At 45.5% G+C, this 57671-nt stretch carries 60 protein-coding genes and 1 tRNA gene (2 of these 61 cut by a window edge); 15 read left to right on the forward strand and 46 right to left on the reverse strand.

Features of this window, described 5'->3' with window-relative positions; translation table 11 throughout:
• Window positions 1–347, forward strand: the 3' end of a protein-coding gene (cax, locus tag V6669_RS20590; protein ID WP_074095776.1) for a calcium/proton exchanger. It extends 724 nt beyond the left edge of the window; the window shows 347 of its 1071 coding nt (coding positions 725–1071); its start codon lies off the left edge, out of view; it ends in the stop codon at window positions 345–347.
• A gap of 186 nt (window positions 348–533) precedes the next feature.
• Here the strand turns inward: cax and V6669_RS20595 are convergent, their stop codons facing one another.
• From V6669_RS20595 to V6669_RS20615, 5 genes are all read right to left on the reverse strand, one after another.
• Window positions 534–827 carry a YlaN family protein gene (locus V6669_RS20595; RefSeq protein WP_017687426.1) on the reverse strand — a complete coding sequence of 98 codons (294 nt, stop codon included), beginning with the start codon at window positions 825–827 and terminating at the stop codon, window positions 534–536.
• A 225-nt stretch (window positions 828–1052) separates the two neighbouring features.
• Window positions 1053–1298, reverse strand: coding sequence for an HPr family phosphocarrier protein (locus tag V6669_RS20600; protein ID WP_036614658.1), 246 nt, complete (start codon window positions 1296–1298; stop codon window positions 1053–1055).
• A 96-nt stretch (window positions 1299–1394) separates the two neighbouring features.
• Entirely contained in the window at window positions 1395–2510 is a 1116-nt protein-coding gene (locus V6669_RS20605; RefSeq protein ID WP_076211404.1) for an aminopeptidase, read from the reverse strand.
• Window positions 2511–2621: 111 nt separating this feature from the next.
• Complete coding sequence (locus V6669_RS20610) at window positions 2622–3479, reverse strand: hypothetical protein (RefSeq protein WP_338587876.1); 858 nt, start codon at window positions 3477–3479, stop codon at window positions 2622–2624.
• Between the two features lie 133 nt (window positions 3480–3612).
• Window positions 3613–5604, reverse strand: coding sequence for a sensor domain-containing diguanylate cyclase (locus V6669_RS20615; RefSeq protein ID WP_338587877.1), 1992 nt, complete (start codon window positions 5602–5604; stop codon window positions 3613–3615).
• 465 nt (window positions 5605–6069) lie between these two features.
• On the opposite strand from V6669_RS20615, the gene rpsD reads away from it, so the two are divergent.
• The 3 genes from rpsD to V6669_RS20630 all read left to right on the forward strand — a co-directional run bounded on the left by rpsD (window position 6070) and on the right by V6669_RS20630 (window position 12288).
• The gene (gene rpsD, locus V6669_RS20620; RefSeq protein ID WP_062835377.1) at window positions 6070–6669 is read left to right on the forward strand and encodes a 30S ribosomal protein S4; all 600 of its coding nucleotides are present in this window, start codon (window positions 6070–6072) and stop codon (window positions 6667–6669) included.
• A gap of 188 nt (window positions 6670–6857) precedes the next feature.
• Window positions 6858–8963, forward strand: a complete 2106-nt coding sequence (locus V6669_RS20625) for a methyl-accepting chemotaxis protein (protein WP_338587878.1) — start codon at window positions 6858–6860, stop codon at window positions 8961–8963.
• A gap of 229 nt (window positions 8964–9192) precedes the next feature.
• Entirely contained in the window at window positions 9193–12288 is a 3096-nt protein-coding gene (locus tag V6669_RS20630; RefSeq protein WP_338587879.1) for a transglycosylase domain-containing protein, read from the forward strand.
• A 239-nt stretch (window positions 12289–12527) separates the two neighbouring features.
• Here V6669_RS20630 and acsA read toward each other — a convergent pair whose 3' ends face one another.
• Window positions 12528–14252 carry an acetate--CoA ligase gene (gene acsA, locus V6669_RS20635; RefSeq protein WP_338587880.1) on the reverse strand — a complete coding sequence of 575 codons (1725 nt, stop codon included), beginning with the start codon at window positions 14250–14252 and terminating at the stop codon, window positions 12528–12530.
• Window positions 14253–14707: 455 nt separating this feature from the next.
• Between acsA and V6669_RS20640 the strand changes: the two genes are divergently transcribed.
• Window positions 14708–15340 (forward strand): GNAT family N-acetyltransferase, encoded by a 633-nt coding sequence (locus tag V6669_RS20640; RefSeq protein WP_101313583.1) that lies wholly within the window; start codon window positions 14708–14710, stop codon window positions 15338–15340.
• Window positions 15341–15478: 138 nt separating this feature from the next.
• Here V6669_RS20640 and V6669_RS20645 read toward each other — a convergent pair whose 3' ends face one another.
• The 4 genes from V6669_RS20645 to V6669_RS20660 form a co-directional block, all read right to left on the reverse strand.
• Window positions 15479–16174 carry a 5'-methylthioadenosine/adenosylhomocysteine nucleosidase gene (locus V6669_RS20645; RefSeq protein WP_338587881.1) on the reverse strand — a complete coding sequence of 232 codons (696 nt, stop codon included), beginning with the start codon at window positions 16172–16174 and terminating at the stop codon, window positions 15479–15481.
• Between the two features lie 120 nt (window positions 16175–16294).
• Complete coding sequence (ccpA, locus tag V6669_RS20650) at window positions 16295–17308, reverse strand: catabolite control protein A (RefSeq protein WP_062835383.1); 1014 nt, start codon at window positions 17306–17308, stop codon at window positions 16295–16297.
• 92 nt (window positions 17309–17400) lie between these two features.
• Window positions 17401–17748 carry a bacillithiol system redox-active protein YtxJ gene (gene ytxJ, locus V6669_RS20655; RefSeq protein WP_338587882.1) on the reverse strand — a complete coding sequence of 116 codons (348 nt, stop codon included), beginning with the start codon at window positions 17746–17748 and terminating at the stop codon, window positions 17401–17403.
• Between the two features lie 122 nt (window positions 17749–17870).
• Window positions 17871–18284 carry a hypothetical protein gene (locus V6669_RS20660; protein WP_338587884.1) on the reverse strand — a complete coding sequence of 138 codons (414 nt, stop codon included), beginning with the start codon at window positions 18282–18284 and terminating at the stop codon, window positions 17871–17873.
• Between the two features lie 276 nt (window positions 18285–18560).
• Here V6669_RS20660 and V6669_RS20665 point away from each other — a divergent pair, with 276 nt between their 5' ends.
• Entirely contained in the window at window positions 18561–19085 is a 525-nt protein-coding gene (locus tag V6669_RS20665) for a type 1 glutamine amidotransferase domain-containing protein (RefSeq protein ID WP_036674874.1), read from the forward strand.
• Between the two features lie 120 nt (window positions 19086–19205).
• Here V6669_RS20665 and ptsP read toward each other — a convergent pair whose 3' ends face one another.
• The 4 genes from ptsP to aroA all read right to left on the reverse strand — a co-directional run bounded on the left by ptsP (window position 19206) and on the right by aroA (window position 24830).
• On the reverse strand, window positions 19206–20966 hold the full coding sequence (ptsP, locus tag V6669_RS20670; RefSeq protein ID WP_036674873.1) for a phosphoenolpyruvate--protein phosphotransferase: 1761 nt from the start codon (window positions 20964–20966) through the stop codon (window positions 19206–19208).
• Complete coding sequence (locus tag V6669_RS20675; RefSeq protein ID WP_036674872.1) at window positions 20963–22843, reverse strand: glucose PTS transporter subunit IIA; 1881 nt, start codon at window positions 22841–22843, stop codon at window positions 20963–20965. The genes ptsP and V6669_RS20675 overlap by 4 nt, the downstream gene beginning before the upstream one ends.
• 197 nt (window positions 22844–23040) lie before the next feature.
• Window positions 23041–23475: a CoA-binding protein gene (locus tag V6669_RS20680; RefSeq protein ID WP_017687409.1), complete on the reverse strand. Its 435-nt coding sequence runs from the start codon at window positions 23473–23475 to the stop codon at window positions 23041–23043.
• A 59-nt stretch (window positions 23476–23534) separates the two neighbouring features.
• Entirely contained in the window at window positions 23535–24830 is a 1296-nt protein-coding gene (aroA, locus tag V6669_RS20685; RefSeq protein WP_047843705.1) for a 3-phosphoshikimate 1-carboxyvinyltransferase, read from the reverse strand.
• Window positions 24831–24935: 105 nt separating this feature from the next.
• Here aroA and V6669_RS20690 point away from each other — a divergent pair, with 105 nt between their 5' ends.
• Entirely contained in the window at window positions 24936–25241 is a 306-nt protein-coding gene (locus V6669_RS20690) for a rhodanese-like domain-containing protein (RefSeq protein WP_017687407.1), read from the forward strand.
• A gap of 136 nt (window positions 25242–25377) precedes the next feature.
• Here V6669_RS20690 and V6669_RS20695 read toward each other — a convergent pair whose 3' ends face one another.
• Together V6669_RS20695 and gndA are read right to left on the reverse strand one after the other, a co-directional pair.
• On the reverse strand, window positions 25378–25887 hold the full coding sequence (locus V6669_RS20695) for a shikimate kinase (RefSeq protein ID WP_338587888.1): 510 nt from the start codon (window positions 25885–25887) through the stop codon (window positions 25378–25380).
• Between the two features lie 592 nt (window positions 25888–26479).
• Window positions 26480–27889 (reverse strand): NADP-dependent phosphogluconate dehydrogenase, encoded by a 1410-nt coding sequence (gndA, locus tag V6669_RS20700; RefSeq protein WP_338587890.1) that lies wholly within the window; start codon window positions 27887–27889, stop codon window positions 26480–26482.
• 271 nt (window positions 27890–28160) lie between these two features.
• Here gndA and V6669_RS20705 point away from each other — a divergent pair, with 271 nt between their 5' ends.
• On the forward strand, window positions 28161–28766 hold the full coding sequence (locus tag V6669_RS20705) for a suppressor of fused domain protein (protein ID WP_338587891.1): 606 nt from the start codon (window positions 28161–28163) through the stop codon (window positions 28764–28766).
• A gap of 76 nt (window positions 28767–28842) precedes the next feature.
• Here the strand turns inward: V6669_RS20705 and V6669_RS20710 are convergent, their stop codons facing one another.
• Together V6669_RS20710 and V6669_RS20715 are read right to left on the reverse strand one after the other, a co-directional pair.
• Window positions 28843–29442 carry a hypothetical protein gene (locus V6669_RS20710; RefSeq protein WP_091028595.1) on the reverse strand — a complete coding sequence of 200 codons (600 nt, stop codon included), beginning with the start codon at window positions 29440–29442 and terminating at the stop codon, window positions 28843–28845.
• Between the two features lie 253 nt (window positions 29443–29695).
• Entirely contained in the window at window positions 29696–30988 is a 1293-nt protein-coding gene (locus V6669_RS20715) for an MFS transporter (RefSeq protein WP_133385500.1), read from the reverse strand.
• 176 nt (window positions 30989–31164) lie between these two features.
• Between V6669_RS20715 and V6669_RS20720 the strand changes: the two genes are divergently transcribed.
• Window positions 31165–32640: an aminotransferase class I/II-fold pyridoxal phosphate-dependent enzyme gene (locus tag V6669_RS20720; RefSeq protein ID WP_047844430.1), complete on the forward strand. Its 1476-nt coding sequence runs from the start codon at window positions 31165–31167 to the stop codon at window positions 32638–32640.
• Window positions 32641–32848: 208 nt separating this feature from the next.
• Here the strand turns inward: V6669_RS20720 and V6669_RS20725 are convergent, their stop codons facing one another.
• The 6 genes from V6669_RS20725 to V6669_RS20750 all read right to left on the reverse strand — a co-directional run bounded on the left by V6669_RS20725 (window position 32849) and on the right by V6669_RS20750 (window position 35739).
• The gene (locus tag V6669_RS20725) at window positions 32849–33166 is read right to left on the reverse strand and encodes a DUF1292 domain-containing protein (protein ID WP_036614722.1); all 318 of its coding nucleotides are present in this window, start codon (window positions 33164–33166) and stop codon (window positions 32849–32851) included.
• Window positions 33167–33263: 97 nt separating this feature from the next.
• The gene (locus V6669_RS20730) at window positions 33264–33818 is read right to left on the reverse strand and encodes a copper amine oxidase (protein ID WP_036614723.1); all 555 of its coding nucleotides are present in this window, start codon (window positions 33816–33818) and stop codon (window positions 33264–33266) included.
• A gap of 199 nt (window positions 33819–34017) precedes the next feature.
• Complete coding sequence (locus V6669_RS20735; RefSeq protein ID WP_338587893.1) at window positions 34018–34218, reverse strand: hypothetical protein; 201 nt, start codon at window positions 34216–34218, stop codon at window positions 34018–34020.
• A 74-nt stretch (window positions 34219–34292) separates the two neighbouring features.
• The gene (locus V6669_RS20740; RefSeq protein WP_017687398.1) at window positions 34293–34472 is read right to left on the reverse strand and encodes a hypothetical protein; all 180 of its coding nucleotides are present in this window, start codon (window positions 34470–34472) and stop codon (window positions 34293–34295) included.
• A gap of 110 nt (window positions 34473–34582) precedes the next feature.
• Window positions 34583–35149 (reverse strand): YdhK family protein, encoded by a 567-nt coding sequence (locus V6669_RS20745; protein WP_338587894.1) that lies wholly within the window; start codon window positions 35147–35149, stop codon window positions 34583–34585.
• 170 nt (window positions 35150–35319) lie between these two features.
• Entirely contained in the window at window positions 35320–35739 is a 420-nt protein-coding gene (locus V6669_RS20750) for an organic hydroperoxide resistance protein (protein WP_017687397.1), read from the reverse strand.
• A gap of 257 nt (window positions 35740–35996) precedes the next feature.
• Between V6669_RS20750 and V6669_RS20755 the strand changes: the two genes are divergently transcribed.
• Window positions 35997–37208 (forward strand): chromate transporter, encoded by a 1212-nt coding sequence (locus V6669_RS20755; protein WP_338587896.1) that lies wholly within the window; start codon window positions 35997–35999, stop codon window positions 37206–37208.
• A 170-nt stretch (window positions 37209–37378) separates the two neighbouring features.
• On the opposite strand, the gene V6669_RS20760 is transcribed toward V6669_RS20755, so the two are convergent.
• The 6 genes from V6669_RS20760 to V6669_RS20785 form a co-directional block, all read right to left on the reverse strand.
• Window positions 37379–38065, reverse strand: coding sequence for a hypothetical protein (locus V6669_RS20760; protein WP_338587899.1), 687 nt, complete (start codon window positions 38063–38065; stop codon window positions 37379–37381).
• A 2-nt stretch (window positions 38066–38067) separates the two neighbouring features.
• Window positions 38068–39066 (reverse strand): hypothetical protein, encoded by a 999-nt coding sequence (locus V6669_RS20765; protein ID WP_338587900.1) that lies wholly within the window; start codon window positions 39064–39066, stop codon window positions 38068–38070.
• Window positions 39053–39325, reverse strand: coding sequence for a hypothetical protein (locus V6669_RS20770; protein ID WP_338587901.1), 273 nt, complete (start codon window positions 39323–39325; stop codon window positions 39053–39055). The genes V6669_RS20765 and V6669_RS20770 overlap by 14 nt, the downstream gene beginning before the upstream one ends.
• Before the next feature lie 182 nt (window positions 39326–39507).
• Complete coding sequence (locus V6669_RS20775) at window positions 39508–41718, reverse strand: M1 family metallopeptidase (protein WP_338587902.1); 2211 nt, start codon at window positions 41716–41718, stop codon at window positions 39508–39510.
• A gap of 225 nt (window positions 41719–41943) precedes the next feature.
• Window positions 41944–43578 carry a recombinase family protein gene (locus V6669_RS20780; RefSeq protein ID WP_338587904.1) on the reverse strand — a complete coding sequence of 545 codons (1635 nt, stop codon included), beginning with the start codon at window positions 43576–43578 and terminating at the stop codon, window positions 41944–41946.
• A 213-nt stretch (window positions 43579–43791) separates the two neighbouring features.
• A tRNA-Val gene (locus V6669_RS20785) sits at window positions 43792–43863 on the reverse strand.
• Window positions 43864–44067: 204 nt separating this feature from the next.
• On the opposite strand from V6669_RS20785, the gene V6669_RS20790 reads away from it, so the two are divergent.
• Window positions 44068–44325: a hypothetical protein gene (locus V6669_RS20790; protein ID WP_338587906.1), complete on the forward strand. Its 258-nt coding sequence runs from the start codon at window positions 44068–44070 to the stop codon at window positions 44323–44325.
• A 15-nt stretch (window positions 44326–44340) separates the two neighbouring features.
• Here V6669_RS20790 and V6669_RS20795 read toward each other — a convergent pair whose 3' ends face one another.
• Window positions 44341–44463, reverse strand: a complete 123-nt coding sequence (locus V6669_RS20795) for a hypothetical protein (protein ID WP_338587907.1) — start codon at window positions 44461–44463, stop codon at window positions 44341–44343.
• 109 nt (window positions 44464–44572) lie between these two features.
• On the opposite strand from V6669_RS20795, the gene V6669_RS20800 reads away from it, so the two are divergent.
• Both V6669_RS20800 and V6669_RS20805 read left to right on the forward strand, forming a co-directional pair.
• Complete coding sequence (locus V6669_RS20800; RefSeq protein WP_338595004.1) at window positions 44573–45016, forward strand: GNAT family N-acetyltransferase; 444 nt, start codon at window positions 44573–44575, stop codon at window positions 45014–45016.
• A 113-nt stretch (window positions 45017–45129) separates the two neighbouring features.
• Window positions 45130–45366 (forward strand): DUF3892 domain-containing protein, encoded by a 237-nt coding sequence (locus tag V6669_RS20805; RefSeq protein ID WP_017687389.1) that lies wholly within the window; start codon window positions 45130–45132, stop codon window positions 45364–45366.
• Window positions 45367–45440: 74 nt separating this feature from the next.
• Here the strand turns inward: V6669_RS20805 and V6669_RS20810 are convergent, their stop codons facing one another.
• The 4 genes from V6669_RS20810 to V6669_RS20825 all read right to left on the reverse strand — a co-directional run bounded on the left by V6669_RS20810 (window position 45441) and on the right by V6669_RS20825 (window position 46803).
• Window positions 45441–45722 (reverse strand): hypothetical protein, encoded by a 282-nt coding sequence (locus V6669_RS20810; RefSeq protein WP_338587908.1) that lies wholly within the window; start codon window positions 45720–45722, stop codon window positions 45441–45443.
• Complete coding sequence (locus V6669_RS20815) at window positions 45706–45927, reverse strand: hypothetical protein (RefSeq protein WP_076328059.1); 222 nt, start codon at window positions 45925–45927, stop codon at window positions 45706–45708. Before V6669_RS20815 ends, V6669_RS20810 begins: the two co-directional genes overlap by 17 nt.
• Before the next feature lie 190 nt (window positions 45928–46117).
• Window positions 46118–46438, reverse strand: coding sequence for a DUF3889 domain-containing protein (locus tag V6669_RS20820; protein WP_036614744.1), 321 nt, complete (start codon window positions 46436–46438; stop codon window positions 46118–46120).
• 56 nt (window positions 46439–46494) lie between these two features.
• Window positions 46495–46803 (reverse strand): hypothetical protein, encoded by a 309-nt coding sequence (locus tag V6669_RS20825; protein WP_338587910.1) that lies wholly within the window; start codon window positions 46801–46803, stop codon window positions 46495–46497.
• Between the two features lie 260 nt (window positions 46804–47063).
• Between V6669_RS20825 and V6669_RS20830 the strand changes: the two genes are divergently transcribed.
• Window positions 47064–47966 carry a manganese catalase family protein gene (locus V6669_RS20830; protein WP_338587911.1) on the forward strand — a complete coding sequence of 301 codons (903 nt, stop codon included), beginning with the start codon at window positions 47064–47066 and terminating at the stop codon, window positions 47964–47966.
• Window positions 47967–48186: 220 nt separating this feature from the next.
• Here V6669_RS20830 and V6669_RS20835 read toward each other — a convergent pair whose 3' ends face one another.
• The 9 genes from V6669_RS20835 to V6669_RS20875 form a co-directional block, all read right to left on the reverse strand.
• Window positions 48187–48480, reverse strand: coding sequence for a DUF6809 family protein (locus tag V6669_RS20835; protein ID WP_338587912.1), 294 nt, complete (start codon window positions 48478–48480; stop codon window positions 48187–48189).
• Window positions 48481–48624: 144 nt separating this feature from the next.
• Window positions 48625–48804 carry a ribbon-helix-helix protein, CopG family gene (locus V6669_RS20840; protein ID WP_338587913.1) on the reverse strand — a complete coding sequence of 60 codons (180 nt, stop codon included), beginning with the start codon at window positions 48802–48804 and terminating at the stop codon, window positions 48625–48627.
• A 301-nt stretch (window positions 48805–49105) separates the two neighbouring features.
• A complete protein-coding gene (locus V6669_RS20845) occupies window positions 49106–50191 on the reverse strand; it encodes a DUF3626 domain-containing protein (protein WP_338587914.1) in 1086 nt (361 codons plus the stop codon).
• Between the two features lie 180 nt (window positions 50192–50371).
• Entirely contained in the window at window positions 50372–50953 is a 582-nt protein-coding gene (locus tag V6669_RS20850) for a DUF3221 domain-containing protein (RefSeq protein WP_338587915.1), read from the reverse strand.
• Window positions 50954–51079: 126 nt separating this feature from the next.
• Window positions 51080–51409 (reverse strand): hypothetical protein, encoded by a 330-nt coding sequence (locus tag V6669_RS20855; protein ID WP_338587916.1) that lies wholly within the window; start codon window positions 51407–51409, stop codon window positions 51080–51082.
• A 237-nt stretch (window positions 51410–51646) separates the two neighbouring features.
• Window positions 51647–53362: an ABC transporter ATP-binding protein gene (locus V6669_RS20860; protein ID WP_338587917.1), complete on the reverse strand. Its 1716-nt coding sequence runs from the start codon at window positions 53360–53362 to the stop codon at window positions 51647–51649.
• A gap of 44 nt (window positions 53363–53406) precedes the next feature.
• Window positions 53407–54438, reverse strand: a complete 1032-nt coding sequence (locus V6669_RS20865; RefSeq protein WP_091028555.1) for an iron ABC transporter permease — start codon at window positions 54436–54438, stop codon at window positions 53407–53409.
• 2 nt (window positions 54439–54440) lie between these two features.
• Complete coding sequence (locus tag V6669_RS20870; protein ID WP_338587918.1) at window positions 54441–55496, reverse strand: iron ABC transporter permease; 1056 nt, start codon at window positions 55494–55496, stop codon at window positions 54441–54443.
• Window positions 55497–55768: 272 nt separating this feature from the next.
• The gene (locus V6669_RS20875; protein WP_338587919.1) at window positions 55769–56506 is read right to left on the reverse strand and encodes a glycerophosphodiester phosphodiesterase; all 738 of its coding nucleotides are present in this window, start codon (window positions 56504–56506) and stop codon (window positions 55769–55771) included.
• Window positions 56507–56737: 231 nt separating this feature from the next.
• Between V6669_RS20875 and V6669_RS20880 the strand changes: the two genes are divergently transcribed.
• Window positions 56738–57004, forward strand: coding sequence for a hypothetical protein (locus V6669_RS20880; RefSeq protein WP_036614763.1), 267 nt, complete (start codon window positions 56738–56740; stop codon window positions 57002–57004).
• Window positions 57005–57221: 217 nt separating this feature from the next.
• Here V6669_RS20880 and V6669_RS20885 read toward each other — a convergent pair whose 3' ends face one another.
• Both V6669_RS20885 and V6669_RS20890 read right to left on the reverse strand, forming a co-directional pair.
• Window positions 57222–57350, reverse strand: coding sequence for a hypothetical protein (locus V6669_RS20885; RefSeq protein ID WP_255319930.1), 129 nt, complete (start codon window positions 57348–57350; stop codon window positions 57222–57224).
• Between the two features lie 120 nt (window positions 57351–57470).
• On the reverse strand, window positions 57471–57671 hold the end of the coding sequence (locus tag V6669_RS20890; protein WP_017687370.1) for a TIGR00730 family Rossman fold protein. The gene runs 384 nt beyond the window's last position; only the last 201 of its 585 coding nucleotides appear in the window; its start codon lies beyond the right edge, outside the window; it ends in the stop codon at window positions 57471–57473.

A 57671-nucleotide genomic window follows, 5' to 3' on the forward strand; every position in this document is an offset into this window, starting at 1 on the left:
TTAGCGAACTGTTTGTCGGTGCATTCCTTGTCGCCATCATCGGTAACGCGGCCGAACATAGTGCAGCCATCATGCTTGCCATGAAAAATAAAATCGGAGCAGCCGTCGAGATTGCGGTTGGCAGCAGCTTGCAGATCGCGCTCTTCGTCGCTCCTGTTCTGATTTTTGTCAGCTACTTCACAGGCAGAACCATGGATATCGTATTTACAACGATTGAACTGGTCGCCATCGGCGTATCCGTATTTATTGCAAAGTCCATTACCCAAGATGGTTCAACGAATTGGTACGAAGGTCTACTCCTGCTCGTGGTATATATCATACTCGGTGTATCCTTCTTCCTGGTGTAACCAGGTCCTCACGTAGCCATCGTTAAAAATAAACAAGCCACAGAGGCAGCCCGAATTTACCTTCGGTGCTGTCTCTTTGCTTGTATACGCCTTCCGGCTGGCTTGCATCCCCATCCCGTTCAGACGCACAAAAAAAGCATGCATAGACGCCTGCATGCCTTCTATTCTGACCCGCGCATTTGCAGGCTATTGCTCATTCTTCTTGTTCAAGGCTTCATATAGAATTGCCAAATTCCGCTCAAGCGCGCTAACCAGCTGCTTACCTGCACCTTCTGGAAGGAGCCCTGCACGAACAGCAAAATCAACTTCCTTGGAGAACCCATACATCTGTGTATCCAATACTTCCTCATAGAGAGGGCAGTAGCGGGTAGCCAGATTCTCCATCTGTACTTCAATAAGCTTCTGTATTTTATCTGCATCTTCTTGAAGAAGACTGATCGCTTTCAAATTCAGCTGGTCCTGCAGATCAGATGAAGTCATGCATTTTTCCCCCCTATGTCCCAAAAATCGCGTAAAGACGTTCTACCTCTAATATTAGACGAAATGAAGAGCTAATACAAGAACCTGACCAAAATAAGCCCGCAAAGTTAAGCCTTCTGTTGAAGCATAATCCACCTGTTCCAGTCCCGTCCAGACGAGTATTCAGATCATTCCATGCCAAAAAACACCCCTGCCTAAAAAGGCAAAGGTGCTTCTTGATAGCTATTACTCAGATGCGATGCTTACATTCAGTCCATGCTTGGCAAATACTTCTGACATGGCTGCTTTTGCTTCAACTGCATCTGGACCATGAACATGCAGTTCATAGCTGTGCGTGCTGATCAGCGTTGTAAACAATCCGAGAATACTTTTCACATCGATATACTTGTTCTCCGAATGAAGCACGATTGAAGAAGTAAACTTGCCTGCTGTTTGAGCAATTTCCACTACAGCCGCGTTATTACTCGACATAGGAATCCCTCCGTCTTTTTACTATTGGTATCATCTATTAATTACCACTACATGATACCTTGAATCCGCTTTCCTAGCAACAGCAAAATCCTGTTCCTATTTCAAACGGTCCGGGTTCAGGCATTCCAGCTCAGGAATAACAAAGATACCGTCTTTACGAATCAGCACGTCGTCAAAATAAATCTCTCCGCCGCCATAATCTGGACGCTGGATCAACACCAGATCCCAGTGGATGGATGAGCGGTTGCCATTGTCTGTTTCTTCGTAAGCCTGACCTGGTGTAAAGTGCAAGCTGCCTGCGATTTTTTCATCGAACAGGATATCTTTCATCGGATGCAGAATATGCGGGTTGAATCCGATCGCGAATTCACCGATATGACGAGCACCCTCATCCGAATTCAGGATTTCATTCAAACGCTCTGTATCGTTGCTTGTCGCTTCAATGATTTTTCCATTCTCGAACGTGAACTTGATATTTTCAAATGTCACTCCGTTATACAACGTTGGCGTGTTATAACTAATCGTTCCGTTCACGGAATTGCGCACAGGCGCACTGTACACTTCGCCATCCGGAATATTTTTTTGGCCAGAACATTTCTCTGCACCGATATCTTTAATGGAGAAGCTCAGTTCTGTTCCTGGTCCGGTTATACGAACTTTGTCCGTCCGCTTCATCAGATTAGCGAGCGAGTCCTGCGCTTTGTCCATTTTGGCGTAATCCAGGTTACATACGTCGAAGTAGAAATCTTCGAACGCTTCTGTACTTGTGTTGGCGAGTTGCGCCATACTTGCGTTAGGGTAACGAAGCACAACCCATTTCGTATGTTTGACACGTTGTTCACTATGTACCGGGTGGGAGTACAACGAATTGTACATTTTCATTTTTTCTTCCGGCACATCGGACAGATCATTCACATTTTCTCCCGCACGAATACCGATATAACAATCCATCTGTTTCATCCGGTTCAGATCAATCTCTGCCCATGTTTTCATCATTTCTTCTGTGGCATTTTTCAGCATCGCACGCTGTACGGTTTTATCAGTCAACTGTACAAAGACGTTACCACCTTTTTTGCCTACCTCTTCGATAATGGCGTTAATCAGATCACGTTCCGATCCAATCATCTCAACCAATACATTTTCACCAGGCTGTACATCTACTGAATAGCCCACCAGGTTTGCTGCAAGCTTTTGAATTCTTGGGTCTTTCATCTTGGTAAAATCCTCCTGTCATCTGCCATACTTGAATTGAACAACGGTAAATTACGATACTATTGTAGCACGCGAACAGTCATCCCGTCAGCAGGCAGTCCCTCACTTCGTTTATTGATATGACTTGAAGTTTACATCGGTGACAAGGGCTTCTTTGTTACTTTTACGGTTGTTGTCCGTGTAACTCATCTGACTTTCAGAGGATAAGCGAAGAGGCAGACTGCTCTTCCGATCTACCGTGAGATGATATACTGTCTGCACGCTCGCTTGTTTCATCATCTGTTGCATCGTTGTTTCACCCTGTTTCCAAACTTTCTCCAGATCCTTCTCAAGCTGCTCCTTACGCGCCCCTTTCACCGTAGCTGCCTTATGCATATATTCTGCCCGAATGGCGTTCATCTCGTCGTTTAGCTGGGCTACAGCCCATGATTTGGCGTCTTCCGGTGCAAGTTCAATCCGTAATGTTCTGGTTCGACGACCATCCCCATACTCGGATTGAATAGTTTTGTTCATCTTATCGATCTTCTCCATTTGAGCAATTGGATTAAAACGAGAAAGAGACCCTCGCAGCGGCTCATGCTGCGCCGACAATGCCATCCATTGCCCTTGTTTCCGCTCGAAAGAAGCGCTAAACCCACTGGGCTGTCCATTATTTTTTACGGCAGACGTTTGAATGCCTGTCCCCACAGCAGTTACTTCTCCAGGTAATCGGGTCTGAAGGGTCAGACGATCATGATTCTCCAGCTTGCCTTCAAATTTGAACTGATTCTCAAACAGTCCGCTGTTCTCCCGTCGAAGTCCTGCCTCTCCTTCAAAACTCAACGTTTCTTTTCCCGCTATCCCGGATAAAGCCAAGGAAAAAACCTCTTCAGGCGTTCGATCTCGCTGGATGAATCCACAACCCGGAACACCAATAATCACAATGCTCACAAATAACCATAATGTACGTACCGAATGGCGGTTAAACATGTCTATCTTCACCCTTCCGTGAACTTTCTCCATAGATTGCCCTGCCCGTATACGCTTATACTTCCTTCTATACACAACTTGATCTCCAATGCACAAAAAAAGAGAACGACTCCGCAATTGGAATTGTTCTCTCTTAACGAGTTACATCCTGTTCCTCTACAACGATTCTGTTACGACCACCATTCTTGGCGCTGTACAAAGCCATATCAGCCCGATAAAACAAGGACTCTACACTGACCTTTTCATCCATCCAATTCCACTCTGCGATGCCACTGGATACCGTAACGGGCGGTCTCGTCTCTTCTGCGACTCTCTTTCGAATCACTTCCGCATAATCTAACGCTTGCCTTACACTCACCTGTGGCATATAGATCGCCAGTTCTTCTCCACCCCATCTGGCGCAGACATCCTCCGAGCGAACAGAGCTGGTGACGATCTCACTCACTTGCTTCAATACTTGATCCCCCGTCTGGTGTCCAAATGTATCATTCACCTGTTTGAACTGATCAATATCCACCACAATGAGGGAGCCACAGAATTCATGAGCCTGTCGCTCGTGAATCACACTATCCAGATAATGCCTCACGTACAGACCTGTCAACATATCCAGATTAGCCAAGCGCCGAACCTCGGCATGCAGCGTGGCATTTGACAGGGCAAGCCCGATATGAATGGATAACATCTGCAAAAGCCGATAGTTATCATATGAAAAGTAGTGCTCTCTACTGTGTCCAAGCAAAATGGCACCCTTCACTTCACCATTGACTCTGATCGGTGATGCAATCAGTGACATGGATCCCGTATCTTCCATGAAAAAGGAGGACACCTTATCAAATTGCGCATAATTGGCTATAATAAGCGGTTCCTCTGTTCGATACACCAAGCCTGCGATACCGTAGTCTACAGAAAAGGATTGGTGAAAAACATCTTTCACGTTAGAGGACATGACTTCGAAGTCATTGGTACTTTCATTGAGTTGAAGAATGCAACACGTTTCAGCCTGGAATATTTCCTTTAACTCTTGCTCGGATAGTTGATAAATCTCCGAAAGATGCAGGCTTTTGTTCAACCGCTGTGTAAGATCATTAATTAAACGAAGTTCCTGAATTAACATATTGGATTGTTCATGCAACTTGGCGTTCTCAAAGGCCGTTCCTGCAGTGTCTACCATCATCGTAATCAATTGCAAGTCCGATTCTTCCATAATCTCTTCATTCATTTCGATATGGAACACACCGTATATTCCTTGTTTGCCTTTCAGCGGAATCCCTACATCTACAATGCGGTTCTCTACATCATCTGAGCGAGCAACGATCAGCTTACCTTCCATAAATGAACGCACACAAATATCTTCTCCTCGCTCGTGAACAAGCAACGGTTTAATCCGTGGATCAGAGTTGCTCTGATCCTGAGACATATACAATTTGATATAAGTGGCCGGGTACAAGTAGTCCATACTGTCAAATACCTCATCCAATATGGCCTCGACATCCATTTTGTCATGCATTCGCTGAACAATCTGAAAGAGGATGGACCTCCGGTGTTCCTCACGGGCTGTTTGTTCATGAGCATGTAACAGGTCCGTCATAAATATGTATTCAAATCTTCGGTAAAAGCAGGTGCGATAATGCAATGCCTCAGATTGAACCACAGCTTCAGACGTTTCATATCCATTGGATTCATAGATCACAGCAGTGAATACGGCAAACATATCCTTGTTTGTTCTGGAAAATAAGGGATGTGTTATTATAAGATATTCTCCGTGTTCGCTTGTCCCTTTAAGAGACAGGACCTGTTTCTTATCCAAACATTCCAATACCAGCCTGCGTGCATTTACGCCCGGATTAGCTTCATGATCGCTATCGTATCCTATGCAATCGCCTTCCGTGTTCCACACGCTGTAAAAGGTTGATGTTCTGGCCAGCCTTGAACCCACTCTGGAGTTCCAGTCACTGTATGCCTGCTCTAGCAAGCTGCCCAAATATGAAAAATCAAAAGGTGTGATATCCATTTTTTGCATCCACAACACATGCTCTTCATGAGAACGAGGAGCGGCAAAAGATGCGGAATCGCCCGAACTTCGTGAATTCAAGCTGGCAGGTAAACTTCTTAGATGTTCTAACATGTCAGGCGCTCCTTTGCACCGTTTTTGCATCCACCAGGATGCATTAATCTGCAGACGTTATCGCAAACCTGCAATTTCGTTGCGATAACCTTGTTACATAAAGATGATTTAAAGTTAAGATACAATCTATTTTACTCTGTTTAAAGCTTTTTTGCATCCATATTTCAGAAAATTGTCCCATTATTTTAGGCCCAATGACCTATCGACAAATTTAGACGTTTTTTTGCTTTTATTCTACGCTTGACTTTGTTTATCTTAAACTGTAATATAAATTGTTGATGAAGACTACTAATGGGTCTTTAAATTTGGGCATTACCGGTTGTGTCACCCTCATTCTTTTTGTTGCTTTCAGGACAGCGGCTGAACTTTCCTGATCGTTCTATGCGAGGCCAAGCCCGCATCAACAAATTGGAGCGCAAACAGAGCCCTAATATGAACTTTAACTAAAAAGGAGCTACTTTAAACATGGCACGTTACACTGGTCCTAAATTTAAATTGAGCCGTCGCCTCGGCATTTCCCTTAGCGGAACAGGCAAAGAATTGAAACGTCCTTTCCCTCCAGGTCAGCACGGAGCTAACCAACGCAGAAAAATGAGCAACTACGGTATGCAATTGCAAGAAAAACAAAAATTGCGCCACATGTACGGTTTGGGCGAGAAGCAATTCCGCACACTGTTCTCTAAAGCTCAAAAAATGCAAGGTATTGCCGGTGAGAACTTCATGTTCTTGCTTGAGTGCCGCCTTGACAACCTCGTTTACCGCCTTGGGTTTGCTAACTCCCGCGCTGGAGCGCGTCAGTTGGTAGCACACGGTCACGTAACTGTAAACGGCAAAAAAGTCGATATCGCTTCTTACCAAGTAAGCACTGGCGATGTAATCGGCTTGCGTGAGAAGAGCCGCGCTCTTTCTTCCGTTAAAGAAGCTTTGGAAGGCCGTTCGCATCTTCCAGCATACGTTGAATACAACGAAGCAGCTGTAGAAGGTAAATTCATCCGCTTGCCTGAGCGTGCTGAATTGTCCCAAGACATCGATGAAAAACAAATCGTCGAGTTCTACAACCGTTAATCGTTGCAATCACATTAAAGTTTCAATCCAAACAGCTGTCGAGATTTTCTCGGCGGCTGTTTTTCTATGCTTTTTTTTAATTATCTTCATTATAGGAACGTAAATAACGATATAAAATATAGACTCCCTTCAGGAGAAGCACACATCCATATATACATCACAAGAATGACATCGAGGGGGATTAAAACATGCATTTTTTTCGCAATCGCAAGCTCGCTGTTAAGCTTGGACTTTTACTCGGTATCGTATTACTCTGTTGTATTGGAGCCCTGATTGCATTTAATACCAAATCCATTTACGACAAAAGCCTCCAGTACGGCGAAACCGTTGCTGGACAGGCAGCAAACCGGGCTACGAATGAGTTTATGACTGACATTAATCAGGTTAAAAACACGTTGGACACCATGAGTACCACGTTATTGGATGCTGCTCAGAACGGATCACTCAACCGTGAAGATATCGTCAGACTCCTTGAACAGTATCTGAAAAAGGACGAGAAAGTTTTTGGCTTTTATACGGGCTGGGAACCTGACGCCTTTGATGGAAACGATGCGGAGCACATCAACAAAAAAGAATATGATGATGCTACGGGTCGATTCGTTCCATACGTTATACGCGATGGCAACTCCCTGCATTTTGAGCCAATGCCTACTTATGAGGGAAGCGGTGAAACTAGTACTTACTATCAGCAACCTAAGAAAACCAAATCCATCTATTGGTCCGAACCTGTTACCTATACGGTTGGTGGAAAAGAAACACTGCTCGTTTCGATTGTCCTCCCCCTATTAGATGAAAACAATACTTTTCTGGGCATTGTTGGGGCCGACTTTACCATTGATCGTTTTCAGCAAAATATAGCATCACTTAATCCGGATCAGGGTTATGCCATGCTTATTACTAGCGAAGGACAGATCGCTGCACACGGCTCCAAACCGGAACTGGCTAATGAAGGAGCCGTAATTCCATCTGAAATGAAGACGATCATTCAGCGTATACAATCTGGTGAGTCTCAGTTTTACGCTACAGACCCTGAAGTAGGGGAAGAACTGTTTATTGCCGAGCCCGCCAGGTTACAAGGAACGGATTCAAACTGGTACCTTGTATCGGCGCTGCCAAAGAGCCACATCCTTCAACCGTTCTATGACAGCTTGAACTGGTCCATACTGATTGCCGGACTGGCAGTACTTCTGCTTGCAGGTGTGGTTACCTACACTATCGTCTCCATTGTAAGGCAGCTGAATCAAGTTAATATCGTCGCTGGACAGCTAGCTGGCGGAGATTTGACACAAAAGTTACCTGTACGATCCAAAGATGAATTTGGCGTCATGGCGGGTCATATGAATCAGATGATGGATACACTGCGACATACCATATCAGTTATATCCGAACATGCTTTATCTGTCGGCTCCACTTCTCAACAATTGACCGCAGGTGCCGAAGAAACAGGTAAAGCAGCCGAACTGATTGTATTAACAGGAGTAGAAGTTGCAGATAAAGCAGGTAAACAGGTGCAGGAGCTGCAAGAGTCCTCCCGTTCCATGAATGAAATATCTGAAGGGATCGGAAGAATTGCAAAGGCCGCCTCCGATGTATCGGATTCATCGCGAGCTGTGGCTGAGCGAACAACGGTTGGAACCGATAAGATTCAGTCCGCCATGCGTATGGTCGATAGTGCCACCTCTTCTGTGCAGACGTCCGTGACCGCACTGGAGAATTTCCGCCAACGTTCGGAAGAGATTGGCCATATTACAGGCATGATCACGGAAGTTAGCCGTCAAACCAATCTTCTTGCCCTTAACGCTTCCATTGAAGCATCACGAGCAGGTGAACACGGGCGTGGCTTTGGTGTTGTTGCTTCCGAGATCCGTAATCTGGCTGAACAATCCAGAACATCAGCAGCGCAGATTGCAGCGTTGATTCATAGCGTTCAGCAAGAGGTCCTTTCTCTCGTTGAAAATATGGAACAGGGGAATGCCGAGGTGAGTCATATAGCGGAAGTGATTAATGAAAGTGGTGAACTCTTCCTCTCCATTTCATCACAGATTACAGATGTGAATGAGCAGATTGAGCATGTCTCAGCCATTGCGCAGCAGATGTCAGCTGGATCACAGCAGGTTGATGCCACATTAGCGCAACTCAAAACCATTGGTCATGAGACAGCAGATCATGCAACTCGTGTTGCCTCTGCCTCTGAAGAACAACTCGCATCCATGGAAGAAATTACTGCGGCATCTGCCTCTCTCGCTAATCTTACCCAGGAACTATTGGAACTGATTCAACGCTTCAAAACCTAATGTAAAAGACCTCCAATACGACAAATCATTAAGGCCACCCCATGCACCTAAGCATGGAGGTGGCCTGCTTATTTTGGCTTACAACTCATGAAATGTGCTTCAATATCGCATGATATATAGCATAATGCATGGCAGAATGGCAAATTTCGACCATTACTTGTATTTCTCAGGCATGCAAACCCGCCTTTTTATGCTATAATAAGTGCTGTTAAAAGGAGGAAGACACTGAATGGTTGATGTTAATAAGAAAAAGCCCGATGAACAGCCTGTACGCAAACGCAGCTTTGCCCGCAGACTGGGAAGTTTCGTCAAATGGATGGTTGTCCTTGGATTTATGGGGGCACTATTTGTAGGCGGTGCTTTGATGGGATACGTCAGTTCCATTGTGAAAGACGAGCCTGTCCGTTCAAGGGCCCTGATTGAACAAAAAGTCAGCGAAAACTCCATCACAGGCTTTGCTTACTTTGCCGACGGCAGTCCGATCGGTCAATTACGTACGGAAGAAGACAGGCGTCCGGTCACTACGGACCAGATCCCACAGAAGGTTATTGATGCTGTCATTTCGATTGAAGACAATCATTTTTACGAACATAAAGGTGTAGACATGAGCGGAACACTACGTGCCGTGAAACAAAAAGTGCTGAAAGAATCAGTACAAACCGGCGGTAGTACACTGACTCAGCAATTGGCACGTCGTGTGTTTTTGAATCTGGATCGCACGGAAGATCGGAAAGTGAAAGAAATTTTGCTCTCACTCCGACTCGAACGTTTCCTGACCAAAGACGAGATCATGACTGCCTATCTGAACAAAGTTCCTTTTGGTAATGGTTCCAGCGGATACAACGTTTACGGAATCAAAGCGGCCGCCAAAGGATTGTTCAATATAAACGATCTGGAAAAAATCAACATCGCTCAAGCTGCTTATCTTGCTGGATTGCCACAACTCCCCTCCTCTTACTCCGCTTTTAACGGTAAAGGTGATTTTGTAGAGGAGAATTTTGACCGCGCAATCAACCGTCAGCATCTGGTACTGCGCCGTATGCTTGAACTGGGCAAAATCAATCAGTCCGAGTATGAGGAAGCTCTTGCTTTTGATATCAAAAGCTCGCTCGCTCCGAAGACCATCAAGGCTTACAACACTTATCCATATCTTATGATGGAAACGGAACGACAAGCTGCACAGATTTTGATGAAACAGTTGAATTCCGACACAGCTGAATCTACAGACAAAGCTACGGATGCAGACACACCTCAGAAGGAAAGCAGTGCATTATTAGAGGAAGCTCAGACGCAACTGCGGACAGGTGGATATCGTATATACACGACCATCAACAAAAGTATCTACAAAACGATGCGTACCATTGCGGAAGATGACAGCAATTTCTCAGCAGATGATCCTGTCAAAGGAAAAGAACAAACTGCTGCTATGCTGATTAATCACAAAACCGGTGCTATTCTAGGTATGATTGAGGGTCGGGATTTCCAGGACGAACAGATGAACTATGCAACACAGATGGTACGTCAGCCAGGTTCAACGATGAAACCTATTGCAGCTTATCTGCCAGCTCTGGATGAGGGTCTTGTCCAACCTGCTTCTATTATTGATGACTCACCGATCATTCTCAAGAATGGTCCGAGCGGCTACCACATTGCCAAGAATGCCAACAACCGGTATCAGGGACTAGTCACTGCCCGCAGAGCACTGAATTATTCTCTTAATATACCGGCTCTGAAGTTGTTTAATGAAGAAGTAGGGATCGAGAAGGCTTGGACCTTCGCCAAGAAACTGGGGATTACCACCATTCAGAAGGAAGATTATCAGGCTCAGACAGGTGTTCTCGGAGGTCTCCAATACGGTGTAACCGTTGAAGAATTAACCAGTGCCTATGGTGCGATCGCCAACAATGGTGTATATAACGATTCTTACATGATTAGCAAAATTGTAGATTCCAAAGGCAACATCGTTTATAAACACGATACTGAACCTGTCCAAGCCTTCTCGGAGCAAACAGCATACCTGATGACCGATATGCTGCGGACCGTTATTACAGAAGGAACGGCAGATAAAGTACGTGAAAATTACAAATATTCCAAGAGTGTGCCAATCGTAGGTAAAACGGGATCCACTCAAAACTACGCAGATGTCTGGTTTGAAGGTTATACACCAGATGTCACACTTGGCGTGTGGGTTGGATACAAACAGCCGGTGAATACGCTGGAAAGTAAATCACAGAGAAAACGTGCGCAGCAACTGTGGTCGAAAATCCTGAACGAAGTGATCGATACGCAAAAAGATCTGTTCGTCACGGATTCGTTCAAAAAACCATCTGGCATCGAAACGCGCACGGTGTCGGCATACAGCGGCAAGTTGCCAACATCCATGACTGACAAATTTGTTACGGATATTTTCAACAGCAAGTTTGTTCCGAAGGATAGCGATGACGGTGTAGCCAAAGCCAGGTACATTACTTACAATGGTGTAAACTATATTCCGCGTGACGGAACACCTTCAGACATGTTGAAGGAAAAAACAGTAATCAAGCGTAAAAAACCAATCTCGGATCTCATCAAAGAATTGCAAAATGCATTCTCACGTATGAGTCGACATGAGTCACTTGCTTATTATCTTCCTGAAGATGCTGATGCAGACATGCCGACACAGATTGATCCAAGGACAGATAACGGCAAAGCTCCTGATGCACCAGGCAACGTACGCATCTCAACCTCAGGTGACAGAGCAGTCATTACATTTAATGCCACACCTGAAAATGATGTCGTCGGTTATCGTCTGTACCGTTCTGTAAACGGTGGAGGATTCCAGAACCAGGGTCAAGTTGTCCTGACTGGTGAATCCAGATCATTCTCTGCATATGCAGCGCAAGGCGGTAACTTCGCCTTCTATGTAACGGCAGTGGATGTTGCAGGCAGAGAGTCTGCTCCTAGCGCTACAGTAAATAGTGCTGGTGTAGCTCCTCCTGTGAAAGAAGAGATTAATGAGCCGATTGAAGTTCCAGGTACAGTCATTACGCCAGGAGAAACGCAGACCGACAATACAACAACGACAGCCCCAGGCACACCTGGTCAAGTCAGCGTAACTGCTCTCTCTCAAGGACTGCGTATTCAATGGGCGTCCAGTCCAAACGCAGATAGTTATGCTGTATATTACAGTGAAACAGGCTCAGCTCCTTACACCAAAATTGGAACAACAGCAGGAAATACCATGGATTATGGAGTACCCGCATCTACCAGTGGATGGTTCAAGGTATCTGCCAGTAACAGTGCGGGTGAATCCGAACCTTCTACAGCAATACATTTTCAACCCTGATTCAGGCATAGCGTTCCAAAAAAAGCCGCATCCTCAGACTGTATCTGAGGGTGCGGCTTTTTATTTGTATTTACAGCAGCCAAAAAGCCTGCTTCATGCCATTGGCATAAAGCAGGCTTTTACAACCGATTTTAATGGGTAGAGTCACTGTATTTGGAATCGTAGAATATTAACTTCTTCCCCACGACTCAATGTATCGGTATCGATAGCGCCACATTAATGATCCTAGCACTGTCACGTTAGTCTTCAATGGTGGATAGATCTCCTGTTGGCAGATCAAGCTCCCAGGCTTTCAATACACGCCTCATGATCTTGCCAGAACGTGTCTTGGGCAGTTTATCCTTAAACTCAATCTCACGCGGAGCAGCGTGGGCAGACAGGCCCTCTTTGACAAAACGATAGATCTCTTCTTTCAGCTCCGGTGTCGCCTCATATCCTTCACGAAGCGCCACAAAGGCCTTGATGATCTCCCCACGTGTCACATCCGGCTTACCGATTACACCCGCCTCTGCTACCGCAGGATGCTCCACAAGCTTGCTCTCCACCTCAAAGGGGCCGATACGCTCGCCTGACGAATTAATCACATCATCAATACGTCCCTGGAACCAGAAATATCCTTCTTCATCCATATAAGCGGAGTCACCGGATACATACCAGCCCGTAAGCCTGAAATACTCCTCGTATTTCACAGGGTTATTCCAGATCTTCGCCATCATGGATGGCCAAGGTGCCCGTATGGCCAGATTACCCATACTGTACGGCGGCAATACCTGCCCGCGATCATCAATAATGGCTGCTTCGATGCCAGGCAACGGACGTCCCATGGAGCCTGGTTTGATCGGCATTCCGGGATAGTTACAGATCAGCTGTGCGCCTGTTTCCGTCATCCACCATGTATCATGAATTCGCTGACCATAGGCTTTCCATCCCCAACGAACAACCTCTGGATTGAGCGGTTCACCGACAGACATGACATGACGCAGACTGCTCAGATCAAACTGGGAGATGGTCTCTTCTCCCGCTCCCATCAGCATGCGGAAGGCCGTTGGTGCACTGTACCAGATCGTGACTTTGTTCTTCTGAATGGTGCTGTACCAATCTTGAGGGCTGAAACGACCGCCCCGTATCACATTGGTCACTCCGTTGAGCCATGGAGCAAAGATACCGTAAGAAGTCCCTGTCACCCAACCAGGGTCAGCAGTGCACCAGTACACATCATCCTCACGCAAATCCAGAACAACCTTACCCGTATAATAGTGCTGAATCATGGCATTTTGAACATGGTACACCCCTTTGGGTTTACCCGTAGATCCTGAGGTATAATGAATAAGCAAACCATCTTCACGATTCAACCACTCTACTTCCATTTCATCCGAAGCAGCAGACATCTCTGCATCAAAATCGATGAGTCCTTCTTCAGCCTGCACGCCCCCACCCACAATAAATATATGTTTGAGTTCGGGCAATTCGGAACGTTTGATACGTTTCAGTAATTCCGGAGTTGTGACGAGTGCTACTGCTCCGCTATCCTCCAACCGATCCTTCACTGCTGTTTCCATAAAAGCTTCGAACAAAGGGCCCGCGATGGCTCCAGCTTTCAATATGCCCAGGAGACTAAAATACAGCTCAGGACTTCGAGGCATAAAAATAAACACCCGTTCCCCTTTGGCTATGCCATATTTGCGGAGAACGTTCCCGAACCGACTCGACTGTTCACTCAGATCAGCGAAAGTATAGGCCTCTTCACGTGAAGCATCGCTATACAATAAAGCGGTTTTTCCGCCCCTTCCTTCCAGTACATGACGATCAATCGCTTCATGCGCCATGTTTACTTTTCCGCTGGCGTGCCACGTAAAGTGCCTTTCCACCGATTCCCAATCGAACCGGCTTCTCGCCTCCGTGTAATCGCCCAGATTAGATTCAGACACAACCGTTTGCAGCATCTCACCATGTGCTTGACTCATGCTTGCCAGCCTCCTTCAACTCGACATTTCGATTCCCGTTAGGGGTCATTTCTCATTGCCTTTGTGTTGACTGAACTTCCAGTTAGCGCTTACATTAGTAGAGAGAACTTCTCATCATGTACTTGCTCGGCCAAACAGATGTTAACTATACTGTATTGAATTGTGAACATTTTTTGTCTACGCAATTATAGCAAATCTTTTCAATTGTCGTCTATGGCTTTTCAATTTTTTGGATTTTTGCTATAAATATGTGTTCAAGATGATCGGTTTTCAGTACCGAGAAGATGGGATGAAGCTAGAAATGGAGTAGCGGAACGTAGGGAAAACTACGTGAGCAACGGACATTTCGGGTGAATGCCATATTCGATGCTGATGATGCCACTAGGCATCCTTCGTAATCAAAAGCGTTCTTTTTGGAACAACCTCTATAAGTAGGAGAGAGAGGAGCATGAACCATGGAACATATCAAAGAACATCACATGCGTTCCATCTTCAAGTCCGGCCACCGGATTACTGTTGAAGGCCCCGTGCAGGCCGAGGAGATAACCCGTCTTGCCTTCCATCCGGATCTGGATGCCTTTCGGCGCCCAACGGAGCAGCAGGAAGCTCTCGCAGAGATCGCTGCATTACCTGAAGGTCGAATTATCATTGCACATGAAAATGAAACGATTATCGGTTATGTAACCTTTCACTATGCGGATGATTGTGAACGCTGGTCCGAGGGCAACATGACTGATCTGATTGAGCTTGGGGCCATCGAGGTTGCGGACGACTATCGCTCACTTGGCATTGGACGTGAGATGTTGCTTACCGCTTTGGAAGATAAATACATGGAGAACTACATTATTTTCACCACAGAATATTATTGGCATTGGGATCTGAAGGGCAGCGGACTAAACGTATGGGATTATCGCAAAATGATGGAGAGGCTGATGGAAACGATCGACATGACCTGGTATGCAACAGACGACCCCGAAATCTGTTCACATCCTGCGAACTGTTTGATGGTGCGAATCGGAAGTCAGGTGCCCATCACATCGGAAGAACAGTTTGATCGTGTACGCTTTCGCCATCGCTTCATGTACTGATTCGATGATCTGCTCGAAAAAAAGATATACATAACAAAAACCGCCTCTCGCAGCGTTGCTCCATACTTCATGGAACAGCTAATCGAAAGGCGGTTTTTCATTGATTTTGGATGGATTTTGTAACTGAAGCTTATGCCATTACATATTTTCTAACATATGTTCCACAATACGGTGTGAACGCTGAGAAGATTCCACGGTAAATTCAGCAAAGTTAACATGCGCCGAACCATCTGCTTTATCTGACATCCCACGCAGGACAACAAATGGTACACGATTCATGTAACAGACCTGAGCAACTGCAGCCCCTTCCATCTCGGCACATGCACCGTCCATTTCGGTATATAACATATTAACCGTATCTTTATTCGCAATAAATTGGTCTCCCGATAACACTTTACCGATCAGGTAATTGGCTCCCTGCGCTTTACATGCTTCTTCAGCCAGTGTAATAAGCGAAGCCTCGGCAGGGAAGGCCGATGTCTCCTGGTAAGGAATAACCCCGCGTGCGAACCCCAGTGGCGTTACATCCATGTCGTGCTGAACACATACAGACGATATAACCATATCTCCGATGTTCAGATCGGGGTTAACTGCACCCGCAACACCTGTGAAGATAATACGATCAACTTGAAAACGATCAATCAAAATCTGCGTCGTAACTGCTGCATTGACTTTACCTACGCCGGATTTGCACACGACAATTTGCTTGCCCAGCCACTCGCCTGCAACGTATGTAATCCCAGTTTGTTTGACCGTCTCAAGCTGCTTCATGCCTGCCAGCAAAAGCTCGACTTCCTCATCCATCGCTCCGATAATTCCAATCGTTTCACGCATCTTCCGATACCTCCTGTTTTCACTTTTAACCTCATTCAGCACAAAAGCTCCGTCTCCGGAGCTTTCGCATATCCACTATGTAGAGAGAATGGCTTCTCCCTTTCCTGTATAAAATCCCGATTAAACTACATCCGCGTGACTTACAGACAGACGAAGAATCGTTTCATGCGGCAAAATAACCCGTGGGTTTTCCACATTTTCCTTTTTCATCAACTTGGTCAGCAAACGCATCGCTACTGCGCCAAGGTCGTACATTGGCTGAGCCACTGTTGTCAACTGAGGACGCACCATGGAAGCCATACGGATGTTATCCACACTAATAATGGAGAAATCATCCGGTACTTTCAGGCCTTCATCCTGGATACTGTGAATGGCACCAATCGCCATTTCATCTGTTGCAGCAAAGATCGCCGACGGCTTCTTCTTCAGTCCGAGGAAATATTTCATCGCTTCCACACCGGATTCATAACGATAGTTACCGATACGTACCAGATCCTCCTGGTATTCCATGCCTGCTGCTTCCAGTGCTTTCTTGTAACCTTGGAAACGTGCATATCCATTCGCAGGATCTTGCAGCGTACCACTGATCATCGCAATTTCCTTGTGTCCATGACGAATCAGGGTGTTTACCGCGTCAAACGCAGCCGCCTCATGGTCAATATCCACCGAAGGGAATGTACCCTTCTCATCACTCGTTGCACAGAGTACGATCGGCACAGCCGCAGACTGGAACGCCTGAATGTGTTCGTCCGTTACTGTTCCGCCCATGAAGAGCAGTCCGTCTACTTGCTTTTCGAGCAACGTGTTAATAACACGAATTTCTTTTTCTTTCTTCTTGTCTGCATTACACAAAATAATATTATAGTGATACATATTCGCAATATCTTCAATTCCGCGGGCAATCTCCGCGAAGGTTGAGTTCGAAATATCTGGAATAACGACCCCGACCGTGGTTGTCTTCTTGCTTGCCAGACCTCTGGCTACCGCATTCGGACGATATCCCAACCGTTCGATGGCTTCATATACTTTTTTCCGCGTTTGCGGTTTGACATTAGGGTTATTATTAACTACCCGTGATACCGTTGCCATAGACACTCCAGCTTCACGTGCCACATCATAAATGGTTACCGTCACAGTACTTCTCTCCATTACCAGTAAATTTTCATACCATTTTCATTAAGATTTATATTACGACAAATTTTTGCATTAATCAATTAAAATAGGCTTTAGGACTCACTCAAAACATTCGTAAGTGTGGTTCTAGTAATATCTGAATGGGAAGTATGCCATACAGGAATTCCCTTTTTGATCAGGATCGCCTGTGGAGATTCGTGCTTAACACCCAGCTTATCTGCTGCTTCATTGGATACCGGGCGATCTTCCACAACATAGATGATGCCATATTTCACTTGTTCATTGGCATTGTTAAGCAAATAATCGTTCATCTCCTGATAAGCGTTCGAGCTGATCGGACAGCGCGTGCTATGCTTAAACAGAAGCAAGGGTTGATCCTTGGTAGCCTCCAATGCGGAGTTTAGCTGTTCAATACTTGTCATTTTAGTCATGTCAGCCATTAGATATACATCCCCCTTTACCAGGAATACCGCTATGTTGAGCGTTTTCACTCTTCGATATCTTAACAAAAAGTGCGCGAAAAAGCCAATTTTCATGAAAACAAGCATTTTACACGTCAAAATTAGACAGCATTTGAGAAGTATTCCTGCCACACAAATCCGGATAATTGACTTAATCTGCGCTCCGTGGTCTCAATCCACGCTGTATCACCAGACTTCGTTGCGTAACCCATAATGTCCAGCAGCAGATTGATACGCTCCTCCACTGCTTGCTGCATTCGATATTCCATCTCCCGATCGGTCGCATCCGGCCAGGCCAGCAGTAGCTCATGAAACAGATCTGCCAGTTCATTACGTTCACCAAAAGATACGTCTTGCTTCACGGGTTGTTCACCCAAAGTGCTTATGCATTCTGTTAAGTCCGGCTTGACCGGCGGAAGCACTTCGTATGATACACAGTCTGTACACGCAAATACGGGTACGTTTCGAATCTCCACTTTTTTGGCGTATACCACTGTTCTTAATTCCAACTCCATTACATGTCCACATCTGCACGACTTGCGCACAACCATCACCTCATTCGTTCTATACTCTATATAAGTACCATTCGACCTATTTCGGCTCAAATCCTGCTATAAACGAAAGGTTGCACAAATTACCACTCCCTCCAGATGAAGGTTGTCGAATGCAGGCAGTTACTCACTTGTAATCGCTTCCTCCAAACTGAATATGCACTTCCATGAAGTCCCTTGGAGAATCTGTTACAATTAAAGACGCAACAGACCTAATCACCGCAAAAAGGAGAGATGGACATGAGATTAACCGGTAAAAAAGTCATCGCTCTGGTCGATGAAGAATTCGAGGATTTAGAATTGTGGTACCCTGTACATCGGGTTCGTGAAGAAGGTGCAGAAGTGCATCTTGCTGGAGAGAAAAAAGGAAAAACCTATATTGGCAAATACGGTGTGCCTGCTGAAGCCGAATACAGTTTTGATGAACTCGACAGTTCAGATTACGATGGCATTCTCGTGCCAGGCGGCTGGGCGCCAGACAAGCTGCGTCGTTATCCCAAAGTACTGGAGCTTGTGAAGGAAATGAATGCAGACCGGAAACCGATTGGACAGATCTGTCATGCGGGCTGGGTGCTGATTTCTGCCAAAATTCTGGACGGGGTTACAGTTACCTCTACACCAGGCATTCGGGATGACATGGAAAATGCAGGTGCGATCTGGAAAGATGAAGCCGTTGTTGTTGATGGACATATCATCTCAGCACGTCGTCCGCCTGACCTTCCACCTTATGGCAAGGCATTCTGTGATGCACTCGCTGACAAGTAAAAATAACCCCATTGTGCTCTCATGCACAGTGGGGTTATTTTATATAACAAGTTTTTCAATCAATAATTATCACAAATGTAAATATATTAACTTAAAGGTATTTATATCCAGTTTCCCTAATCACGATGCGTTCGAACCACTTTGTTCATCCGGACTTCCCGTGGAGTCATTAAAAACTTGCAGTCGCTCCTCAATATCTCCGCTGGTCCGTAAGGCGAAGCACTTTCGTGCTTCTTCTTTGGCGGTCGATGCTGTTGTGTTCAGCACTCTGTGCTTCACACGTAACAGGGATTGTGGAGACATGCTCAAGTGGCGAATGCCAAGCTCCAACCAAAGCGGAATGGCACGTTCGTCCCCTGCCATCTCTCCGCACACACTGACATCAATTCCAGCCGTATGAGCCGCATCTGCTGTTGCACGAAGCATCCTCAGAACAGCTGGATGATAGGGGTGATACATATGAGCGATCTGCTCATTCATTCGATCTACTGCCAGTACATATTGAACCAGGTCGTTCGTACCAATACTGAAGAAATCAGCTTCCTCTGCGAGCAGATCAGCAATCATCACCGCTGCAGGAACTTCGATCATAATTCCCACCTGAATGTGAGGGTCGTATGATAATCCCCGCTCGTCCAGATCAGACATCGCCTCACGGAGAATCTCATTGGCCTGCTGAAGTTCTTCCACCGAAGAGATCATAGGGTACATAATTTTGACATTTCCGGCCGCACTGGCACGCAAGATGGCTGTAAGCTGTGTTTTGAACAGATCCTTGCGGTCCAGACTAATCCGAATAGCACGATACCCCAGAAACGGATTGTCTTCCTCCGGCAATTCAAAGTAATCGAGTTGCTTGTCACCACCGATATCCAGTGTACGAATAACAACGGATTGTCCTGCTGTTTTCTCTGCCACAAGACGGTACACCTCATACTGTTCTTGCTCACCAGGGAAAGTAGCACGGTCCATATACAAAAACTCTGTTCGGAACAAGCCCACACCTTTGGCTCCTTGTTTCAAAGCAAGGTCCAATTCCTTCACCGAACTGATATTGGAAGCCAAGTGCAGAACGGCCCCATCTTTGGTTACAGCATCCACGGTAGCAAGGACTTGAAGTTGTTCCTTTTTCTTCAGTTGTTTGCTGCGAAGCATGGTATACCGTTCAATCGTCTTGCGATCCGGGTCCGTAAATACTAAGCCATTGTCACCATCCACCACAAGCATATCCCCTGTCTCTACCGGCATGCCAAGACTCGCTTCCAGACCGGAAACGAGAGGAATGCCAAGGGCACGAGCCATAATCGCAGAATGTGATGTTTTCCCGCCAATCAAGGTTACAATGCCCAGTACATGGGTGGGATTCAGATGCGCCAGTTGAGATGGCGACAGTTCTTTGGCGACGAGTACATACGGCTGGGTATCGGAAGGAAGTGTAATCTCCGGTGCACCGAGCAAATGCTTGAGCAGACGGTTACCCACATCCTTGATGTCAATAGCCCGCTCCTTCATATACTCGTCTTCCAGCAAGTCAAACATCGTGACAAAATGGTCTATGGCTTCTTTGACCGCCACTTCTGCTGCCTTATATTGACGCTCAATAATACCGCGAATTTCGTTCATGAATACCGGATCTTCCAGGATTGCCAGATGTGCATCAAAGATACTGGACTCCTCTGGACCAACAACTTCCTTGAACTCATTTTTGATATATTCGATCTCATCCTTTGATGTCCGTATGCCCTCATACAGCCGTTCGAACTCTTGGGCAAGATCCACCGAATCCATCTTCTGATCCGGCAGATCCCATTCCCAACTGGGCAGGACAAATGCTTTGCCGATGGCTATGCCTGCAGCTCCGTTGATGCCTTGTATCTTCATTCTACCCCTCCAACGTTCCTGTCATAGAGCACCACGGACATAACGGATGCCTGACCTTTCTTAACTTGCTTAAATGGAGCAAAACTCCATGATTTTACACGATCCGGATTCGTAATTACCATTGGTGTTGTTAGTGACGCCGCTTGCTCGCGGAGTACTGCCAGATCAAACTTGATCAACAACTGCCCTGGCTCCACCGTATCGCCCTCCTGAACAAAAGCTTCAAAATGGCCTTTCAACTGAGAGGTATCGATGCCGATATGCAGTAACACTTCAAGCCCCTCACGGGTAGAAATACCCAAGGCATGCATGGTCGGGTACAAGTGCATAATCGTTCCGTACACGGGTGAGACCAGCTCTCCCTTTTCCGGAACAAAGGCTACACCATCACCGACAAGTTTGGCTGCAAAGATCTGATCCGGCACCTCTTCAATCGGGAGCATTTTGCCCTGAACGGGGGCACAGAACAGCACCTGTTGCAGATCTCTTTCCAGCAGCTTCGCGATTTCTTCCCGAATCAATTCCGAGTAGGTCCCGAATACCACCTGTACGTTACCGCCACCCAGCTTGATCAGTCCAGCGGACCCCATACTCTTCATGGCACCCGTGTCGATCAGGCGGTCATCATGCACAGTCAGGCGAAGACGTGTAATACAAGCTTCAACCTGTACAATGTTACTCTTCCCACCCAATGCTTCGAGGATTAAAGGTGCCTGATAAGGAATGTTACCTACCCAATCTTCCAGCATAGAGCCCTCTTCACGTCCTGGTGTTGGAATCTTGAACGTACGAATCGCCCATCGAAACAGGAAGTAGTAAACCAGCCCATATAGTATGCCAATCGGAATGAGCTTCCAAGCATTCTCCGATAGATGGAAATTGAGTATGTAATCAATAATACCAGCGGAGTAAGAAAATCCATGCCGGATATCAAGCCAGTAACTAATCCACATGGCAACGCCGGACATCACTGCATGAACGATGAACAGATAAGGTGCTGCGAACAAAAAAGCAAACTCAATCTGTTCCGATACCCCGGTTAGAAAACAAACGAGTGCCGATGTCAGAAAAGTTTTCTTGATTTTTGGTTTCAGATCTTCCCTGGCTTCCTGAATAATAGCAAAGGCTATTGCTGGAATGGCAAACATCATGATGGGAAACAAACCTGCCATAAAGAATCCTGCTGTTGGATCACCTGCAAAAAATCGGGGCAAATCCCCTTGCACAATGTTACCATCAGGCGTTTCAAACGTCCCTAACTGGAACCAAAACACATTGTTAAGCAGGTGATGAAGCCCAAAAGCAACCAGCACCCTGTATAACACTCCGTAGATGAACAGTCCAAAACCCCCGAGACTGTATTCCCAGGTAGCAATGCCGTTCAATCCATGCTGTAGGATCGGAGCGAGCCATAACATAAAACAGGAGAACAATGCCGAACAGAGTCCGACGATGAGCAAAACAAACCTTGAACCTCCAAAAAATTGTAAAATTTCAGGCAGTTTAATGCTTTTAAACCGATTATGCATCCCACCGGCAAGCGCGCCGAGTATGATTCCGATTAAGGAAGCGGGCTGAACGGTGCCATCCCCAAAGTTCCGAGTTACCTGATCATATATCACGATACCAGCCAGAGCAGCAAGTCCCGCTTGTCCGGCCTGGTTGGAGAGTCCCAGTGCTACACCGACAGCGAACAAATACGGTAAGAAATAAAAAATACCGTGTCCAGCCACGGTAGACACTTCACCGACAATATCCAATCCCCAGGCGTCCCAAGGCAGACTGCCAACACTGAGCAAAATTGCGGCGGCGGGCAGGACCATTGTAGGCAGCATTACCGCTCGTCCGAGCTGCTGCAAGGATCCGAGCCAATTCATGGCGACCTCTCCTTTCTATCCTAGATGGTAAGCTTTACGCAACGTTTTGTCAAAGCAAAACAGTAACCAATTGGTAATTAATAACGGCAAAAATAGAACAGAAAAAATCCCGTCAACTTCAAGTTAACGGGATTCATCCTATAATCATTCAATTGGTTCAGATCAGGAGATCATTCGATCACAGGTGAACGAGCCTCTCAGCCGCGTCCAGCGCCGCGCAGAACGATGGAATCCTCTACCTTGATACAACGATTCGTTACCGCTGTCATGCCGTTCTCTGCAGCAATCTGGACCGCTTCATCACTATGGATCCCAAGCTGCAGCCACAGCACATTGGCTTTGATGGCAGCGGCGTCACGAGCGACATCCGCGCAAAACTCTTCGCGACGAAACACATTGACAATGTCTACCGGCTCTGGAATATCCGCGAGTGTGGCATAGACCGTCTCTCCAAGGATTTCACCTTGCACCTGTGGATTAACCGGGATGATGCGATAACCTCTGCTCTGCATGGCTTCAGCCACCATATAGGAAGTACGATCTGATTTGTCTGATAAGCCGACGACTGCGATGTTGCCTGCCTTGCGCAAAAGTTGTCCAATTTCTTCACGAGTAGGGTTGTTAAATTCCATGTTCAAGCACCATCCTTTTCTGATTAAAGTGCGTGTTCAAAAGACTGAATTTCAGTTATTTACTCTTTTACCCATTGAACCGAGGCGCCAAGCGCCTGCAAATGATCGAAATATTGCGGATAAGACTTGGCTACATGGTGTGCATCCCGAATACGAAGCGGCTCCTTGGAACGCAGACCAACGACAGTCAGTGCCATAATTACGCGATGATCGTAGTGAGCGTTAATCTCAACGCCGCCTTCAACGCCTTCTGGACGTCCGTGTACGATAATCTCAGCTTGACGCTCTTCAACGTTCGCTCCTGCCTTCCGCAGTTCGTTCAAGTAGTCGGTGATTCGGTCACATTCCTTGTAACGCAGGTTCTCTACATTATAGAACCGTGACGTGCCTTCCGCAAACACAGCTGCGGCTACCATAGCCAAAACGGCGTCCGTCGCGGCATCCCCGTCGAATTCGATCGCTTTCAGTCTGCCATTACCTTGAACGTGTACAACATCGTTCTCATGTGTCAAGGGCACTTCCATCATGCGCAGCACGTCAACGATGGCACGTTCACCCTGTTTGCTCTGTTCCATCAGGCGCAGAATTTTCACATCAGACTGTGTAACCGCTGCGGCGGCAAGAACGGCTGCCGAGCCCGGGTAGTCCCCTTGAACCGTGTAGGTCGTTGGCTGGTAAGCCTGTCCACCTGGTACACGGAAGGACATGTAATCATCACTTGCATGGATAACGATGCCTGCCTGCTCCAGCACTTCCAGCGTCTGTCCGATAACAACCTTGGACTTCAGGTCATTCAGTACTTCGATGGTGCTGTCTTCTGCAAGCAACGGCGTAACAAACAACAATGCACTCAGATATTGGGAGCTGACGGAGCCGGATACACGAATGTGTCCACCCTTGGCATTGCCACCCTTAATTGTAATCGGCAGGCGTCCTTGTTCGTGTTGTACATCTACACCCAATTGGCCAAGCGCATCGATCAGGTCATCATGAGGGCGTTTGCCTAGCGAATCAGGGTACGTGTTCACAAATGTAACGTCAGGGCAGAGCGCTGTAACGCCCATCAGGAAACGAAGTACAGCACCCGCATTCCCAACATTCAATTCACGCACATCACGGGGATGACTGCCAAAGCCCTGGATCACAATCTTGCTGTCGTCTTCTTCAAGTACTGCCCCCAGATCACGAATACATCTGCGCATGGCGTCACTGTCTTCACTGTGTGCCGGGAAATGAATGGTACTTGTGCCTTCTGCCAGCGCAGCAGCCAGCAAATAGCGGGTAGTGTAGTTTTTAGAGGACAGAGCCCCGATTTCCCCGTTCAGCGTGGGGGTTGGTTTAACAATAACGTCCATGGATGAAATTCTCCTTCATTGATTATATTGTGGCCAAATTGACATTCCGTGCATCGCTTGGGTATCATTATAGCGTTAAGTCCATACAGAAAAGAGGACCTGAATATGACACAAATAGCTGAAATTGAAACGTCTGAGCTGCGCCGCCGTTTACAGGCGGGAGAGAAGCTGCAGATGATAGACGTCCGCGAGGACGATGAAGTCGCGCAAGGCATGATCGAAGGAGCCAAGCATATTCCGCTTGGACAGATTCCAGACCGACTGTCTGAGATTGAGAAATCAGGCGAGATCGTGATCATCTGTCGTAGCGGTTACCGCAGTGAGCGTGCATGTGAATATCTGCAGCAACTGGGATATGAAGGCTGTACAAACATGGTCGGCGGTATGCTTCAGTGGCAACAGGAAGACTAGAGAAACCCGGAGAGAAGCGAAGTCATTTGTAACCTTGTGACCTCAGCTTTGCTCCACTCCTAGAAACGGGCCTATATGGCCCGTTTTGTTATATCTGCCACCACCTATCAACCATCAAACTTCGATGATAACAAGCTTAGACGCGGTAATGCGCTAAAATTAAACGAGTCACTTCAGCAGCGGATAACTCGGTTGTATCCACCGTATAATGTGCGAACCGGTATGCGTCTTTCCGTTCTTCCAAAATTGCCTGAATGCGTTCCTCTGCATTGCCTGCGAGGAGCGGACGATTGTCACAGCCACTAACACGCTCTACAATCACTGCAGGATCAGCAGTCAAGGCAACAACCCAACCATTCTTCAACATCACGTCACAATTATCCGAACGCAGCACCACGCCACCTCCGGTCGCTATGACCTGTGACTTCTTCTCCAGCACCGAGCACAACATGCGGCTCTCGGCATCACGGAAATACGTCTCTCCCTTGCCAGTGAACAGTTCCGGAATCGTACAGCCTTCCTCTTTTTCCACCGCGGCATCTACATCAATCAATCGATAACCAAGCTCGCGTGCAAGCATGTCAGCGACGGTTGATTTGCCGGTTCCCATCATACCAATGAGAATAATATTGTTAGACTTGCTCAAGGTGTACACTCCTTTAATTCAAGCAATTCGTGAGCACTTTTGTCCTATCATAACACAGCCCTGCGGACTGGGAAAGACCATCTCCTTCACCGACTTCCTTTCGACCATCCGCAACCTTCCAAGACAGATTAAGTAACTCCCGGCATCTAATCCTACGTCAGATCACCCTCAAGCAGTTTTGAGCCCCCATACGTCTCAATCAGTAACCAACCAACAACCTAACGAACTCCAATGAGCTTATTTAAGTAAAATAGGCGCAGTTAAACTTCTAACGAATCTCAGTAAGCTTATTTCAAAAAATCACTGTCAAAACACCGAAATTTCGCTGCAAATTATCGAAATAGGGCCTTCTGAGTTCGTTAAAAAATAGAACCGACTCATTTTGCCAAAATAGCGTGTCTCATGTTCATTAGGTCTAGAATCAGCTACATATCTTCTACATCAACACTATTACTGTATAACAAAGTAAAAAAAGAGGCCTGGCGTTAACCGGCAATCACCGGAACGCCAAACCTCTTTTGAACCTATTAGCAGGCCAAACCTCCTGCTTAAGGGCACTTTGACCAAATCTAATAGACTTGTATATGTGGTACTACTCCATCCAGTTGTGGTGGAAGCTGCCTTCTTTGTCCACACGTTTGAACGTGTGAGCACCGAAGTAGTCACGTTGAGCTTGCAGCAAGTTTGCTGGCAAACGCTCTGTACGGTAGCTGTCGTAGTAAGAAAGAGCGCTGGAGAAGCCAGGTACCGGAATACCTTGTTTTACAGCAGCCGCTATAACTTCACGCCATGCACCTTGATAAGACTCAACGATGTTTTGGAAGTAAGGATCCAAGAGCAAGTTTTTCAGAGCTGCATCCTTATCATAAGCTTCTTTGATGTTTTGCAGGAATTGCGAACGAATGATACAGCCGCCACGGAAGATCATGGCAATGTTACCGTATTTCAGATCCCAGCCATACTCGTCGGAAGCTGCACGCATTTGTGCAAATCCTTGTGCGTAGGATACGATTTTACTTGCAAAGAGGGCTTTACGCACGCTCTCGATGAACGCTTTTTTGTCACCGGAGAACGCTTCAGTTGCTGGTCCATTCAGGATTTTGCTAGCTGCTACACGCTCGTCCTTCATGGCAGACAGGAAACGGGAGAATACGGATTCCGTAATCATGGACAATGGAACTCCGAGATCCAGCGCGCTTTGGCTTGTCCATTTACCTGTTCCTTTTTGTCCAGCCGCGTCCAGAATCACGTCAACCATTGGTTTGCCTGTTTCCGGATCGTATTTGGAGAAGATATCTGCAGTGATTTCGATCAGGTAGCTATCCAACTCTCCTTGATTCCATTCCGTAAAGATCGCATGCAGCTCTTCAACAGAAACGTTTAATACGGATTTGAGCAAGTGGTACGCTTCACCAATCAACTGCATATCTCCGTACTCGATACCGTTATGCACCATTTTCACATAGTGTCCGGCACCATCAGGTCCAATATATGTACAACATGGATCGTCACCGACTTTGGCCGAGATCGCCGTCAGGATCGGTTCAACCAGTTTATAAGCACTTTCCTGTCCACCTGGCATGATGGAAGGGCCTTTCAGTGCGCCTTCTTCACCACCGGATACACCTGTACCGATGAAGCGAATGCCTTTGTCTTCCAACTCTTTGCTGCGACGTTGCGTGTCAGGGAAGTATGCGTTTCCTCCATCGATGATGATGTCGCCTTCATCCAGGTGAGGAAGCAGTTGTTCAATGGTAGCGTCGGTCGCTTTGCCGGCTTGTACCATGATCAAAATTTTGCGCGGGGATTCCAGGGATGCTACGAACTCTTCAATGGAGAATGAGCCTGTCAGGTTTTTACCTTCAGCTTCTTTCAGAAGATCATTGGTTTTCTCCGGGGAACGGTTATATACCGATACTGAGAAACCTTTGCTTTCAATGTTAAGGGCCAAATTTTTGCCCATGACAGCCAGGCCAATTACGCCAATTTGTTGTTTTGTCATCTGGTCCTCCATCCTTTGCTCCAATTAATTTTATTGAAATAAATTCTCAACAATACTCCCATTTTAACGGTTTTATGTATAGAAGTGAACCCCGTGGCACAGCTACGCAACGAGAAAACACCCCAATCTGCTGAGGTGTTCATCGTATTTTCATAAATAGAACCGTGAAGATAATACATCATGCCAGAGTAATCCAATTAAACCAATATTGTATTGTACAATGTTATAATTATATCCAATGAAATTCGAACAAAAAGGAGGAGTGTACATAATGGCCTTAGAGCAGCTCTCAAAAGAGGAACGGTTTTCCCTGGATATTCGAAGAACATTTCTTCTGGGGGCGTATATGAATGAATGGGGGGTGCCAGAGCTCAGGATCATTCTTTCGAAGCCAGAAAGAAACATTCATGTAGAAATCTATTATTTTCCTGCCACAATTCAATCTGGCATCGCAAGATTCGTGACGGTTGGGTTGTCTCAGGCAATGCGGCCCTCAGGAGAGCTTGTAGCTGCTGAATGGATGCTTGCGCTGCAACCGGATCTTGGCGGTGAAGAGGTCGAGCGTGTCAACACCTACCTGGTCGATCTGATCTCCCATCACATCGAAAATGTGCCGGATTCAACGGTTCCCCGTGTGATGGAATCAAGCGAATTAGCACCAGCCCGATGGAATGCGACTGCCTTTCTCATTGATGAATTGCGGGGAGAAAAAGAATCCCTCGAACAGATTCATGTGGGTCATGAAACGATAGCATTACTGTGGGCAGTACCCATCACTTCTTTTGAAGCCAACCTATTGCTCACCAAAGGATTGGATGAATTTGATGCCTGGATTGAAAGCTCGCAATATTCCATCATCAACCCCTGTCGTCCGTGATGCCCGTTAGGCACAAAAATAGAGCCCTGGCTTCCGCCGGGGCTTTGGTATAGATGACTTTCAAAAGAAATATTCATCAACCTTCCAGCATTAACAGATGTCCAGACAACTGTTTCAATGCTTCGCGGCAGGCATTTGCCTTTTCCGTATTATTCAGCTGAACAGCCGTATACAGGCGCTCCAGTTCATCGTCCACTTCCATGCGTAACAACATGAGTCGCTCTTCGCCTTCGCGCGAGAGGAACATTTCTTCCATCTCTTCCGCCGTCGGCGCAGGTTCCTTTTGAAAAATGACACGCTGCTTGAACCCAGACACTTCCACGAGACGAATCACTTCACCGAATAAAATGTTCTCCACGGTCATCTGCTGATCCTTGAACCGCTTCACAACCGCATGCCCGCGTGTATCTCCAATCAGCTTCTCCAGCCACTCTGCAAGTTTTGCATCCTTAATGATATAATCTCCAGTCATCTTGTAGTTCCCTGTGCGTGTCTGTTGAAAGCGGAGCTTTACCAGCTTGCGGCCGGTCCGGACTGACAGGATAAAAAAGGATTCGTCCTCGCTCCAATATAGTGAATATCCCTCACGAATAAGGTCTCTGATCAAATTTTGGATATGCCGACGGTTGAACCGCAGCTCCAGATTGCAATATTCAACTTCATAACTCTTATTCACGGCACTCCCTCCATCTGTACCGGATCAACTCCGGCCCTCGTCTTCAATCGCTTCTACTCAATCGGCTTACCCTATTTTATACTTCATTTTATGTAAGGGTACTTGGTTATTTGACTATTTTTCACCGAAAGGACCGCCGGATTGCAGCTTTCCGCAGACGCACAGGGGCAAGCCCCCGATTATCGTGATATAACGGACGCGAAAAAGGGAGCTCCACAACCAAGACGGTTGGTGGAACTCCCTTTTCTTTTGCTTATTTGGCCGGAGCGGTGCGAAACGGATTGCGGGATAACACAAAGTGCACAACGGCAAGTCCTGCCATGACGATGGCACTGCCAATGAATGGGGCCGGATGGCTAACGTGGTCCCACAGCAACCCGGAAACAATAGGGCCTACAACCATGCCAGATCCCTGCAATGTAAGGAAGAATCCCCAGATTGCTCCCCGCTCCCCTTTGGGAATTAGTGTGGCTACAAAAGCATTCCAGGCGGGCAGAATCATGGCATAACTGATGCCCACCAACATGACAACACCAAACACCACCGGAATGGATGTTATGGAGGAGAATGCGAACAGACTCGCCGCCGCCATCAAAAAACCAACGTTCAGGAACGGTTTCGTGCCAAACCTGTCTACCATTTTACCTACAGGCAGTAAGGCAATAACGGTTATTCCACCTCCCGCAATCAGCAACAAACTGTAAAGGTTCGGTGAGATGTGCAGATCTGTGCGTGTATATAGCGTGATTACTGGACTAAGCAGCCCAATGACAAACGACTGCATAAACAAGGCAGGATACACCAGTGGATTAACATTAAGTGTGCTGCGTACCCGTTGTAGTGTACCCTTCACACTCTTTTGCAGCCGGATGAACGGCGTGAGCAGATTCGGTTTGGCTGGATATTTCACATCACTATTCTTCGCTGCTTGCTCGGCATGCTCTCCTTCAACAATGACACGTCCAGGAAGAATCATGGCCACCAGAATAACGAGAATGGCACAACCCATCAGCACGAGGAATATAGTTCGATAATCATGATGCGTACGCTCCAGCAACCAGTTCATGCCAATTGGTCCAAGGCCTGTACCGCCCAGAGCGGCCATCTCCAGCGCCCCCATTGCTGTACCATTCTTGTTCTGTGGGCCAGACATCGCAGTCACCCCTGTCATGGCGCAAGGCCAGAGTGGTGACGTACCAATGCCAAGAATGAGACAGGCCATGGCCAGTCCAAAGGCACTTTTGAGAAAAAGGATCATAATAACAGCGATTAAGGTACAGATTAGTGCTGTAACCATCGTTGCGCGGAACCCGATCCGTTCTGCTGCCCAGCCGGAAGGCGCCCGGAACAGATTATCTCCCAGATATTGAAGAGCAAATGCCACACCAATGACGCCTGCAGACAGACCCAGTATATTGTCCATATAGACGGGCAAAACAGCTACCAACAGGGCCCCTTTGATAATTTCAACTAGAAAAAGTGTCAGCCACATCGCGATAAAAAATGGTGATCGCAAAATTTTGGCTGGTTTTGTATCGGTTTGCATTCTTTTTCCCCTTTCGCCGTTCAATTGCCTATTCCCTATCCTTAGTGTAACCGTGGGGAATGTGTCCAAATCTCGGCAATTCAAAAAATTGTCGATTATACTGTTGCATTCGGTTCTTAATTTGCTATACTCATCTTTGTTTACCAATTTTATTAGGAAGGGTTGTGACAGCACTGATGAATCACCACCGTACGCCGCTGTTTACCGCTTTAAAAAATCATGCGGCACTCAATCCGGTACAGTTTCATATTCCGGGCCATAAAAAAGGATTGGGAGCGGATACCGAATTCCGTGAATTTATTGGCGATAATGCCTTCTCCATAGATTTGATTAACATCGCACCGTTGGATGACCTGCATCAGCCAACCGGTGTCATTCAGGAAGCACAGATTTTGGCAGCAGATGCCTTCGGAGCCGATTATACCTATTTTAGTGTACAAGGCACAAGCAGTGCCATTATGACCATGATTCTGTCTGTATGTTCACCGGGTGACAAAATTATTGTGCCCCGTAATGTGCATAAATCGGTTCTGTCCGCCATTATTTTCTCAGGCGCCAAACCCGTATTTGTGTCTCCTTCACAAGATGCCAATCTGGGCATTGACCATGGAGTGACTACACAGTCTATCCGTCGCGCACTTGAGCGTCATCCTGATGCCAAGGCATTGCTTGTAATTAACCCGACCTATTACGGCGTGGTTACAGATCTTAAAGAAATAGTTGAGCTGGCACACAGCTATCAAGTCCCTGTCCTCGTTGATGAAGCACATGGCGTACTCATTCATTTCCATGAGGATCTGCCGTTGTCTGCGATGGCAGCAGGTGCCGATATGGCTGCAACCAGTGTTCACAAGCTTGGTGGCTCCATGACACAGAGTTCCGTACTCAACCTGAACACAAAGAATGGGTTCGTGAATCCACAGCGTGTACAGACGATCCTGAGTCTGCTCACCTCTACATCAACTTCATACATTTTGCTTGCTTCACTCGATACATCAAGACGTAACCTGGCACTCCACGGTCGTGAGATTGCACAGAAGGCGATTGAACTAGCTGAGTTTGCCAGACGTTCGATCAACGATATGGATGGCCTGTATTGCTTCGGTAGAGAGTTGCTGGGCACAGAAGCGACCTTCAACTATGATCCAACCAAAGTAACGATCCATGTTCGCCATCTGGGTATTACAGGGTATGAGACAGAGAACTGGCTGCGTGAACATTACAACATCGAGGTTGAACTTAGTGATATGTACAATATTCTGTGTCTCATCACGCCAGGAGATACAGATGATAGCGTGGATATCTTGCTAAACGCTTTGCAGGATCTATCCCGTACCTATTATCAAGTTAACCCGGCCCATGAACTGGTGGTAAAAGTTCCTGATATTCCACAGTTGATGCTGACTCCACGTGATGCATTCTACGGTGATACCGAAGTGATTCCGTTTAAGGAATCCGCAGGACGTATTATCTCGGAATTCATCTATGTCTATCCGCCAGGAATTCCGATCCTGTTACCGGGTGAGGTTATCACCCAGGAAAACATCGACTACATCATCGATCATGTCGAGGTTGGATTGCCTGTCAAAGGACCCGAAGATCGCAGCGTAACCAACGTTAAAGTGATCGTGGAAGCCGATGCCATTTTCTAGAACAACCCCATTTGCGCTGTAAATGGGATGAACTTAAAGGACCAAGCCTTAAGCTTGGTCCTTTTTTATTTTATGGGACAAGCGAGTTTGCATTTTCCCGTCTATTTTGTCGTTCAAATCGGTGGTGTAAATGCTCGTATACTCTTAAAAAACAAACAAAAGGCCCCCTGAGATCAAGGAGCCTTCATGTTATGTTCCAAAAGAATGACTATTCTTGTGATGCAACGAGTTCGTTGTAAGCCGCTTCAACGCGGTTCCACTCTTCTTCGTCTTCAATATTGTAGAGCACCATTTCCTCGTCTTCTTCTTCCATACGCAGGATGATGCCGTCAGCTTCAGGATTGTTACGTTCCAGCAGGAGCGCATAAACATGCTTCTCCACGTCAAACGTCTCCACCAAAACCATCTCCACGTCTTGGCCGTTCTCGTCTGTTAATGTGAGAAGGACTTCTTCATGCTCGTGGTCGTGGTCGTGGTCTTGCCCGCATCCGCAGCCATCGCCGTGTTCATGTGTGTGATCGCTCATTGAAATACCTCGCTTTATAAATAGAAATTGTGTAACCTTGCATATCGTAACATGTTCAATGACCCAGGTCAATTTAACTCACAGGGTAATTTTCGCTTCAATCATTCAGCGCTGTAATGATTTTCTCCGCTACCAGGACGTAGCTGCTGTTTGCATTTTCTTTAATATGAAAGCCGACTTGATACTTGCCGGCACGACTGAAATCGTACGTAAAATCGTATGTGCGGAACCAGAAGTTATCCTTCTGTGTCGTAAGCTCCTGTGACTGGATATCCTTCACCTGACCGCTTGGATTGGTAATCGTTACTTTCACCGCAGCTACATCTGCTGTCAGACTGTCCACTTGTGAAAATACATTGAATTTCAGCTTACCTACGTTAACGTTGCCAAATACAGTGTCTCCCTTGAAGAGAAAAATATGTACATTCGGTTTGATCACCGTTACTCTCTTGTTACTGCTGTCCCATTTGACGACGCCTCCGGCTTCCCTTACAGGTACATAGGTCGTTCCATCAATGAGATAACCTCCATCAGCTGCTTCCTTGCCGTTAATGAGAACACGAATCTTCTCGTTCACCGAATCTGCAAACAATAAAGACCCGCCGAGCAAGGAGAATACCGTGACACAAAGCAATATTCGTTTCCATTTCATCCCGTCAATATTCCCTCCCCTGCTGCTAGCTGTTGTACATTTATACTGCAGATTCATCCACAAAGTTGCGCTGTTTTTCATCATTTTTCATTTTTTATCCAGAATTTTTTCCACCCCTTGGAATGCACAAAAAGAGGCGATCCTTATTAAAGGATGCCCCTGATCTATAATTGTTATATATGCGGCATTATACGAAGAGTTATGAAGAAGTATGGCGAGTCAGGATACAGGGAACACCTTTGCCTATAGCCCCTTCGATTCGCATCCGTGCAGCGTAATCCATGCCACGTGTACATGGTGTCTTGCATTTCTCACATACATCCGAAGTGACCAACTTCATGGATACACGAATTTTGTCACTCTTTAATGCGGGAGCTTTCTTACCTTTTGCTTTTGCCATCCCGGATTCCCCATTTCCCCAAGTGCTTACTGATGTAATGCATCATATGGGGATTCGCCCGGTTGTGTGTCTATTTAGAAAACGTATTTAAATAATAAAAATATGACAAGGAGGATACCTCCGAGAATAAGCCAGTTGCTGATTTCATACCAAATGCTCTTGCCTCCGGACAGGTATTTCTGTTCATTCTCCTGATGACGCTGACGGTGGGTATCGGTCTCAGAGCCATGGGGTGGTTTGCTAAAATCCATCATAAGTACATTCCCCTTTCAGCAGTTTTGTATAATCTTAATACCATTATAACCCATAATTGAGTATTAAATTGATTTTTCTGTATAAAAAGGGCTGTTTCATACAAATGGTTCTATTGGCTAGCAGTTAATTCTTCTTCTGTGACCCATTTGTGATTCTTAACCAAATCTCCCCCTGTTGTCGGGGTATAATCAACCATATATACCGTTGTCTCTTCAGCAGAATCAATTGTGGCCTTCGCACCCTTCATCCCTTTCATGTGATCAGCGCTCAACACTACCTCAGAACCTGCCGCATACGGTTGTTCCTTATGGTCCTGTATTTCCTCATGGATAACCCATTTATGATTTTGCACGGGATCTCCGCCTGTTGTTGGTGTATACGTAACTGCATATACCGTAGTTTCATATGCTCCAACGACCTGTGCTCTCGCACCCTTCATGCCTGACATGTGGTCGGCACTCATCAGCGCCTGGCTTCCTACTGGGAAGGTGGGGTTGTTTTTTTCCCGCAGTCCTTCCGGTAGCTCTCCCGATTCAGAATGGTGCATCTCACCTGCGGCAGCTGTATGACTGTCATCGTTGCTTTCAATAGTTTGCCGAGTCTCCTTGCCACATCCACTCAAAATCAAACTGCCTGTAATCAATATAGTCGATAGGGTCAGTAAATATTTTTTCATGTTTTGCACTCCTTTAATTCTATTTGTATTATTCATTATACCCCCTATAGGTATATTGCAATCATTATTATTGCTTTTTCCGGGCAGACGTATCTTACAACGGAGCAAAATAATACAAAAAAACCTCCGATTTCTCGGAGGCTTCTTTTAACAACAAATAGTTTCAATGATTACGCGAGTTCCACGTTAACATTCACGTTCCCTTTAATTCCTTTGGAATATGGGCAGTAGTCATGGGCAAGTTTCACAAATTTCTGTGCTGTTTCCTCATCCAGACCGAGAATCTTAACTTCCAAATCGACTTGAAGCTTCACACCGTTGTCCTCAGAGTCCGTCACCAACATTACAGTAGCAGCTACGGTACTTCTTTCAATTTCAACTTTGTGTTTCTTCAATTGAAACTCCAGCGCGGAGTTAAAACAAGCACTATACCCTGCTGCAAACAACTGCTCCGGATTGGTAGCTGTCGTCACTTGTCCTCCGAGTTCAGGCGGTGCAGCAACATCCAACATAAACACGTTATCTGGGGATTGTACGATTCCTTGACGTCCGCCTGTATTGATGACTGTTGTTTCATATAATGTTTTCATTTGTGAAAACTCCTTTAGTTGATTAGATTTATTTTGACTTAATTTTGACTTCTGTTGTATCGCTAACAATTACATTGTACACAATTAAATTGTGTATGTAAATAGCTAATATAAAAAAATAATATAGTTTAATGCTGCGTTTAAATGAATAGCGATGAGGAGGATTATAATGTAGTTATCGGTAGAGGAAATGTATCCTTCCTTAACTTTCATCCATCGGATAACCTAAGTTGAACCGTTAAGGAGGAATAACACGTTTGGAGAATAATTCATTTCTAACCCCAGAAAAGCCCAAACATAAAGTCAGAGCACTTTCTGAGGTGTTGGCTGTATCAACCAAACTCGGCTTGACTTCATTTGGAGGACCAATCGCTCATCTTGGTTACTTTCATGAAGAATATGTTCGCCGTAGAAATTGGATGGATGAACGAAGCTATGCAGATTTAGTTGCGCTATGTCAATTTTTGCCCGGGCCTGCCAGCAGTCAAGTCGGGATTGGAATTGGCATCATCCGCGGCGGTTTGCTGGGGGGACTGATGGCATGGCTTGGTTTTACACTTCCTTCTGTCATGGCGTTAGTATTGTTCGCTTTCCTTCTGCAAGGATTTGATATCAGCAGTACGGGCTGGATTCACGGTCTGAAAATTGTTGCTGTAGCTATTGTCGCTCAGGCGATATTGGGTATGGGGCAAAAATTAACTCCTGACCGTTACAGGGCAACCATCGCTATCTTTACTGCAGCGGCGACTCTTGTGTGGCCAACTGCGTTCACCCCAATCCTTTTTATTGTTATTGCAGGCATGATAGGTATGATCTATTTTAGAAAAATGACAGGGATTAATACAGTAGACTTGTCTGTCCCTGTGAGTCGTAAGTTGGCAATCGTCTGTTTGGTTACGTTCTTTGGAATCCTGATTCTGCTCCCGTTCCTCACACCCTTTGATCGTTCGGGATGGCTGTTATTCTTTGATAGCTTCTACCGTTCAGGATCACTTGTATTTGGTGGAGGGCATGTTGTCCTTCCGTTACTGGAACGTGAATTCGTCCCTACAGGTCTGATGAACAAGTCCGACTTTTTGGCGGGATATGGGGCAACACAAGCTGTACCTGGACCATTGTTCACCTTTGCCAGTTATTTAGGTGCGATGATGCGTGGGGTTCCAGGTGCTTTGGTTGCAACGATCGCTATCTTTTTGCCAGCGTTCCTTCTGATCGTAGGAGCATTGCCCTTCTGGAATTCTTTATGTAGAAGCTCGAAAATTCAAGGAGCATTAATCGGAATTAATGCAGCCGTAGTAGGTATTTTGTTGGCTGCGTTGTACGATCCGCTCTGGACAACTGCGATCCTAACTCCTGTTGATTTTGCACTGGTATGTATGTTATTTCTAATGCTCGTTTTTTGGAAAGTACCACCGTGGATCGTTGTTGTTACTGGTGCAGCAGGCGGTACAATCATCAATCTTCTCTAATAAAAAAGGTACCCAAACACTGCACTTCTTTATCAAAGTGTCCGTGTTTAGGTACCATTTTACTGCACGTATGTCTTTTTACCGATCCATGCAGATTATCTATTTATTCTGTTCGTCATTCCAATTCAAATCATGCACCTTATTCATCTTCCGGCGTCTCCCCAGTTTGATTAATTACTCCAGATATCCACTTTCATCTGTGCACATTTGAAATACTTGGCCTCTGCCTTACTTGTAGTCAGTTTCAACAGACATTGCAGTTCTCCATGTTGGAACACCCCACCGCTAAGGTCAGCGGCAACACCTCCATATTGATCATCCGCACCAAGCCATACGGACGGTCTCTCGAACCCAGCTGAGAACTGTAATCCGGTACATAGCAGCACAGTGAGATTCTTACGGTTCTGTGCTTCATCTCCTGCTACGCCATGGGTGGTGAAGAACACCATGTTTTGATTAAAATCCGTGTACGTTCCATCTGCTTTATAGGCACGGACCATACCATACTTTTGATTTACGTTTTGAAAAAAGGTGATTCCGGCCTTGCTATCCTTCGATTTAATGCCAACCTGAACTGAGATTCCAATGTTCCCGTTTAATTGTAGCGCTTCCAAAGTGATTGCAATTGCGGTTACTTTCGAGCTGTCAATCAGATATTTCATTTTCAACTCTGCCGTGGCTCCTGCCGTTGTCGGTGTTGTAACGGTTATGGTCCCTCTGTCGGGCAACGGCTCAAACGTAGGGGTGCCCACCACCTCCACCCAATCCGGTAACGTTCCGTAAAGAAAATCGGCCACAAGCTGTTTGTGGACCTTTCCAAAGGGCACGATTTGACCCGCTGCATCACGTATAACCATCTCTACACCCCCACTGAATAGGCTACACCGATATTATGATCGGTATTGTAATACACGTACACTACGCCGTCCATAACGGACACCATCAAGGATTGCATGTTGGTCGTTTCCCAATTCAATGCCGGAAAATATATATCTGTAGGTTTGTCCAACAGTTGACGAAAGTCTGCGCTGATCTTGGCAATGGCAGGCCGAGCTACAGTCGTAACTCCACCGGAAGCATAAGCCGATAACATACCCAGCCACCACATGCTCCCTTTGTACATAAATACACCAGCATTGGGTCTCGAAATGTTTTCTCCTGCACTTAAAGTGGCATCATTACCACCCATTAATGGTCTTGGATCAGCTAACCAGCTACGTCCGTCATGTGAATGCCAGATACATTTACGACCAAAATCCCCACCGCCCATCACCGAGAAACCGATCCATTTGCCGCCATTTCTGAAACACGAGAAGTAACCGGTATGACCATCACCTGGGAACCCGGGAGGTTTGTCCAAAATCAAACCTACTCTTGTCCAGTTGATCATGTCTACAGAGGTTGCAAGTGCCGTTGATTGATTGATCCCCAGTCCGTTTTGTTGATAATACATAAAGAACAATTGTTCTTCATCGTTCCAGATCACAAATGGAGTTTCCGTCGAATTCCCAACCACAGTATCGAGATACACCTGTCCGTGTTTGGTCCATGGTCCTGTCGGGCTGTTGGAGTAGGCTAGTCCAATTCCTCCGATGTGATTATGGTTGGTAGAATACGTAGCATAATAATCTGCTTTTGCATCAGGGATGAGCCCCTTCACCTTGATCGCCCGAAACCAATAGATCGATTGAAGGCCCGCCATTGCAGCGGTATACATAGGATTGTCCATTTTTTTATCAAATTGAGGCGTGTACATCCGTCTGGATTCTGCATCGCAATAATCATAAGGCGCAACGGACCTGTTTGCCTTCATCGCTGCGCCCAGTGCTGCCTGAGCAATATTTTCAGTCATAGACATGGGAACTCAACTCCTTCGTGAGCAGGGTATTACCATTTACCGGTCGCGAATATAGAACATCCGAAGTGTCCTTTAATAGGATTGAAAAATCAACAACATTACCCTCATTCGCAGTCGGCTCCTGAGTAATACAAATGATAGGACAAATTCTAGCATTATATGAATACGCTTTCATTTTGTTCATTCCTTTATTTCCTTTACAGTTGTAATCAGCAACTGTCCCTTTCATTGGTACGCCCGGATAATGTTGATCCTTCATATTAATCCCTCCTATTGTTTTCTCCCGATAAGTATATTCATGAAGTTGCCTTTCTGTTAAAGCATTATGCCCATCTTGCAGCCTATTATTCTAAGTCTGGTTTTCATATAAAACATAAACAGGCTAACCAATACGAATTGGCTAACCTGTTTGAACAAAGAAACTGCAAAACCAATTACTTATTAGTCCGCAAAAAGTGAAGATATGGGATTCGCAACTTTTTTATTGGATTTCTCCTTGCCTTGGTTATCCAATACATAGTACTGATAAAAGTCGTTAGTGAATCCGATAGACTCCTGTATTTTCAGCTTAAAAGCTTCAAATGCCGCATCACTCAGATGATCCTCATTCCAGAAATAATGAAGCAGCAATCGATTCTGGTTATATGGATGTTGGATAACATATGCACCCGCGGCGAGAGGTTGATTCATGGTATTCTTCCAAGCGAAACCCGTCTGTTTCGTCCGATCGATAATGTTGAATTTTAAAGCCTGCACCAATCCGTTTGATTTGGCATTACCAATGACAATAAGGTTGCTGTTGCCGATCTCTTTTTTCATCTTTTGCTTCAGTTCCTTGCGATCCCTTATAATGTCGTATCTCATACCGGTCATATCAAGGAATCCGGTCAACTGATTAACCATATCTTCCTGCTGTTTAGTTGCAAGCTTACTCACCTGATCGCTGAGCACAATGGTTAATTCCTCGCCTTGAAGGGCTTTGTCCATCAATCGATTCATCACTTCATAAGGCAGATTGGGGATCATACCCATGACAGCCTGATATTGCAGTTGTAACATGTCATGTACATAGGCGGCGGTCTCTTCCTGTGATAATTGGTATTCCGGCTTTAAGACAAAGTTAGGCTGATATAGAGCCATCTGCATTTCTGAACGTACTTCCTTACCAAGCACATCTTCAATGGTTTGAAGCAGCCCCTCTATTGTTGCATTTTGATGCACGTAGCGTTTGAAATATGTTCTCATCAACTCGTCAAATTTCTCTTCACCTACGGAACGGTAAAGCTGATAGATCGCTTGTCTCCCCTTCTGATAATACACCAAACCTGCCAAATCCCCAGCTTCATCGTTTGTTGACGCAATCGCCATATCTACGGGCGCAGTATCAAACTGTATGGATCTGAACCCATTTAGCTTGTCTCCCTGTTTCTCGGCAAAATAGACCATAGAGAAATCGGCAAAGCCTTCATCCAGGAAGGATTCAGTCTCCGAGTTATTACCGATCAATGCATGGAACCACTGATGCGCTATTTCATGAACAAATGTTGTGTCTTCTTCTGGAACAGCACCATTTTGAATCTGTCCCATCTGAATGAGCCTCGCATACTCCACGGCAACGCCTTGTACATACGTCTCGACAATTCGGAACTCTGGATAGGGATACTTGCCATATTTCTCACTATAGAAATCGATGACCTTGAATGCCTGATTAATGTACCGGTCAACTATCTTTTTCTTGGATGGGTCATCGTTGAAATAATAATACTCCACCGTCAGACCGTTACGGGTAACGCGTTCCACTTGAAGATTAGGACTTGCAAAGAAAACAAACTCCCTCGTATTCTCGGCTTCAGCAGACACATTCTTACGACCATGTCCTGTACTGTCTTGAGTGGTGATCGTGCCCGGCATGGCAACCTGATACTCATCAGGAACATTGAATTGAACTTCAAAGTCCGATGAGGTGTAATAATCGCTCTCAAATGTTCGACTATACGGTGCCTTGTTCCATTGATGCTTAACCTCGTCGTATACAGACATCACCGGGAACCAGTGCGCACCATTGATCATGTCCTTGTAGTAGGAAACTCGCTGTGAGCCATAGGGTATATTCAACTGAAACTCCAGTTGGAATGATACCGATTCGCCTGGTTGAACGGGCTCTTTCAACTGCACGATCAACGCCTGGTTTTCCTTATGGAAATCCAGCGATTGGCTATCTGCGGTTACAGCCTGAATATCGATGCCACCCAGAAAGTCGTCTGCTTTCTTCTCCGGATGATCTGCACTAATCTTCTCATTATGCTGTTGGTACATACTCGCCTGTGTAGACTTGGAGAGGTTTGCATCAGCATATGTATGCAGGACCAGCTGCTGGAGAGTATCCTTGCTTGTGTTGCGATACGTTACCTTCTGGTTCCCCTGGATCGTCATGTCCTTCTCATTTAATCGAGCCTGGATCTGGTATTGAATCGGCGTCTGCTCTAGAGAGTCTTTCTGTGTGTTATGTATCTTCGTAGATACAGGTAGTGGGACAGCTTCCGCAGCAACAACCCCAATGTTGGCAAGTGGACTTGTTGCCAGTATGAAGGCCAGTGTACCCGCGATTCCTACTTTGGCTAACTTTGATGTAAATGGACTTGAATAATTCATAAGTTCTCTCCTTCTCATGTTCTATATCAAACTCAGAACCAAGTATAGAAGACGAACCTTACGCTGAATTTATGTTTTATTTAAGTTTTGTTTAAAAAAGGAAGAGAAACTGAAACTATCGCAAATCGCATTCATGTTTGTATGTAAAAAAAGAGAAGAAGCCTTACAATGTAAGGCTTCTCATGTATGATCTGTAGTGGGCTCGAACCACTGACCCCTACCCTGTCAAATAAGTGAGCTCTTGATATCCTTACTCTCTCTGTATAGATGACCGAGTAATTCTTTTATTCCACCCTTGATTTCAACCAATATTTTATCTTTGCTAATGTAGACCACCTCTAGCAATGTGCTTAACATCATTTTCTTCTTTTCTGTAGATGCATTTGTAAATATCTCCCCCCAAACTGGGAGATCATCTTTTAGAGCCTCCATCTCTGATATCTCCATTTTTTTGGAGGATAACAATTGCTCTATTCCCTTAATGTCTTCAGTAGTTTTCTGAATTTCGTTTTCTTTTTTCTCGATAAGACCATTGAGCATTTCTGGTTTGAATGCGCTCTTACCCATTATAGATTTTGGAACCTCAGCGTTTAATGTCACAAGCTCCTCGTAGTTCTCTTCCAGTAAATTTTGCATTGTTTTTATTTTTTCCTCTTCTTCACTAGAAACCTTCTTTTTTAATGATTCAATTTCTGATTGGAAATCTATTGTTCTGAGTTGACTTAAGTATACATCCACTCTTTCTAAGACTTGTCTCTCTACCTTCTTTGAAGAAAATGTTGCCTGTCCGTTACAATCCGTCTTTCCTTGCAATTTTCCACTACAACGGTAACTTTTATTCTGATTGTATCTGACTATTTCTCCATTAGCTGCTTTGTATTTATTTACAAATGTAGTCGTGGTCAATCTAGAATTACAACAACCGCATCTGGCTATTCCAGTTAAAAGTAAACTTCCTTTAGTGCTTATGGGAATGGAATTTTCATTTCTTTTTGGATTCTTAGGGTTCTTTTTATCCCTTATATCCTGTACACTATTCCAATCCTCTTCTGAAACTATCATTAATTCAGGGATTGGTTTTGAAAATATATCGTCTTCTTTTTCTTTTCTGTATCTCATTACTCCTTTGTAAATTGGATTCTTAAGTATAACGTTTACAGTAGGAGCACCCCATTGTTTTGCTTTTCTTGTCGGAACATTTTTTTCGTTTAGAAGTTTAGCTATTCTTAATTGTCCGTAACCTTCTTCAAGCACTAGTCGGAATATTTCTTGTACGATCTTTGACTCTTCTTCGTGCTTGCACAGTTTTTGCAGTGCTTTTCCTTTTTTATTTACATTACCGGAATCAACACTTTTATACCCGTAGGGAATACCTCCTCCCCTAAAAATACCATCTTCGACCATCTGTATATGTTTTTCGTTGACTCGTTCAGAGGTCTTCCTACTTTCATCGCTTGACTGCCAGAATCTTAAGTAGTTGACCATCCGATCGGTGTATGCTTCAATTTTTTGCTGACCTTCTATTACAGACCACATTTCTACCCCTTTGTTTACAAACCACTCAAGTACAAAGGGAGTCTCATCATCTTTTCTTCCAAGCCTATCAAACATAAATACCAACAAGACATCGAATAAACCATTCTCTGCATCCTCTTTAGCCTTTTGTATAACATCACGCTTCGAGGCAGGTACTTTAAAACCTGATACCCCTTTTTCGATATATTCCTTAACTAGCTTCCATCCCTCTTGTTTCTCTACCATCTTCCTGCATGCTCGTTGTTGCATTGGAATATCGTTCCCGTCCATCTGACCTTTTGTGGACACTCGATATAGTGCCGCAACACGCTTTATTTGTCCCATTCCATCAACCACCATATCTTTTTTCTGTATTATTTTTATCGATAGTCGTAACTACTTTCACTGCTTAATTTTATCCAAATTGTACCATTAAGTATATTTATTATCAACAAAAACCACCTACACATATTATTGGAGGTAGGCATATTATTATATAAAAAAAACAACTCCTCTTGAGATATAATTCTCAAAAGAAGTTGCCTTTAATTTTACATATAGGACGAGTGGGGATCGAACCCACGACCCTTACCCTGTCAAGATAATGCTCTCCCGCTGAGCTATCGCCCTGTAATAATTAAGATGTATCAATCGCGGTCGTACTACTAAATTTAACTGAGCTAACAGATCATGATATATAATTGTTTCCCAATCAAGTAACAGTATCATATCAAGTAACCGTGTTCATTGTCAATGATTTATTTGGTTATAATTCATCCGAAATGGTGCACAATAAAGGAAAGATTACCATTTACACAACGAGGTGAATTCCCTATGAGAAACTTAACAAAACGGTCAAAATCCAATAAACATACATTTACCAAATGCTTATTCCTCTACGCTGGGCTTGTGATTCTCACTACAACCGTTACTGGTTGCGGCTTGGAACGGGATGAACATACGGTTCAATTCCAACAATTAAAACAGCCCAATGAGAATATTGAATCTCTGCCCGTCTGGCTGGACGTATACTCCAAATCTGTAATCCAAGATGTATATTCTCCACGAGGAAGCAGTGAAGTATTACCGTGAAGATTAACAGGTGAATTACTCCTCTTCATCCCACTTGCGTGAGTATGCTTTCTTGGTCACGTAATACAACAGAGCAATCATTCCCGCCGACATTAACAATGTAATTACCAGGATGCCTGTCATGCCTGTCATGCCCATCACTCCCCCCTCCTCTCCCAATATGTTCCAGACTTCACTATACAGGAAAAACTTTTTTTTGTATAATTCAGTCTGATATGTCGCGCAAGAGCAGAAAGAAGGAATGGAATTGGCAGCGGAGATTAGTTATGTATCGACAGAAGAGCAACTGAAGCAAGCCCTGGAAATTCGCCATCACGTTTTTGTGATCGAGCAACAAGTGCCTGCCGAGATTGAGATTGATCAATATGATGTCATTAGTCCGGATGTGCATCATGTATTGTTAAGTACAGATGGCCAAGCTGTAGCCACAGGACGTCTGATCTATTACAGCAAGGATACGGCCAAAATGCAGCGGATAGCGGTGCTTGAATCTCATCGTTCATTTGGTTATGGACGTGTGCTTCTGCTCGCGATGGAGGAGCTGGCACGTGAACTCGGCTTAACCTATTCTGTACTGGATGCGCAGTGTCAGGCACAGAAATTCTATGAAAAACTGGGTTATGAAGTGATTTCGGAAGAACCTTTTTATGATGCAGATATTCTGCATGTTCGTATGAGAAAGAGCTTGTAAACCCTCGGCGTCGGCAGGTTTTTATCAACATATGATGCATACTTCCGAAGAAATCGGATAGGCTAATCAGGTAAGCAGATTCCTATCTCGTCATATAAGGAGAGTGTGACATCATGGATCAAACAACACGCGAGAGTTTCACAGCCGTACAGAAAAATGGTGACGGTGACCTGACAGCTTTTCAGACTTCAGCAGGACGTGTACTGGATTATCAGCAGGCACTTGCAGAAGTAAAGGCTGGCGCTATTGCCGGTGTGAATGTATTTAAAGGCAAGGATGGCGAAATGTACATTCGCGGCGATGCCGACGGTGACCCAACCAACAACTTGGACCAACTTCCCCATTTCTAAATAGATGCACATGTCGTATGTGTGACACAGTAAGCGCCGATCCGGATATCCGGGTTGGCGTTTTCTTATTAGAATTAATAGTCCGTAAAATATTTTACGGAATCACCGGAAGGTTGGCTTTTGCGAATCGGCTGTTGTGCCTGTTCCCATGCCTGCAAAATCTGTATCCCTTCCAGAGTAGATCGGTTCTCCCACGCGATGTGCCCGGTGCGTTCAAGCTCCAGCAATGACTCATGAATGTAAGCTCTGCTTCGTCCCGTCTTGGTCTCCAGTTCATCCATACGCGGCAGCCTGCGCCGTTGTCCTGCATAGTTCACCATAATACGTAAAATCTTGCGTTCAAAGTCGTTCAGCATACTTTACCTCCCCATTAAGGTCCTTAACAGGACGCCATGCCAGAATACCTTGCTCCAGAAAGGTTCGGGGTGAGCCTTCTTTTCCCGCTGATGCTCTAATCATCCCGCCACGTACACTGTTAATTCGAATCTGTCGCTGCGTAATCTGCCCTGCACGATCCATGTAGACAAGCTCCACCATCTGGCCAATATATTTCCCTAGCATAATCATCCCTCCGATAAGAACGTTTGTTTGTATTTCATATTATATGCGAACATAAGTTCTTTATTCAATAGTAAAAAAAGGATTTTGTAAAATAAAAAACCAGACTTTCACCTTAATGATTAAGGCAGTCTGGTTCAACCCATAGTATAGACAATATAAAACATGGCTTGTAATGACCAAGTTCAGCGGATCAGTGTCGATCCGATTCCGAAAATTGTACTTTCTTTAACTGCTGTGTAGATGGATTAAAATCAACATTCACATAGACTGCAAATTGTTTGCCGTCTTTCGCACGAACCCATAGCTTGAACTGTTCCCGTGATTGATCCGCTGTTAGAGAGGTGCGACCGATATGCTTATAGTCCAAAATATCCACATTATACTTGGTCTGTGTTTCTTTGACCGCAATAATTCCCCACTTCGCATAATCAGGGATGGCGGCGCCTGTGCCTGATGTAATTCCGGCTAAACTCAGAACTACCGACATGACGGTAACGATGAGCATTCTCATTTCACTCACTCCTTGGGACAATATGTTTCTGTTATATTGCCCGTCCGGGTTTCATTTTACACGAATAAACGAAAGATCCAGGCCAGTGGCCGTAGGGAAAAAGGAACCACATGAACAAGCCGGTCAAATGAATCAGGAGGCTCCGTCCGGAAACTCATTCCCCAGTCACCCGAGAAAAAGTGTTGTTGTGTCTTCGGCTCCTCAGGACGTTCCAACCCGTATTTCTTTTCAAGCCTTTGCCTCGTTTGTTCATCCACCTGAACCTCGTTCGTAACGTCATATGCTGTGGCAGGCTCGCTGCTTATGTACATCTGAATCATTAGAAACATCACAATCCCAACTATTTGTATCCAACGCTTGTTCATCTCTTACTCCTTTATGGATCATGACTCTCTTCTCTTGTACGTGAAGACTCGTTTGAATGTTTGATTATACATAAATTTGACCGTATTGGAAATAACAAATGGGAGAAGAGTTGGGGCATGCGTTATGCGATGCTTAAGTCCCATTTGGTTGATTTTTTGTTTAAAAAACCCAATAGACGTGTAATAGGCCATGACAGAGTGACTCCACGATCTGAAACTCTACACGATCTGCAATACCAATTTGAGGAGGTTACACCCGAATGTTCAAACGCTTGGATGAAATCCTGATTGAGATTCCCAATGTCGAGAAGCCAGATCCGAATGCTGCGGCAGCCATACAAGAATTACTCGGCGGCAAATTCGGAGAAATGTCAACGTTGAACAACTACCTCTATCAATCGTTTAATTTTCGATCCAAAGAAAAGCTGAAGCCCTTCTATGACCTCGTCATGAGTATTACGGCCGAAGAATTGGGTCATGTTGAACTCGTGTCTCATGGCATTAACAAATGCCTCAGAGGTTCAACCGAGTACAAAGAACCCGACGATACACCGCTAGGTTCCGTGAAAGATGCTCGTCTGTCGTATCACTACCTGGCAGGTGCACAAGGCGCAATGCCTTTTGACTCTATGGGTAATCCATGGACGGGAGCAAACGTCTTCAACAGTGGCAACCTGGTCGAGGATCTGCTGCATAACTTCTTCCTTGAATGTGGCGCCCGTACCCATAAAATGAAAGTGTATGAAATGACGGATCATCCGGCCGCCCGGGAAGTGGTTGGTTACCTGCTTGTCCGCGGTGGTGTGCATGTGGTTGCTTATGCAAAGGCGCTTGAGATTGCAACTGGCGTAAATGTGACCAAGCTGGTTCCTATTCCTTCACTGAACAACAAAGCCTTCAACGAGGCTCGTAAATATGAAGAAAAAGGCGTACACACCAAGCTGTATACCTATAGTGATAAAGATTTCAATACGATCGGCCAGATCTGGAAAGGAACTCACCCCGAAGATGGACAACCTCTGGAAGTCATTCAAGGGATACCTGAAGGATTCCCGATTCCAGAAGCTCCTGCGGTCGAGGAGGAGTTCGCACCAGGCATCTCGCAAGAAGACTTTAAGGAAATTGCGCGTCGCCTAAAAATGGCGGGGAATATTGCGGATTAAGGAACCATCTGTTTAACAGGTTCTTTCCCTATATTATTGTTAACTCTATGTTTAAGTGAAGCCCTCGAACCCTACTGCTGAATGCAGAGAGGATTTGAGGGCTTTGTTATAATAAATTTTTGATAAAATTTTATGATGCAAAATAAGTATGTTGTATGCACGTCATTTCCTGAGAATTTAGCTGTAAAAGTAAACCTGATCTCTGTTCGCATCGTTAAACTTAGTTAAACTCCATCACCGATTCCTCCCGCTGACTCATGACTTCAATTAACATGTTGGCACCCAGACGAAAACCTTGTGCAAACGCTGCTTCCGTATGCATCCCCTCACATCTGCCACACAAGTCAAATAACTGTTCAAGCTCACGGAATTCTTCATCGCTCAATCGATTCTTCCATTGCTCTGTCAGAGCTGCAATCTGCCGCCCTAACGCTTGGTATTCAGGGTGTGTCGGCATCATCATCTCATCCGGTCGAAGTCGTCCATTATATAATGCTTCTACTATCGAATTCATGTGCATCCTCCTGTATATCAATTCGCAGCTCACTTGAATGAACGTTCTGCACATGGTAGGATATTTATGCAGTCGCTCATTCAACAAGTGATTGCGGGATAGGAAGCAGCGGTGTTCTTCGTCGGACTTACGCTGCTTCCTTTTTTATTTTTGGAGCTCGTCGTAAATCTTCTCAATCCCTTTGCGAACGATGTCTGATCGATTCGTATTCAGCTTTTCAGCCGAAACATCGAGCTTGTTCATAATTTCCTGATCAACACGGATTTTGATCGTTTCGCTTTTGGGATTGTCAGACAGCGGACGTCCCATCTTCTTGGCGGACATTGCTTCACCTCACTTTTTGTGCCAACAATAATAGTATAGTTGTTGTTGGCACAAAAAGTCAATTCACTTGTAAAACATACGTTCGTTTTTGTCACAACAGATTCATAGATAAATGTATGGTCAGTAATCCGTTTGAATGATAAAAAAACAACCTTGAACGGTTAGGCGCTCAAGGTTGTTAGAGTACTATTATTGAGTAACAATTTAAGATTCAAGAGACACGCAAACAATTACGAAGAAGAATTTGGTGTTTTAGCATTTTTATCACTACATATTCAATATTTTTATCTCGAAAACCGTTTTACTTGTCCATTGGTTTTCCATATCTCACTAAGACATGCCAAAGTAGTTTTAATTCTTGTAGAACTTCTTTGTAGGTTCCTCTATCGCTCCAATGGCTTGAGTTTCGTTTCAAATCCATAGCTGCAGAACCAATGATATTTGCATCAATCAAATCACTTTTTGCAATTCTTTTGGCCAGTGAAGGCATCGAAGGACCTCGAAAATCCATTGGAACGTCATCAACTAATAGTGTAAAGCCCATGTGCCAGTGGAGATCAATGGAATACTTTAAACATATCTGCTCTAAGATTTGTCCTGTAGGTGTGCCTTTAAATGATGGGTCGGCAACTAGCATCTTGACATCTTTTTCAAGGGAAATATCACCATGAACCTGAGCTTCGATATAATGGTCCAGATTTCGGTTTGGCTCTTGGTTTGATGGATCTTGGAATGGTTTCTCAAGATTGAAGAGCATATGGTTGATCAACTTTTGAACCGTTAGATTTCTTTCACCAATGGCAAAATCACTATAGAATACATCCCTCATAAGAGCAGCCAAAATGAGGTCAAATTCCTCATACGTTCCCTTTTCCTCGGGGTCTTGGTGAGAATCCAAATATGTATACGTGCAACGTTGAGAGACCTCAGTGGATAAAAGGAAGTAACATGATCCAAAACGCGGAGCAGGTCCATCCGGATGTAACATGACATTGAGTGCCCCATACTTGGGACGTTCGCTATTGGTTGAACCATTTATTTGGTACGCTCCGCCAAACATTTTATTCTCCCAAACGTCACGTTCACCGCCTGAAAATGCGGATACACTTCCATTCGATAAGAAAGTTTCAAACTGACTTTTATAAACCCCCTGCTCAAGTAGTGCCTCAGCCACGCTTTTCATATTCGGATCTAATCGATCTGGGTGAAAGTGTAACGCGATACTTGCATGAGATTTTAGTTTATTGATAGCATCTTCAAATGTCTTCAGCTCGATGTTGGACACACGAAGGATTTCCCTAATGGTTTGCTCCGCCTCATTTTTGCGGCTTTTTGCATAATTGGTTACATGCTCTTGAGCTAATTGCTGAGACCTTGATAATTCCATGCGCGTAAGAGTCCTTTCCCTTTTTATAAAATCATAATACATGATGGACAGTAAGGGAACTTACAGGCGGTTCAAAAATCATGATAGCTTGCAATTAATCTAATCCCCATCATTTCTTTCAATTTGAATCATATTCATGTGCAACGCGTGTTCCTCCACCATCATAAAGCTATGAACCCCTTATTCTCCGCCTTGTGTCTTAACTTTCTCCTCATCCTTCACGGTCACATGAACTACTTGCTCTTCATTCGCTGTATTCGCATCTCGCATCTGAATGGTCCATGTCCCTGAATCTGCATCAAACCGTGTGTCCTCTATGACGGGAATATGCATGTTCTCTGTATCAAGTGAATGCAGTCCGCTACGAATCGCATCCGCATCCGTCATGTGCGCACCGTCTGGAGTATTTGGACAAGATACCGCTATCTTTTCTGCTCTGGCCTGCCCAGGATAGGGTTGATTTTCCGGGCCTCCATCCGTCCAGACTTCAACATAGGAGCCGATCTGCGGATCAGGTGCATTGGAGAACCATTTTGCGGGATAATACCGATTTACTCCTCCGTTCTCACTGAAATCCTCATATGCAGGATCAACCACAAGAATGGAATTGTCTTTGCGTTCAACCACATAACCAGTGAATCCATCTTCACTTGGTGCATTCGCTTGAGTCTGCACAGAGTTGCATTCGTTTGATCCTGAACATCCCGTAAGGCATACGATTAGGGTTGAGAGCAACATAAAGACTTGACGAAGATAGGACATATGTAAATCCCTCTTTACTAACACCTCTTTCTAAGCTTAACGTTTCATATCAGGTTATTGTTACAAATACAGCTGTTAGCTCACCCTTAACTTCCTGACGGACCCAGCACCGATCAACCCAAATAATCACTTCTTTAAATCCCTTTTGTACACGTACCTTCCCCATACCACCAACGCCGCACACAACAAGATCACACAATAAGCCCATACAAAAAACATGGCAAGCCCCAACCCGATGTTAGCATCCAGGCGCTTATCAAAGATCTCTGTGTATAGCGAAAAACCGAGTGGCACGGCGCCAACAATGAAAAGTCCAATGGACCATCCACCCCAGCGTTGGAAACCAGACCCCGCATGAGTACTGGAAAGTTTGCGAATCCCTTGAATCAGAAGCCACCAAATCAGAATAAATAAAAGACAGGTTATAAGAATTTTCAGCATATCGTTCAATTGCATATCGTGCACCTCCTATATCTTGCAAGATGATGAACATATCTTACACGTTAAGCTTTCTCTTTACTATATTACCCGTATCCATATCCATGAACATGATCACAGGCAGATAAGAGCACAGTACCCCTGACCCACACCTAATCATAAAAAAGAAAATAACGCCACCGTCCTGACTCCTTCCAAGTCAAGAAAGATGGCGTTACTTCTCGTATTTACATCGTTACATCCACATCGGATAGATTACGCGCCAAACTGCGCATAGTGAAGGCGGCTGTACACCCCACCTGCTGCAAGTAATTCTTCATGACGTCCCTGCTCCGTAATGCCTTGTTCAGCAACAACAATAATGCGGTCTGCATTTTTGATCGTAGCCAATCGGTGGGCAATAACCAGTGTGGTCCGGCCCTCGGACAATTCCGCAAGGGATTGCTGAATTGCTGCTTCCGTTTCTGTATCCAGAGCGGATGTAGCTTCGTCCAGGATCAGAATTGGCGGGTTTTTCAGGAACATACGGGCTATGGACAAGCGTTGTTTCTGTCCACCTGACAGCTTCACACCGCGTTCACCAATTAACGTATCCAGCCCTTCCGGCATGGACTGAATCAAAGGTTCCATCTGTGCACGTCTGGCAGCCATCCAGATTTCTTCTTCAGATGCATCCAGCTTGCCGTAGGCAATATTCTCGCGAATGGTTCCATCGAAGAGGAATACATCCTGTTGTACAATACCGATCTGACTACGCAAGGAGTCCAGTGTCATATCCTGTATCTCCTGCCCATCAATCGTGATGCGACCTTCCAGCACATCATAGAACCGTGGCAGCAGACTGCATAGCGTTGTTTTACCTGCCCCCGATGGACCGACAAGGGCTACCGTTTCACCTGCATGTACATTTAGATCAATACCTTTGAGCACAGGCTCCTGATCCGAATAACCAAAGGTCACTTGCTCATAACGAATATCTCCACGCAAATGGGATACCGCAACGGCACCTGGACGATCTTCCACATCCGGTTCCATATCGAGCAGCTCCGTATAACGTTTGAAGCCTGCAATCCCTTTGGGATACGTCTCAATAACCGAGTTGATCTTCTGGATCGGTGTCAAGAACACATTGGACAACATAATAAATGCAATGAACTGACCGTAAGTCATACTGCCGTTAATGACAAACCATGTTCCGCATACCAGGACAAAGAGGGATACCAGCTTCATCAGCATATAACTGACAGAGGAATTCCAGGCCATGATTTTGTATGCGATCAGCTTCGTTTGACGGAAACGACCGTTGTTCACAGCAAATTGTGCTTTTTCATGCTCTTCATTAGCAAAAGCCTGAACAACACGGATACCTGTAATATTGTTCTCTACACGAGCGTTGAAGTCCGCAATATCTCCGAACATTCGACTGAATGCCTTGGACATTTTGCTACCAAAGTAGAGCGACAGATAGATAATCAGCGGCACGATGATAAAGGTTAACACCGCCAGATTTCCGTTAATGCTCATCATGATGCTGAATGCACCAATCAGTGTCATGACCGCAATAAATACATCCTCTGGACCATGATGGGCAATCTCACCGATATCCATCAGATCGTTAGTCATGCGGGACACAAGATGTCCTGTTTTTGTATTATCGAAGAAACGGAACGATAACTTCTGCACATGATTAAATAGACTTTTACGCATATCCGTCTCGATGTTAATACCGAGCTTGTGTCCCCAATAGGTAACCACGAAGTTCAGGAATGAATTCAATAAGTAGATGCCAAGCAATGCCAGACACGCCCATAGAATCCAGTCCCAGCGGCCGCCTGGCAGCAGATCATCGACTACCCGGTTAACCGCCAGTGGAAAAGCCAGTTCAAGCAGCGCGACCAGAATCGCACAGCTGAAGTCAAGAATAAAGAGTTTTTTGTAAGGCCTGTAGTAGGCAAAGAAACGGCGAAGCATGGACTGAAGTCCTCCTTATGCAATCACACAATAATGATTACGTTCTATTTCGTCTTGCTTAAAAGATACAGGAAGTATGGCGCACCAATAATGGCAACCAGGATCCCCGCAGGAATCTCCGAAGGCTGCAGGATGACACGACCCAGCGTATCTGCAACCAGTACGAGCAATGAACCGATCAAGGCGGATGCAGGTAACAGGAATTGATGTTTTGGACCCACCAGACGACGCGCCAAATGCGGTCCGATCAGACCAACAAAACCGATCCCCCCACTCACAGATACACATGAACCGGCAAGCCCTACCGCAGCAGCAAGCAAAATCAGTCGCTCACGCTCAACCGGAGTCCCGAGTCCGCTCGCAGTCTGGTCACCCAGATTCAGTACGTTTAGTACACGCGCCTTGTACAGAACAAGCGGTACAAGAATGATTAGAAACGGAAGCAATGCCGTTACAAATTTCCAGTTCGAACCCCAGATGCTACCTGCCATCCAGGTAGCCACAAATTGATACTTTTCCGGACTAAGCCGTAATGTAAGCACGATCATGGCAGAACTGATTCCCGCCGCTACCCCGATCCCCGTAAGCAACATACGCGTAGGCAGGATGCCCTCTCCTTTTTTGTAAGAAAGAACGTAGATTAGAAATGCAGCAAAACCGGAACCGATCAGGGCCAAAATTGGCAAAAGAAATACCGGCGCTGCTGTCGTTGTTGGGAAAAAGGAAACAAATAACATGACGACCAGACCAGCACCTGCATTAATCCCGAGGATCCCTGGATCTGCCAGCGCATTTCGAGATACCCCCTGCAAAATACAACCAGATAACGCTAGTCCTGCTCCGACCAGCACCGAAATCACAATACGTGGCAGACGGAATTCAAACAGGATCAATTCCTGTTTCGCCGTGCCTCCACCAAACAGGGTTCGCATCACCTCAAGCGGCGAAAGCTTGGTAAAACCTGTGTTCATGCTCACCACAAAAGCCGTAATAATTAATAGGGCAAGCACAATGAGGACAATCGTACTCTTGGTTCTCTTCTTGCGCTCTGCTCCAACTATTGTTGAGGATTCCATCGTTACAGAGTCCTCCTTTCTTTACGCGCCAGATATAGGAAGAATGGTACCCCGATGAGGGCAACCAATGCGCCAATTGGCGTCTCGTACGGCGGGTTAATCATACGTGCAGCCAGATCCGCAAATACGAGCAGCAAACTGCCCATCACAGCGGAACATGGAATAATCCAGCGATAATCGACCCCAACCAGCTTCCGCGTAAGATGGGGAATGATGAGTCCGACAAAACCGACCGCACCCACCACGGACACAGCGGTACCCGCGAGAATCAGTACAACAATCAGGCCTATGAGCTTGATCAGCCCAGTCCGTTGCCCCAAGCCTACCGCAATATCTTCTCCGAGACTAAGTAAAGTAATGGAACGGGAGATGAGAAGACCTGCGATCAGTGCAGCGAGTACCCAGGGGAACATGACCTCAAGTTGAGACCACTTCGTTCCGGCTACACCACCGGCCGTCCAGAAAGCCAGATCTTGTCCAATTCTGAAATACAATGCAATCCCTTCACTGAGTGCCGACAACATCGCAGATACAGCCGCACCTGCAAGCACAAGGCGTAGAGGTGTAAGGCCTGATTTGGAAGCTGCACCAAAACCATACACCAACAGGACACCAAGCCCTGCCCCAAGGAAGGAATACATGATGATATACATAAATGGCAATCCAGGGAAGAAGGCAAAACAAACTGCAAGCGCAAATCCAGCTCCCGCATTCAACCCAAGCAGACCTGAATCGGCCAGCGGGTTACGAGTCATGCCCTGCATGATCGCCCCAGCTACAGCGAAACATGCACCTACCATTGCTCCTCCAAGAATACGTGGTAACCGAATCTCCCATATGATCTGATGTGGAGTCAGCTCAGGATTGAAATCAAAGATAGCTTTCCAGACTACACTAAGCTTAATATCAGCAGCACCAAATGAAATGGACAACGCCATACCCAGAGCGAGTAACAAGATTCCCCCTGTAAGAATAAGTGTGGCTGCCCACGGACGAGTGTGTATCTTCGCTGTGGGTGAATCCGGATTATGTTTTTCTGGTGAAGCTTGTGAACTCATACGCGCCCACCCTCGTTATGAGTGGAGCTGCTCAAACCTATGTACATAACAATCACCTCTCTATAAATACCGAACTTTAATGATATTGATTCTCATTCCCATAGACCATTGTAAGTGAATCCACGGGCTCTGGCAATGGACAAATAGGACATGTTTATTGCATATATGAAGATTTGCACACAATTTCACACGTAAAAAGGCTGCGCAGGAGCCAAAAAGCTCGAACACAGCCTTATCATTGCATATGTAGAACATGTAAAATACAGACTCGTTTAACGAGCATGTACCGTAAGTAAGGATGCCAGGACATCCGGAACATCAGTAATGATCCCTTGCACACCCATGTCAATCATGGCCTGCATCTCAGCAGGATTATTCACCGTAAATGGATAGGTAACAACGCCATGTGCCAGTGCAGCAGCAACATCTTCTTGTGTCACCGCCAGCTTGTAGGGATGAAGGCCGGTAGCCTCGAGTTTGGCGGCATAATCATAGGGACGATACAACTTTTCCATATATAGAAGTGCTGTACGAATCTCCGGGGCAAGACGTTTACATCTCACAAGCGAAGCATGATTGAAGCTGGACAGCACGACCTGTTGCTCCAGATTCCAGTCCCGGATCGCCTGTATAACCATCTCTTCCATCCCTTTATAACTCACAATACCATTTTTCAATTCCAGATTAAGCAGGGTTCCTTTCCCCTGTACCAGCTTAAATAACTCCTCCAGAGAAGGAATACGTTCCTCGGCAAAATCAGCATGGAACCAGCCCCCTGCATCCCTTGTGCGCAATTCATCGTAAGTCGTATCTTTAACCCAGCCTTCTGTGCCGCCAGTTCGGCTTAACGTCTCATCATGAATCAGTACCAGTCTGCCATCACTCGTCATCTGCACATCGGTTTCAATGCCTGTCGCTCCAAGCTCCAGACTCCGTTCAAAAGCGCTCATCGTATTCTCCGGGCATACGGCAGATGCACCACGGTGGGCAATAATCTCCATGTTCCTCATTCCAGCGCCTCCTGTGTTCAAGCTTCACTCTATAATCCTTACTATAAACACCGTTTGTTAGACCTGTATTAACAGAGCGTATAATGGGTTACCTGCTTCGCTGATACTAGCGACCGGGCCCAACATCTAACGGGCTGGGGATTCACTCATTTTTGCGAACTCAATCTGAAAATCGACATAACATAGTATGAACGATGGAAGCACTGAACTCCGTTATAAGGAGGTTGACTATTGAATCCCTCAAAGAAAAAATCGATACCTACGCGTCCTCACACATCCCAGTTACAGTCGGCTTCCAGGCTTTCCAGATCATCTGTCCATATCAAAAACAAATCCGGCAAGACGGCTAATCAGCGTTCTCTTAACTCCAGTTCACCCAACACACTGGATCAGCTGGCTATTGTTGCAGCAATACTCTCCTTAATTGCAGCCGCCATCGGGCTATATATCGCCTGGAAATCGTTAAGTAATCCGGATCAAACTGCTGTTGTGGTGTAAGCTGCTTGTTACGCAGCTAATGGCTCAGGAGGCTCTCTCCTGCTTCTGACCTTATTCAGGGGCAGGTTTTTGCTTTTTCAATTATTTACGTATGCTGGAAACGTCAAAAAACCGTTCCCCTGAAACGCCGGCATATACCGACGTCTCTTTGGAAAGGTCATTTTTTATTCGGGCGCTGCCTCTGCAGCGTGATCCCCGTCCCGGGATACTGACCGAATTACAGAATGAATGTGCGAGAGATAATAACCAACAGAATGAACAATACCAGAATTGCACCTGTTGATGTCCATGCTCCACCACCGAAGCCTCCGCAATATCCGTAACCTGTACCTTTGAGTTCGCTCATCAGTGACACTCCCCTCTTCATCGAAGTACACTATAGACTATGTCCGATAGCGCAACTTGCTTGGGCAGATCGAAAATTCTCCTGAGGAACGAGTAGGTTCAGGCCCATATTCTTATGCACTCATTTCCCGTTGAGTTGTGACCACTTCTGAGTCAGCTCTGCAGGAATATAGGATGACATTTGTTTGATCAGTTCAGCCGGATCAGCTTCCAGACTCCACAGGCTGAGATGGGAGGTGTTGGAGAATCCTTCCTGTACGCTGTGTTCTACCATCTTCATCAGCGGTCCATAATATCCGTTGACATTTAATAAGCCAACAGG

Source organism: Paenibacillus sp. Y5S-9, assembly GCF_036894235.1.
Lineage (GTDB): Bacteria > Bacillota > Bacilli > Paenibacillales > Paenibacillaceae > Paenibacillus.

Coding starts and splice junctions, on each gene's coding strand:
- V6669_RS20595 (WP_017687426.1), bottom strand. CDS start 827: ATGACTTCATCTGATCTGCAGGACCAGCTGAATTTGAAAGCGATCAGT.
- V6669_RS20600 (WP_036614658.1), bottom strand. CDS start 1,298: ATGTCGAGTAATAACGCGGCTGTAGTGGAAATTGCTCAAACAGCAGGC.
- V6669_RS20605 (WP_076211404.1), bottom strand. CDS start 2,510: ATGAAAGACCCAAGAATTCAAAAGCTTGCAGCAAACCTGGTGGGCTAT.
- V6669_RS20610 (WP_338587876.1), bottom strand. CDS start 3,479: ATGTTTAACCGCCATTCGGTACGTACATTATGGTTATTTGTGAGCATT.
- V6669_RS20615 (WP_338587877.1), bottom strand. CDS start 5,604: ATGTTAGAACATCTAAGAAGTTTACCTGCCAGCTTGAATTCACGAAGT.
- rpsD (WP_062835377.1), top strand. CDS start 6,070: ATGGCACGTTACACTGGTCCTAAATTTAAATTGAGCCGTCGCCTCGGC.
- V6669_RS20625 (WP_338587878.1), top strand. CDS start 6,858: ATGCATTTTTTTCGCAATCGCAAGCTCGCTGTTAAGCTTGGACTTTTA.
- V6669_RS20630 (WP_338587879.1), top strand. CDS start 9,193: ATGGTTGATGTTAATAAGAAAAAGCCCGATGAACAGCCTGTACGCAAA.
- acsA (WP_338587880.1), bottom strand. CDS start 14,252: ATGAGTCAAGCACATGGTGAGATGCTGCAAACGGTTGTGTCTGAATCT.
- V6669_RS20640 (WP_101313583.1), top strand. CDS start 14,708: ATGGAACATATCAAAGAACATCACATGCGTTCCATCTTCAAGTCCGGC.
- V6669_RS20645 (WP_338587881.1), bottom strand. CDS start 16,174: ATGCGTGAAACGATTGGAATTATCGGAGCGATGGATGAGGAAGTCGAG.
- ytxJ (WP_338587882.1), bottom strand. CDS start 17,748: ATGGCTGACATGACTAAAATGACAAGTATTGAACAGCTAAACTCCGCA.
- V6669_RS20660 (WP_338587884.1), bottom strand. CDS start 18,284: ATGGAGTTGGAATTAAGAACAGTGGTATACGCCAAAAAAGTGGAGATT.
- V6669_RS20665 (WP_036674874.1), top strand. CDS start 18,561: ATGAGATTAACCGGTAAAAAAGTCATCGCTCTGGTCGATGAAGAATTC.
- ptsP (WP_036674873.1), bottom strand. CDS start 20,966: ATGAAGATACAAGGCATCAACGGAGCTGCAGGCATAGCCATCGGCAAA.
- V6669_RS20675 (WP_036674872.1), bottom strand. CDS start 22,843: ATGAATTGGCTCGGATCCTTGCAGCAGCTCGGACGAGCGGTAATGCTG.
- V6669_RS20680 (WP_017687409.1), bottom strand. CDS start 23,475: ATGGAATTTAACAACCCTACTCGTGAAGAAATTGGACAACTTTTGCGC.
- aroA (WP_047843705.1), bottom strand. CDS start 24,830: ATGGACGTTATTGTTAAACCAACCCCCACGCTGAACGGGGAAATCGGG.
- V6669_RS20690 (WP_017687407.1), top strand. CDS start 24,936: ATGACACAAATAGCTGAAATTGAAACGTCTGAGCTGCGCCGCCGTTTA.
- gndA (WP_338587890.1), bottom strand. CDS start 27,889: ATGACAAAACAACAAATTGGCGTAATTGGCCTGGCTGTCATGGGCAAA.
- V6669_RS20705 (WP_338587891.1), top strand. CDS start 28,161: ATGGCCTTAGAGCAGCTCTCAAAAGAGGAACGGTTTTCCCTGGATATT.
- V6669_RS20715 (WP_133385500.1), bottom strand. CDS start 30,988: ATGCAAACCGATACAAAACCAGCCAAAATTTTGCGATCACCATTTTTT.
- V6669_RS20720 (WP_047844430.1), top strand. CDS start 31,165: ATGAATCACCACCGTACGCCGCTGTTTACCGCTTTAAAAAATCATGCG.
- V6669_RS20725 (WP_036614722.1), bottom strand. CDS start 33,166: ATGAGCGATCACACACATGAACACGGCGATGGCTGCGGATGCGGGCAA.
- V6669_RS20730 (WP_036614723.1), bottom strand. CDS start 33,818: ATGAAATGGAAACGAATATTGCTTTGTGTCACGGTATTCTCCTTGCTC.
- V6669_RS20735 (WP_338587893.1), bottom strand. CDS start 34,218: ATGGCAAAAGCAAAAGGTAAGAAAGCTCCCGCATTAAAGAGTGACAAA.
- V6669_RS20740 (WP_017687398.1), bottom strand. CDS start 34,472: ATGATGGATTTTAGCAAACCACCCCATGGCTCTGAGACCGATACCCAC.
- V6669_RS20745 (WP_338587894.1), bottom strand. CDS start 35,149: ATGAAAAAATATTTACTGACCCTATCGACTATATTGATTACAGGCAGT.
- V6669_RS20750 (WP_017687397.1), bottom strand. CDS start 35,739: ATGAAAACATTATATGAAACAACAGTCATCAATACAGGCGGACGTCAA.
- V6669_RS20760 (WP_338587899.1), bottom strand. CDS start 38,065: ATGGTTATACGTGATGCAGCGGGTCAAATCGTGCCCTTTGGAAAGGTC.
- V6669_RS20765 (WP_338587900.1), bottom strand. CDS start 39,066: ATGTCTATGACTGAAAATATTGCTCAGGCAGCACTGGGCGCAGCGATG.
- V6669_RS20770 (WP_338587901.1), bottom strand. CDS start 39,325: ATGAAGGATCAACATTATCCGGGCGTACCAATGAAAGGGACAGTTGCT.
- V6669_RS20775 (WP_338587902.1), bottom strand. CDS start 41,718: ATGAATTATTCAAGTCCATTTACATCAAAGTTAGCCAAAGTAGGAATC.
- V6669_RS20780 (WP_338587904.1), bottom strand. CDS start 43,578: ATGGGACAAATAAAGCGTGTTGCGGCACTATATCGAGTGTCCACAAAA.
- V6669_RS20790 (WP_338587906.1), top strand. CDS start 44,068: ATGAGAAACTTAACAAAACGGTCAAAATCCAATAAACATACATTTACC.
- V6669_RS20795 (WP_338587907.1), bottom strand. CDS start 44,463: ATGGGCATGACAGGCATGACAGGCATCCTGGTAATTACATTGTTAATG.
- V6669_RS20805 (WP_017687389.1), top strand. CDS start 45,130: ATGGATCAAACAACACGCGAGAGTTTCACAGCCGTACAGAAAAATGGT.
- V6669_RS20810 (WP_338587908.1), bottom strand. CDS start 45,722: ATGCTGAACGACTTTGAACGCAAGATTTTACGTATTATGGTGAACTAT.
- V6669_RS20815 (WP_076328059.1), bottom strand. CDS start 45,927: ATGCTAGGGAAATATATTGGCCAGATGGTGGAGCTTGTCTACATGGAT.
- V6669_RS20820 (WP_036614744.1), bottom strand. CDS start 46,438: ATGAGAATGCTCATCGTTACCGTCATGTCGGTAGTTCTGAGTTTAGCC.
- V6669_RS20825 (WP_338587910.1), bottom strand. CDS start 46,803: ATGAACAAGCGTTGGATACAAATAGTTGGGATTGTGATGTTTCTAATG.
- V6669_RS20830 (WP_338587911.1), top strand. CDS start 47,064: ATGTTCAAACGCTTGGATGAAATCCTGATTGAGATTCCCAATGTCGAG.
- V6669_RS20835 (WP_338587912.1), bottom strand. CDS start 48,480: ATGAATTCGATAGTAGAAGCATTATATAATGGACGACTTCGACCGGAT.
- V6669_RS20840 (WP_338587913.1), bottom strand. CDS start 48,804: ATGTCCGCCAAGAAGATGGGACGTCCGCTGTCTGACAATCCCAAAAGC.
- V6669_RS20845 (WP_338587914.1), bottom strand. CDS start 50,191: ATGGAATTATCAAGGTCTCAGCAATTAGCTCAAGAGCATGTAACCAAT.
- V6669_RS20850 (WP_338587915.1), bottom strand. CDS start 50,953: ATGTCCTATCTTCGTCAAGTCTTTATGTTGCTCTCAACCCTAATCGTA.
- V6669_RS20855 (WP_338587916.1), bottom strand. CDS start 51,409: ATGCAATTGAACGATATGCTGAAAATTCTTATAACCTGTCTTTTATTT.
- V6669_RS20860 (WP_338587917.1), bottom strand. CDS start 53,362: ATGCTTCGCCGTTTCTTTGCCTACTACAGGCCTTACAAAAAACTCTTT.
- V6669_RS20865 (WP_091028555.1), bottom strand. CDS start 54,438: ATGGAATCCTCAACAATAGTTGGAGCAGAGCGCAAGAAGAGAACCAAG.
- V6669_RS20870 (WP_338587918.1), bottom strand. CDS start 55,496: ATGAGTTCACAAGCTTCACCAGAAAAACATAATCCGGATTCACCCACA.
- V6669_RS20875 (WP_338587919.1), bottom strand. CDS start 56,506: ATGAGGAACATGGAGATTATTGCCCACCGTGGTGCATCTGCCGTATGC.
- V6669_RS20885 (WP_255319930.1), bottom strand. CDS start 57,350: ATGAGCGAACTCAAAGGTACAGGTTACGGATATTGCGGAGGCTTCGGT.